The organism is Sphingosinicella sp. CPCC 101087, from assembly GCF_004151485.1.
In the GTDB taxonomy this organism is placed as follows: domain Bacteria; phylum Pseudomonadota; class Alphaproteobacteria; order Sphingomonadales; family Sphingomonadaceae; genus Allosphingosinicella.
Genome location: NZ_SBFF01000009.1, coordinates 167249 through 221194, shown reverse-complemented (window position 1 = coordinate 221194; position 53946 = coordinate 167249). Strand labels below are relative to the sequence as shown.

The following is a 53946-nucleotide window of genomic DNA, read 5'->3' as shown; positions in this document are numbered from 1 at the left end:
GTCGGCGACCGCCAAGGCGAGCTCGCGAGCGATCTCGCGGACGGCGGGCTTGGGAAGATCGCCGAGCGGAAAGCGCAGGAAGCCGAGCTGGTCGCGCGTCGTCGCGAACAGGAAATAGCTCTGGTCGCGGGCCGGGTCGGCGGCTCGGTGCAGCTCTGGGCCGCCCGGTCCGACGACCCGCCGCACATAGTGGCCGGTGGCGAGACAGTCGGCGCCGAGGTCGCGGGCCAGGCTGAACAGATCGGTGAACTTCACGCTCTGGTTGCAGCTGACGCAGGGAATCGGCGTCCGTCCCCGGACATATTCGTCGGCGAACCGGTCGATGACGCTGTCGCGAAAGCGGCTTTCATAGTCGAACACGTAGTGAGCGATGCCCAGCCGGTCGGCGACGGCGCGCGCGTCGAAGATGTCACGGCCGGCGCAGCAGCTGCGTGCGCGCCCGATCGCCTCGCCATGATCGTAGAGCTGGAGCGTGACTCCGATTACCTCGGCGCCGCTGCGCGCGGCGAGCGCGGCCACGACTGAACTGTCGACGCCGCCCGACATGGCGACGACGATCCTGGCCCCGGCAGCGGGCCGACCGAGCTGGAAGTCTGCGGAGATCATGGGCACTAGATAGTGAACGCAGCGACCGTCGCCCACCCCTTCCGGCTGCGCGCGTTCGGGCCGCACGCCCGGTGTCAACCCAACGGTTCGTCCGGCTTTACGGTCGATTCACCCTCTTTGGCTAGGGACCGGCCATGGACATGGCTTTCCTGCGCCGCGCGGAGCAGCTGCTGGGCGATCGGTCACCCGTTCGCCTCGATCATGCTTTGCTGATGGCGGCGCTGGCAGCGCACCGGACGGCGAGCGCGGCATCGCGCGTGGGCGGCGAGGCAGCGACTCGGCGCAGCGGCGACACGCCCGACGATCCGCTCACCGAATTGCTGCTGGCCGGGCCGGGCTGGCGTCGCGCCGCCTCCCGGCAGGGAGGCTGCTTCAGCCGTGCCGAAGCGGGACGTCGGCTCAATGTGCCGTAAAGCAACTTCACCGGGATTTTTACCTTGGCACTTTAGCCTTCTTTCAACGCTCGGCCCGTACAGGGGTTCGTGCGGACGGCCGCGGCCCGATGTTGCGTACAGTCTTGAGGTAGGAATGATCGAGAACCAGAAAATCCGCCCCGCCCAGGTCATCGGCCCGCTCGGCGAGCCGCTGACGCTGGACTCGCTGCCGCCGCCCTCGACCACTCGTTGGGTCGTGCGGCGCAAGGCGGAGGTCGTTTCGGCGGTCAATGGCGGGTTGCTCTCGGTCGACGAGGCCTGCGAACGCTACAGCCTCAGCCTCGAGGAATTCGCCAGCTGGCAGCGGGCGGTGGACCGGTCGGGGATGCCGGGCCTGCGCGTCACCCGAATCCAACATTATCGTTCGCTCTACGAGCGCCAGCAGAAATATTGAGGGTCGGCGCCAGCCGTCCGTCGAAGACAAGCGAAGAATGGGGGGGAGGCCGACCCACCCTCGAGCGCGACCTGACGAATCTCGGGATCCGCCAGCACGAAACAGAGGGGTCCTTCCCGTACCGTCCCGCAGCCCCGGTTCACCACCGGGCAGAAATGGGCTAAGCGTCGCCGCCGGCGCGCTGCGCCGCCAAAAGCGGGAGCCTTTATGCTGTGGAACCTCCTGGTCTGGCTGGTCCTCGGCGGGATCATCGGGTGGATCGCGAGCTTGGTGATGCGCACGGACGCGCGGCAGGGAATCACGCTCGATATCGCCGTCGGCGTGTCCGGTGCCTTCGTTGGAGCGCTGACCTTCTACCGCGGCGAGCTCCACCGGCCGGTGGAGTTCGAATCCTTCATCGTCGCTCTGCTCGGCTCGATCCTGCTGCTTTCTCTCACCAACCTGTTCCGCCGCGGCCACGTCCGCTGAAGCGGACGCGGCCTGCGCCTTTTCTCCCGGGCGTTATTCGAGCTCGAAGCTGACGGTCAGGGTCACCGCGAGAGTCTGCTCGCCCGGAACGATCTGCGTCTCGGCCTGGGCCACGGCCGCATCGCGCATATAGGGCCGGGGCGGCGGAGCCCCGACGAGCCCCGACTCGCTAACCGCCAGGACTCGGGCGACACGCATCCCGAGTGAACGGGCGTATAGCTCGGCTCGCGCGCGCGCGTTGGTGAGCGCCTGGGTCCGCGCCTCGTCCAGCGCCGCTTCGGGCTGGTCGATCGACAGCATGGGGCCGTTGATCTGGTTGGCGCCCTGCGCGACGAGAGCGTCGAGGATCCGGCCGGTCTCGGCGATATCGCGGAAGCGCACCGTCACTTCATTGGTCGCCTGGTAGCCGACGAGCTGCGGCGGCTGGTTCTCGGCGTAACGGTAGCTCGGTTGCAGGTTGATCGTGCTGGTCTGGATGTCGCGCTCGGCGATTCCCGCCTCTCGAAGCGCCGCCCGGACCGCGGTCATCCGCTGCGCATTCTCGCGGATCGCCGCCGTTGCGGTGGGCGACTGGGTGACGACACCGGCGCTGATGCGGGCGATATCCGGCACGCGCGCCACCTCGCCCTGGGCCACGACGTCGAGCCGGGTGCCGCTGATGGGCCGCACCTCCGCCTGCTGCGCCGCGGCAGGCGTCGCCGCGGCGAGCACCGAGGCGCCAAGAGCGGCCGCCATGATGGACGTTCGGATCATCGTCATACTCCTCTGCTACGCGGGCCGGATGCGGCCTGCGCCTTCTAAGCCTGTGACGTCTGCATGCCTGCTGAACCGCAGCCGGAGCGTGCGGAAATCTAGCGCCTGGCAATCAGCCGGTAGAGAAGCAGGATGATCACTGCGCCGACGATCGCCGCCAGGAAGCCGGCACCCTCGCCGGGCGAGTACCAGCCGACTGCCTGTCCGAGGAAGCCCGCGAGCACCGCTCCGGCGATTCCGATGACCATCGTCACCAGGCAGCCGCCGGGGTCGCGTCCGGGCGTCAGGAACTTGGCGATCGCGCCGGCGATCAGCCCGATGATGATCCAGGCCAGCCAGCCATGGTCGGCGAGATATTGGGACATGCGGCGCGCTCCTCCTTGTTCGGGCGTAGAATGCGCCCACATTCAGCCTTGGTACAGCCGAAACATTGGTTGTAGAGCGCGGTTCCCGCGCGCCCACCGATCGAGGCGCTGGCGGTTTCGACTTGTTCCAAGTGATGTATTCGGGTAATACAGCGGCGCTGGCGGCGTGCGGCCGTGCTTTCGAGTGGGGACTATGAAGGCGATGAACTTCGAATCGACGAAATGGCGGCGCGAGGCGATCGATGAGGTCGTGATCGACGACGAGACGCTCGCGCGCCGTCGGCGTCGCCGAAACATCATCCTGGCGGTCGTCGGCGTGATCCTCGTTGCCATTGTCGGGCTGCTGCTGCTGCTTGGCGGAGGCGAGCAGGCGGCCGCCCCCGCCGGAGCGCAGGGTGAGCAGCGCCCCGCCGTCACCGTGATCGTCCCCGGCCGACAGAATGTGACCGCCACCATTTCCGCGACCGGCTCGCTCGCCGCCAGGCGCGACATGCCGGTCGGCGTTCCGGGCGAGGGGGGGCAGATTGCGCGTGTCCTGGTCGAGCCCGGTCAGTGGGTCAATGCCGGCCAGACGCTGGCCGTGATCGATCGCAGCGTCCAGGCGGAGGAAGCGGCCCAGCTCGCTGCCCAGATCGAGGTCGATCGCGCGGAGCTCAGGCTCGCGCAGAACGAGCTGGAGCGAGCCCAGGCCCTGGTGTCGCGCGGCTTCATCAGTCAGGCCGACCTGGACCGCAAGCGCGCCGCCCGCGACGGAGCGGCGGCGCGGGTCCGTGTCGCCGAGGCTCAGCTCGCGGCAGCGCGGGCGCGGATCGGGCGGCTCGATGTCCGGGCGCCAACGGCCGGTCTGGTCCTTTCCCGCAGCGTCGAGGCCGGCCAGGTGGTCGGCCCGGGGACCGGTGCCCTGTTCCGCATTGCCGCCAATGGCGAGATGGAGCTGCGCGCGCGTCTGCCCCAGAGCGACCTGGCCAGGCTGGCGCCGGGCCGGGCGGCGAGCGTGACCCCGGTGGGATCGTCGCAGAGCTATCAGGGAACGATCTGGCAGGTTTCGCCGATCGTCGATCCGGAGACCCGGCAAGGCGAGGCGCGGATTCTCATCCCGTTCAATGCCGAGCTCCGTCCCGGCGGCTTCGCCTCGGCGGAAATTGCGGCGGGCACGACGAACGCGCCGCTGCTGCCGGAATCGGCGGTGATGAGCGACACGCGCGGCAGCTTCGTCTACGTGGTCGATGCCGAAGGCGCGGTCCACCGCCGCGACGTGCGGATCGGCGAGGTGAGCGACCGCGGAATGGCGATCACGTCCGGCCTGACCGGCAACGAGCGGGTCGTTCTCTCCGCCGGCGTATTCCTGAGCCCCGGGCAGCGCGTGCGGCCCGAGCCGGTCCGCGCGGATCGCTAGGGGAAGACCGAGATGAGCTTCCGCAACATCTCCGCCTGGTCGATACGCAACCCGGTTCCGGCGCTCGTCCTGTTCATGTTCCTGACGCTGGCGGGCCTCGTCAGCTTCATGCGGATGGATGTCCAGAACAATCCGGACATCGAATTTCCGATCGTCTGGATCTCCATTTCGCAGCCCGGCGCGGCACCGACCGAGATGGAGACTCAGATCACGCAACGCGTCGAGGCGGCGGTGCGGTCGATCACCGGGATCGACGAGATCACCTCCACGGTCAGGGAGGGCAATTCGGAGACCATCGTCCAGCTCACGCTCGGCACGCCGATCGATCGCGCGGTGAACGACATACGCGACGCCATCACACAGATACGGGGCGATCTGCCGGAGGGCATATTGGAGCCGCAGGTCGGCCGCGCCGACACGGCGGGAGACGACATTGCCAGCTTCGCGGTGGTGTCGACCGACATGACCCTCGAACAGCTGAGCTGGTTCGTCGACAATACCGTCGCAAAGGAGCTTCTGTCGGTGCCGGGCCTCGCGGCGGTGAACCGCACCGGCGGCGTCGCGCGCGAAATCCGCGTGATTCTCGATCCTACCAAGCTTCAGTCGCTCGGGATCACCGCGAGCCAGGTGAATCAGCAGCTGCGCCAGGTGAACCTCAATGCGGCGGGTGGTCGCCTGGAGATCGCCGGCGCCGAGCAGTCGCTGCGGATCCTCGGCAATGCCGCAACCGCCCATGCGCTCGGACAGACCCAGATCTCGATCAGCGGCGGCCGGACCGTGCAGCTCGCGGACATCGCGCAGGTCCGCGACCTCTATGCCGAGCAGCGCGACTATGCGACGCACAACGGCCGGCAGGTTCTGTCCTTCGGCTTCCAGCGGGCCAAGAATGAATCCGACGTTTCCGTCTTCGACGGGGCGATGGAAAAGCTGCGGATGCTCGAGGAGCAGAACCCCAACGTCCGCTTCGTCCAGCTGTTCAACTCCGTCAAATATACCGAAGCTCAATATGAAGCGGCCATCGAGGCGCTGATCGAGGGCGCGGTGCTGGCGGTGCTCGTCGTCTTCCTGTTCCTGCGCGACTGGCGGGCCACGATCATCTCCGCGATCGCTATTCCCCTTTCGGCCATCCCGACCTTCTGGTTCATGGAGCTGCTGGGCTTTTCGCTGAACGGAATGACCCTGCTCGCGCTCAGCCTCGTGGCCGGCGTGCTGGTCGACGATGCCATCGTCGAAATCGAAAATATCGTCCGGCACATGCGCATGGGCAAGAGTGCCTATCAGGCATCGATCGACGCCGCGGACGAGATCGGTCTCGCCGTGGTCGGCACGACCTTCTCGATCGTCGCCGTGTTCCTCCCGGTCGGCCTGATGCCGGGCGTTGCCGGTCAGTTCTTCAAGAATTTCGGCTTCACCGTGGTCGCCGCGGTGCTCATCAGCCTTGCCGTGGCGCGGCTCATCACGCCGATGTTCGCTGCCTATTTCCTGAAGGCGAAGGGGCATGCCAGCCATGGCGAAGGCTGGCTGATGGACCGGTACATGTCGTTGCTGGGATTCACCTTGCGCCATCGCTGGGTCACGGTCGTGGGCGGGATCGTCTCGCTGGTGCTGACCGCCTTGATGTTCGCGATCCTGCCGCAGACGTTCCAGCCGGACATCGACAATGACGTGACCAGCGTCAGCGTGGAGATGGTGCCCGGGACCACCTTGGCGCAGACCGGGGACGTCGCCCAGCAGGTGGAAGCGGTGCTTCGCCAGCAGCCGGAGGTCACCGGCGTCTTCTCGCGCGTCCGGGTCGGCAGCGCGACCGTGTCCGCAATGCTCAGCGAGGATCGCGAGCGGACGAGCCAGGAGCTCGAACGGGCCGTGGCGCCGGCGCTGAACGGGATTGCCGATGCGCGCGTCTTCTTCCGCAACTTCAATGCGGGCGGCGGCCGCGCCCTCACCCTGACGCTGGGCGGCGACGACCCGGTCCAGCTCGACCGTGTCGCGCAGCAGCTCGTCCGGGAAATGGCGACGATACCGGAACTGGTGGCGCCGCGCGTCAGCGGCGATCTGCCGCGGCCCGAAATCGTCGTCACGCCGCGTCTCGACCTCGCCGCCGAGCTCGGCGTTACCACGTCGGCGCTCAGCAGCGCGATCCGGGTCGCGACCTTGGGCGATATCGACCAGAACAGCGCCCGCTTCTCGCTGTCGGACCGCCAGATCCCGATCCGCGTCGCGATCGAGGAGAATGCCCGCCTGCGCATGTCGACGCTGGAGAACATGCCGGTGCCGACGGCGAGCGGCGGCTCGGTCCCGCTGAAGCTCGTCGCCGATATCGGCTTCGGCGCCGGGCCCAGCGTGATCAACCGCACCAACCAGACCCGGCGGGTGAATATCGGCGCCGACTTCGCTCCCGGCGTCGTGAGCGGCCAGGCCTGGACGAAGATCCGCCAACTGCCGACCATGCAGAACCTGCCGGAGGGCGTGCGCGAGATCATGACCGGCGACGTGCGCTGGCAGACGGAGATGATCCGCGACTTCATGATCGCCGTGGTCTCCGGCGTGTTCCTCGTCTTCGCGGTCCTGATGCTGCTCTATCACCGGTTCCTGCCGCCGTTCGTCAACATGGGCTCCTTGCTGCTTGCGCCGCTCGGCGGGCTGCTCGCCCTGTGGATCTTCGGCCACGCAATCTCGATCGCGGTCTATATCGGCCTGCTGATGCTCATCGGCATCGTCGCCAAGAACTCGATCCTGCTGATCGACTTCGCGCTCGAGGAGATGGACAAGGGCGTCCCGAAGCGGGAGGCGATCATGGATGCGGGCCACAAGCGCGCCCAGCCGATCATCATGACCACGGTTGCAATGAGCGCGGGCATGGTGCCCACCGCCTTGGCCCTCTCCGGCGACGCCGCTTGGCGCCAGCCGATGGGCATCGTCGTCATCGGCGGCCTGATGCTTTCGACCCTGCTCACCCTGGTCCTGGTGCCCGGCACGTTCAGCCTGGCGCTCGGCATCGAGGAGCGGCTCGGGCCGAGGCTGCGCCGCTGGTTCACCACCGGCGGCGAGGATGCGGCTTCGCCGAGCCCGCAGCCGGCGGAGTAGGCCCGCGCCCGCATCCCGGAACGGCCGATCCCGGGCGCGCGACCGCCGGCCCGGAGCGCCGGGCGGGACCGCGACCATCGGAAGGTTTGAACCAAGCCGGCCGCCGGTTATTCAACCCTCATGAGCGTCCCTCCACCGGCGGGCTCCGGCCCCACTTACTCGGCGCAGCGCGGCGCGCGCGGGATGCGGGTCCTGGCGACCGCGATGCTCGCCGGGATGGCCGCCTTGTTCATCGCTGCGACCGGGCTGGTCGAAATGCACCCGGCCTGGGGCTTCCTGCGCGCCTTTGCGGAAGCGGCGATGGTCGGCGGAATCGCCGACTGGTTCGCGGTGACCGCGCTCTTCCGTCATCCGCTCGGCCTGCCGATTCCGCACACCGCGATCATCCCGCGCAACAAGGACCGGATCGGCGACACCCTGGCCGCTTTCCTCCGCGACAATTTCCTGACTCCGCACGTCGTCGCCCGGCGGATGAAGAATGTCGACGTGGCCGGGGCGATCGGCCGCTTTCTGGCGCAGCCGCCGAGCGAGGGGCGGCTTCGCCAGGGCGCCTCGCGGCTGCTCGCCGACATTCTCGAATCGCTCGACGAGGAGCAGCTCGGCGGCATGGTCAAATCGGCCCTCGCGGCGCGGATGCGGGCGATCGACATCGCGCCCCTGCTCGGCCAGACGCTCGAGGCGGCGATGACCGAGGACCGGCACGTCCCCGTGGTCGACGGCATCGTCACCTGGGCGGGACGGACGCTCGATGCCAATGAAGACCTGATCCGCGACATGGTGCATCAGCGTGCCGGCTGGATCCTTCGCCTCGCCGGGCTCGACGAAAGGCTGGCGGAGGCGATCATCGACGGCCTGCGCAAGCTCACCATCGACATGGCGGTCGATCCCGCCCATCCGCTGCGCGCCAAGGCCGAGGAGGGGCTCGCCCGGCTGGCGGCGAATCTCCAGAACGATCCGGAGACCCGCGCCAAGGTCGAGACATGGAAGAACGAGATGATCGAGAATGAGGCGGTCAGCCACTGGCTCGGCGGCGTGTGGGAGAATAGCCGCGCCGGGCTGCTCCGCGCGGCGCGCGACCCCGACGCCGCGCTCGCCGGCAAGTTCGGCGAGGCGATGCGCCAGCTCGGCGAAACCTTGCAGAAGGAGCCGGCGCTGGCGCAGGCGATCAATCAGTTCGCCCGCCGCGCCGCCGCCGGTATCACCGCGTCCTACGGCAGCGGAATCGTCAAGCTGGTGTCGGAGACGGTCCGCGCCTGGGACGCCCGCACCGTCACCGACCGGCTGGAGGCGGCGGTCGGGCGCGACCTCCAATATATCCGGATCAACGGCACGATCGTGGGCGGCCTGGTCGGTCTCCTCATCCACACCGTCGAGGTTCTGGTTTGAGCGCCGAGGACGACGCGCTGCGCGAAATGGCGGCCAATCGCGGCTGCAAGCTGGTCAAGTCGCGGCGTCGCACGCCTGGCGGCGATTTCGGCCGCTACGGGCTCAAGGACGCGAAGTCCGGCAAGGAGGTGATGGGCTTTGGCGGCAAAGGCCTGACGGCGAGCGCCGAAGAGATAGAGGCATTCCTGCGGGGCGGCGCCGAGGCAAGCTGGAAGAGCTCGCTGCGCACGGCCGGCGATCGTCCGCCGCCGCGCAAGCGCGCGAAGCCGTCCGGGCCGAAGCCGGTGCCGGAGAAAAGCGAGGCCGCTGACGGTCCGCAGCCGGAGCCGCGCGAGGCCAGGCCGAAGCCGCCGGCCAAGGCGAAGATCAAGTCCAAGACGAAGGCGAAGAAGCCCGCAAAGCCGCCCAAGGCGCCTCCGCCTCCGGTGGTCCGCGAGGCGCGGGCGAAGGATTCTTCCGCCCTCGCCGCCCTGATCACCGGGCTCGGCTACGACGTCGACGACACGGAGCTGCGCCGCCGGCTCAAGCGGCTGCGCAATGGCGACGAGCCGCCGCTCGTCGCCGATCTGGACGGCGTCGTCGGCTGCCTCACCTGGCACGTAACGCCGGTTCTGCACCGGCCGCACCCGGTCGGCAGGATCACGATGCTGGTGGTCGCCGAAGCTTCGCGCGGCAGCGGGATCGGACGGCGCCTGCTCGAGGCCGCGGAGACGCGGCTGCGCGAGCGCGGCTGCGGCTTGGTCGAGGTGACGAGCAACATGAAGCGGATGCGCGCCCATGGCTTCTACGAGCGCGCCGGCTACGAACGGACCAGCTACCGCTTCGCCAAGGAACTGAAATAGGCGCCTGCGCAGCCGTCGTTGAACGAACCGCCCCGCTCACCCTGTGTAGCGGCCGAGCGTGCCGAAGCCGCGCTTTCGATGGACAAGGGCGGCCCTGCTCGGGATGAGCGGCTGGCGGTCCAACGCGTCCGCAGCCGACCTCAGCCGTCGCTGGCGCGTTCGATGTCGGCGCCGACCGCCTGCAGCTTCTCCTCGAGCCGCTCATAGCCGCGGTCGAGATGATAGACGCGGTGCACCTGCGTCTCGCCCTCGGCGGCCAGGCCGGCGAGGACCAGGCTCATCGAGGCGCGCAGGTCGGTGGCCATGACCGGGGCGCCGACCAGATGGCCCACGCCGCGCACCACCGCCGATCGCCCGCGCACCTCGATGTCGGCGCCCATGCGGTTGAGTTCGGGCACGTGCATGTAGCGATTCTCGAAGATCGTCTCGGTCAGCAGGCTGGTGCCTTCGGCCAGGCTCAGCATCGCCATGAATTGCGCCTGCATGTCGGTCGGAAAGGCGGGAAAGGGAGCGGTCGACAAGGACAATGGCTTGATGCCGCCGTCGGCGCTCACCTTGATCCCGTTGTCGCCGCTCTCGATCACTGCGCCCGCATCTTCGAGGCCGGAGAGTATGGCGGGCATGGTCTCGCGGCGCGCCCCGACCAGCTCGAGCGAGCCCCCGGTGATCATTGCCGCGCAGGCATAGCTGCCCGCCTCGATGCGGTCCGGCATCACCGAATAAGTGGCGCCGTGCAGCCGGTCGACGCCCTCGATGGTCAGCGTGTCGGTCCTGAGGCCGCTGATCCGCGCGCCCATGGCGTTGAGGCACATGGCCAGATCGGTGATCTCGGGCTCGCGCGCGGCATTCTCGACCACCGTCGTGCCCTTGGCGAGCACCGCCGCCATCAGCGCATTTTCGGTCGCGCCCACGGAGACGGCCGGGAACCGGATCGTGCCGCCGGTCAGCCCGCCCGCCGGAGCGATGGCGCGGACATAGCCGGCGGCCAGCTCGATCTCGGCGCCGAGCGCCTGCAGGGCCTTCAGATGGAGGTCGATCGGCCGGTTGCCGATCGCGCAGCCGCCGGGCAGCGAGACGGTCGCTTCTCCGGCCCTGGCGAGCAGGGGCCCGAGGACGAGGATCGAGGCGCGCATCTTGCGCACGATATCGTAGGGCGCGACCGTCGAGACGATCGTCGAGGCCCTCAGCGTCATCACCCGGCCGAACTCGCCCTGGCGGGCGCCTTCGATCATGGTCGACACGCCGAGCTGGTTCAGCAGGTGCCCGAAGCTGTCGACGTCCGCCAGCCGCGGCAGGTTCCTCAGCGTCAGCGGCTCGTCGGTGAGCAGGGCGCAGGGCATCAGCGTCAGCGCCGCATTCTTCGCGCCCGAAATCGGGATTCGTCCGGTAAGGCGCCTGCCGCCCTTGATAATGATACGGTCCATCGGGCACGCGCTATGAGACCTTATAGGCGGTCGCGCAAGCCGCCGCGCCGGGTGTCAAAATCGCGTCGGAACGGGGACGGATTGATTTCGATCAGGGCGTTTGCGCCAATTCGCTCCTAAGGTTTGTAGGCAATCGTCGATTGCGGGGGAAAGTGCCTGATCAGAGTGGCCGGTCCGGACATTTGTCCGGGCTTCGGCTGATCGGGACTTTGGGTGTACCGGGGAGTTCTGGCGTTGGGGGGATCTTGTCTAGCTGAGCGCCTCGGCCATTATGTCCGGCTATCGGCGAGCGAGAGGGTCGCGCTCGACCGGCTCGAGGAGCATGACCGGTCCTACCGACGCGGCACGATCGTCATCAGCGAGAATGACGCCCCGCGCGAGATGTTCATCGTTCGCCAGGGCTGGCTGCACAGCAGCGTCGTGCTCGGCAATGGCAGCCGCCAGATCATGCGTTTCCAGTTCCGCGGCGACATGATCGGTCTGCCGCTCCTGGCCTTCCCCGATTCACCGGAGACGGTGACGGCCGTCACCGACGTCACTCTGTGCCCGTTCGGGCGCGAGCGGCTGGCGCAGCTCATGGCCGCCCATCCCCGTCTGTCGGCGCTGGTCCTGGCCCTGACCGTCGCCGAGCGGGTCTCGCTCGCCGACCGGCTGGCCTCGATCGGCCGGACCTCGGCGCGGGCGCGGGTCTCTTCCCTGATCTGCGAGATAAATGCCCGGCTGCGGATCCTCGGCCTCTCCGACGGCGGCGCCATCCAGCTGCCGCTCACTCAGGAGGATATAGGCGATGCGACCGGGCTCACCGCCGTCCACGTCAACCGGATGATGCGCGGCCTCGTCGAGGACGGGCTGATCGAGCGCAACGGAAACCACCTGCGTGTGATCGACGAGGGCCGCTTGTGCGCCGAAGCCAGCTTCGTCGATCGCACCGCCCTCGAAACCGGCTGGCTCCCGCCGGCCCAATAAGGCGGCGCCTCCGGCAAGCTGTCACTCCAGCAGAAAGCTGGCCTTCACGTGACGTAGCGAAGGCTTCGATGCGGGAAGGTCCGGCGGGCGGCCATGCGTCGCCGGCGCCCGGCGTGGCGGACGCCGCTCAAAGTCGGTTCCTTGGCGCCCCTCAGGCCTTCTCCAGCGTGCACTGCAGCGGATGCTGGTTCTCGCGGGCGAAGTCGATGACCTGGGCGACCTTGGTCTCGGCGACCTCATAGGGAAAGATCCCGCACACGCCGACGCCGCGCTGGTGGACGTGCAGCATCACTCGCGTCGCATCCTCTATCCCCATCTTGAAGAAGCGCTGCAGCACGAGCACGACGAACTCCATCGGCGTATAGTCGTCGTTCAGCATCAGCACCTTGTAGGGAGAGGGCGTCTTGGTGCGGGTGCGAGTCTTCGTCGCGAGGCCGAGGCCGGTTCCCTCATCCTCGTTCCGGTCGCCGTCCGAGGCTGTGATCACGCGTTCCAACATACCCATATCAACGCCGTAAATATGGCATGGTGCCGGCCCGGGGCAAGGCCCTGAAGCGGGTTTCGCGGCCTGTCGCGGCACGACAAGGCGCATATAAAAAGGGCGGCCGCTCCATTCAGGAGGGCCGCCCTTTTCCACGGTCGGCGGTGCGACCGCTCGCAAAGGCCGTTTAGGCCGCGAGCGTCTTCGCGCGCTCGGCCGCGACGTTGTAGCGGCTCGTGATGGGCTCGGCGACTTCGCCGGCGAGCTTCAGCATCGTCTCGCTGAAGCGGGCGCTCTCGGCGACCGCATTGTCGAAGGCGGCGCGGGCATAGTCGCCCTGCAGCTTGAAGAAATCGGTGGCCGACTTCACTTCGGCGAGGCTCTTGAGGGCGGTCGACGCTTCCTCGAAGCTCTTGCGGCTATATTCGGCGGCTTCCTGGCTCAGCGTTTCGACGCCCTTGGCGGCGACCTTGGAGGAGGCGACGAACGCCTCGACATTGCCGCGGGTCAGGTCCGCCACTTCCTCGACGATCTTCGCCGAACGCTCGACCGCGACCTTGGCGCGCTCGTTGACGTCGCCGAACACGGTCTTGAACTGGTCGGCGGCGAACAGGCCGGCATCGACCCCTTTTCTGGTCTGGGTGTTCATGGTCTCGACTCCTTTGATGCTGTTGGCGCCGGCCTTGCCCGGCTTCATGTTCTTCCTCGCCACCGGCTTCCGGGCCGGCTTTGGTTGGGCGGCCCGGGCCGGAATACTTGCCGGCTTGGCTGCCTTGATACGCCGCGGAGCCGCCGCCTTGCGGGCGGCCGGCTTCGCTTGGGACTTGCTGGGGGCCGGCGTTGCCTGGGCTCGCGCCGCTGGCGCCTGCGCCTGTGGCGTCGGCGCCGCGGCCGGCTGCGCCGCGCGCTGATCGGTGCTGGCGGTCGCTTCCGTCGCTTCGGCTTTCGCGTTTTCGTCGGCCATGGACACGTTCCTCTTACTATGTTGCATTGCAGCAAATAGTGGTCTCGGAACTTGGTTTCAAGTGAAATTTGTGCGCTGCAGCATTCGGAGCGGCCGGCGCGTCGCCGGTCCGGCTCAGTCGGCGCGGACCGTCTCGATGAAGCCGAGCACGCGCCGATGCATCGTCACTCCATGATCGGCCAGGCGAAGCGCGAGCGCGCGAAGGTCCTCCGCCGCCTGCGCCGCCGTTCCGGCCGATTCGCTGATCCGGCCGGCATTGTCCTGGATGTGGCCGGCGGCCTGGCCGGCTTCGTCGACATTGGCCGCGATCACCTCCGTCGCGGCGCGCTGCTCGCGCATCGCCTCGAAGATCGCCTCGGACAGGGATTCCGCCATGCGCACCGCCGTTTCGATTCCGCGATAGCCGCTGGAAACATGGCCGACCGCGCTGCCGATATTGCTCACCCGGTTGGCGATCGTCGCCGCCGCGTCGCGGGTCTGCGCGGCCAGGGATTTCACCTCCGCCGCCACGATCGCGAAGCCGCGCCCGGATGGGCCGGCGCGCGCCGCCTCGATCGTCGCGTTGATCGCCAGCATCGCCGTCTTGCGCGCGATGCTGTCGATCAGCGCCGTCACCGTGCCGATCTCGTTCGCCGCGTTCGACAAAGCCTGCATGTGCCGGCCGCCCTCGGCCGTCAGGTCGACCGCCCGGGCGGCGGATTCCCGGCCCTCGCCCGTCATCCTCTCCACTTGGGCGAGCGTCTCGGCCAGATCATGCGCCCGTTGCCCGATTTCGCGCAGGCTGTCGGCCGCCTGGCTGGTCGCATTGGCGACCATGGCCGAACGCATTCCGCTGTCCGACGCCCGCCCCGCCAGGGTGGAGGCGGCCGTCGAGAAATGCTCCGACAGCTCGGCGAGCTCGCGCGCCAGGTCCGCGGCCTCGCCCCTGAAGGCGGCCGAAGCGAGCGCGAGCCGCTCGAAGCGCGCGGCGCGCTCCATCGCGATCTCGGATTCCCGCGTCGCCGCCAGCCGGATCAGCATCGTGTCGCCGATCACGCCGACGAAGCGCCCGGCGCGGGTCACGACCAGGCCTTCGCAGGCGGCCTCGTGCCGGGCATATTCGGCCAGCATCTCCTCGATCGAGCAGCCGGCTTCGATCGTCGGGCATGGCTGGATATGCTGGTCGAGCCGCCCGCCGAAGCAGGGATTCTTGAGCAGCGCATGGCCGAAGGGGCTGAACAGGATCAGCCGCATCCGGCGCTCGAGCAGGGCGCCGATCGGCGCCTGGTTCGCGTCGAGCACCGGCAGCAGGCGCAGATGGGGATTGGCCCTGAACGTCTCGACCGCCTCGAGCGGCGCCGCATCGTGGGAGATCCACGACCGGTCCGTGACGAATGCGTCGGAGCGCTTGCCGCCGGGCGCCGCCGGCGCCTCGTCGACGCTTTCCATCCATTTTCCGAACACCCTGGTCCCTCCCTCGGAACGCCCGGCTAATCCTCTCTGGTAAACGGCCCGTTAGGTTTCTGCGTCACTGGTGTGACAGCGGACTTTTTCTCTTCCGCGGAGGGCTTGCTGCTAGCGCGCCTTCACATAGCTTCCCGGCGCGTTCTCGATCGCCTTGAGCTTGCCCCGCCCCGCGATGCGGCCTCCCTTGGCCGGCACGCGCCGGTCGGAGATCCGCTCGATCCAGGCGATCCAGTCGGGCCACCAGCTTCCCTTCGTCTCGGTGGCGCCGGCGAGGAAGGCCTCCAGCGTGTCGACCTTCTCCTCATTGGTCCAATATTGATATTTCTGCGCCTCGGGCGGGTTCACCACCCCGGCGATATGGCCCGATCCGGCGAGCACGAAGCGCATCGGTCCCCGGAAATGGTGGGTGATCTTCCACACGCTCTGCGGCGGCGCGATATGATCCTCCCGCCCGGCCTGGACATAAGCGGGCACCTCCACCTTCCCGAGGTCGATCGGCGTGCCGTCGATGACGATCCCGCCCGGCTGGACCAGCCGGTTCTCGCGATAGAGCTGCTGGAGATAGGCCTGGTGCCAGGTCGCCGGAACGTTGGTCGTGTCGGCGTTCCAGTAGAGCAGGTCGAACTGCGGATAGTCCTGCCCGAGCAGATAGTTGCTGGTGACGTAGTTCCAGATGAGGTCGCGGCCGCGCAGCAGGTTGAAGGTCGCCGCCATGTAGCGGCCGTCCAGATAGCCCTTGTCCGCGGAAAGCTGGCGGATCAGCTCCATCTGCTCGTCGCCGATGAAGAAGCTGAGGTCGCCGGCCTCGCTGAAATCGACCTGGGCGGTGAAGAAGGTGGCCGACGCGACCCGGTCCGCTTCGCCCCGGGCCGCCATCAGCGCCAGGGTGGCGGCGAGCGCGGTGCCGGCGACGCAATAGCCGATCGTGTGGACCTGCTCGACGCCCAGGGCATCGCGGACGGTTTCGATCGCCTCGATTTGCGCGGCCACATAGTCGCCCAGCTCGACGTCGCCGAGGCTCTCGTCCGCCGACTTCCACGACAGGACGAATACGGTGAGGCCCCGGTCGACCGCCCATTTGATGAAGCTCTTCTTGGGATTGAGGTCGAGGATGTAGAAGCGGTTGATCCAGGGCGGGAAGATGATCAGCGGCGTCTCCAGCACCGTCTCCGTCGACGGCGCATATTGGATGAGCTGGTAGAGCCGGGTCTGCTTGATCACCTTGCCCGGGGTGGTCGCGATGTTCCCGCCGACCGAATAAGCGTTGGGGTCGCTATGGGTGAGCTGCCCGCGCGAAAGGTCGCTGAGCATATGCTCCAGGCCCTTGAGCAGGCTCTCGCCCTTGGTCTCGATCGCCCGCTCGATCACCTGCGGATTGGTCAGCGCGAAGTTGGAAGGCGACATCGCCTCGACGAAGCTGCGCGTCATGAATCGCAGCTTCTCGCGATCCTTCTCGTCCACCCCTTCGAGGGCGTCGACCGATCCGAGCAGCCGTTCGGACACGAGCAGGTAGGTCTGCCGGATCATGTCGAACAGCGGATGCTCGCGCCATTCGCGCGCCGCGAAGCGCTTGTCCTTGTCGGCTTTCTCCTCCAGGTCCGGCCGCCCGCTCTGGCCGCCCAGCGCGCGCTGCCAGATCGACAGGCCGTCGGTCCACAGGTCGACCTGCGCCTTGGCCACCTTCGCCGGATCGGCGAACCAGTTCATCGCCGGCCAGGCCGCCGCCAGCTTGGCCGGATCCGCCGCCTGGCTCGCTTCGCCGAACTGGCCGGCGAGATGCTCCATCATCAGCTGCTGCGCCCGCCCCATGACGAAGGTCCAGTGCTGCACCTCCTCGAGCGTCGGCATCGCCGCCTCGGGAGCGGGCGCCGCGGCGCCGCTGGCGGTTTCTTTGGTCTCAGGCTCGGCCATGCGGACTCCCTGCGGCTCGGCGCACAATCTAGTCAACGCATCGGACCCGCGGAAGGGGCGGGGAATCTTTCACTCGTTTCGGCGAGCGCGAGCCGTCCCTCCGCCATTGGCCTGCGCGGTCCTACCCGCTAAGCGGCCGCCATGCGCCAGGCGACCGCCACGATCGAAATCGCCACGGAACGGCAGGGCCTCGTCGAGATGACCGGGGAGGTTGCCCGCTGGGTCGAGGCGCAGGCCATCGCCGAAGGCCTGCTCACCCTCTTCTGCCGCCACACCTCCGCCTCGCTCCTCATCCAGGAAAATGCCGCCCCGGCCGTGCGGAGCGACCTGGAAGCCTATTTCGCGCGCATCGCGCCGGAGGATCCCCGCGCCTACGCCCATGACGACGAGGGGCCGGACGACATGCCCGCCCACCTGCGCACCGCCCTGACCCAGGTCCAGCTCTCCATCCCGGTCGTCGGCGGACGTCTGGCGCTCGGCACCTGGCAGGGCATCTATCTCTTCGAGCATCGCCGCCGCCCGCACCGGCGTAGCCTCGCGCTCCATCTGATCGGCGAGTGAGGCGGGAATGAGTCTCGAATCCGTCCGCGCCTGGCTTGCCGAACATGCCCCCGATCTGCCCCTTATCGAGGTCGAGGAGAGCACGGCGACGGTCGCCCATGCCGCCGCCGCGCTCGGCGTGGAGCCCGGCCGCATCGCCAAGACGCTGGCCGTGCGCGCCAATGGCGAGACCTTCCTGCTCGTCGCCCGCGGCGATGCCCGGCTCGACAATGCGAAGACCAAGGCCGCGTTCGGCGCCCGGCCGCGCATGCTCGGGCCCGAAGAGACGCTGGCGCTCACCGGCCATCCCGTCGGCGGGGTCTGCCCCTTCGGCCTGGCCACGCCCCTGCCGGTCTATTGCGACCTGTCGCTGAAGGCGTTCGACAAGGTCTACCCAGCCGCCGGCTCGCTCAACAGCTCGGTCGAGGTCACCCCCGACCGCCTGTTCGATCTCGTCGCGACCCGCTGGGTCGACATCTGCCGCGTTCCGGACCCCGCGGACTAGACCCGTTCGTCGGCTGATACGCCGACGGCCGTCGCCGGGGCCGCGGGCGCCGCAGCGGCCCTACAGCCCCAGCGCCGCCTTGATCGCCCGCCAGTCGATCAGCTTGAAATTCTGCGCGCCCTCATTCTCGTCGTCCTGCACGACCACCAGGCCCTCGGGATAGTCGCCGACCGGCCCGCCGCGCGCGTCGAGCCCGTCCGTTCCGGTCACTGCGTCGATCCCGTCGCCGGCGCCGACGCGGAATCGGCCCACATAGGCCGGCTCGGCGCCGTCGACCCGCCACAGCGCGAAGGCGCTGTCGCCCTGGCTCGACACGATCAGATAGGTGGCGCCGCCGTCGCGGATCAGGGTCACGCCCTCGACGTCCGGCACCAGCCGCCCGCTGTCGTCGATCGCCTGCAGCTGGATCCGTTCCGATCCCGACCCCGCATCCAGCGCGTAGCGCCACACGCCGCCATTTTCCTCGCCGACATAGAGGCGGCCGGCCGAATCGTCGACGACGCAGCCTTCCGACTGCGATCCGATCGCGAAACGCCGCACCTCGGTGCCGGTCGGGCCCGACGGCCCCGTCTCGATCCGATACTGGCGCGTCTCGCCGTCCTTGCCGATCAGGAAGGCATGCGGCGCCCCGCCGCTCATCCCCAGGCAGAATCCGTAGGGCTCGGTCACGTCGGACCGTATGAAGCCCCAGGGGCGCAGCTGGTTGGCCGGATCGCGCGAGGCCGGATCGAACAGGTAGAGCGCGATCCCCATCCGGCCGCGGTCGCTGGCGCCGATCAGCACCTGCTCGCGCCCGTCCACCGTAACGCCCTCGCGCAGGTCGACATTGTTGAGCAGCCCGTCCCGGATGAACTGGAGTTGCGCCCCGTCCAGGCCGTAGACGTAGAGGCCGGCTTTCTTGTCGGTGCCGGCGATGAAGCCCCGCACCGCCTGGCCGCCCAGCATCGCGTCGGTTCCGGCCGGCGCCGCCCAGATCGCCGGATCGTCGGCGGCATCGGCATTGGCGGTTCCGACCGCGACCGTCTCGCCGGAGGGGGCCACGTCCACCGCCGGCGCGCCCACGGGTACGGTCGCGCATCCCGGCAGGGCCAGGAAAAAAGCGGCCGTCACGTAAGCGAAATCTTTCCGTCCAATCACCGTCATGAGCTCCCCCTAAGCGTGGCGTCGCTCCGGCGACTAGGCCGGTCCTGGGTCACTTGTGTGACGTTCAATCATGGGGGAATATTTCATGCGGATGAAGCCGATGCTGCTGGTCGGGTGCGCCCTGGCCGCCGCGGGCGCTCCGGCGCCGGTCCTCGCCGAAGACGGCATGACGGATGCGGCCGACGCGCAGGCGCTTCCCGCCCCGGGCGAGGCCGAGGAGGCGCGCGACATCATCGTCACCGGCCGCCTCACCTTCCGCAACCGGACCGAGGACGTGAATCCGGTCCTCTCCTACGATCTCGAATATTTCCAGCGTTTCGAGCCGGTCTCGGTCGGCGAGATGCTGAAGCGCGTGCCCGGAGTCACCTTCACTTCGGACGTGCTCGAATATGACGGCGCCCAGATCCGCGGCCTTCCGCCCGGCTTTACCAACATCCTCATCAACGGCCGCCGCGCGCCCGGCGGGGAGGCCGACCGCAGCTTCTTCGTCGACCGGATCCCGGCCGAGCTGGTCGAGCGGATCGAGCTGGTTCGCGCCCCGCGCGCCGACCAGCCGAGCGACGGCGTCGCCGGCACGATCAACGTCATCACCAAGGAAAGCGCCACCTTCCAGGGCGGCTTCCTTCGCGCCGGCGCCCTGCTGAACCAGGATGGCGGCGTCCGCCCGTCCGCCGCGGCGGCCTATGCCGGAACGATCGGCCAGGCCAGCTTCTGGGCGGCGCTCAACTATCAGGAGCGGCGCAACCCCAAGAAGAAGGTGAGCTACCGCTTCGGCGACGAGGTGCCGCTCGACGCCGACGAGACCAATCCCGAGTTCGACAATATCGAGCTCCAGGACGACACGCGCGACGGCACCGACATTTCCGGCAATTTCGAGATCAGCAGCCCCGTCGGCGCCGGGCAGGTCCGCCTTTCCGGCCTGTTCGTCGACACCGACCGGAACGAGGACGAGACCTCGATCACCTATGAAGGCGCGGAGCTGGAGCTCGACGAGGTCGAGATCCAGCGCGAGCGGATCAGCCAGCAGACTTATGGCCTCACGTTCGACGGCGAGCTTCCGGTCGGGCCGGGCGAGCTCGGCTTCGCCGCCGGCTGGTCGGCCTTCCGCGAGAATACCGACGTCGAGATCGACGAGGGCGACACGCTCGAGGAAGCCGAACTGGCCGGGACGGAATCGCTCGATATCGACGACGAGGAATATTCGGGCACCTTGAGCTACCGCTTCGGATCCGATCCCTGGCAGCTGAAGCTCGGCGTCGACCTGCTGCGCAAGGAGCGGGACGGCGCCAACCGCGTCTTCGAGATGGACGATGGCGAGCTCGAGGAGGAAACTCCGCCGGGATCGATCTTCACGATCCGCGAGACCCGCTACGATCCCTATGCCCGCCTGACCCTGGACCCGGCGCCGGGCCTCACCCTCGACGCCGGCCTCCGCTACGAGATCACCCGCCGCCGTACCGCGAGCGACGGCGGGGTCGCGGAGTTCGACCAGGAGAGCCTCAACCCGTCGCTCCATCTGCGCTGGGCGCCGAGCGCGTCCAACCAGTTCCGCGCCTCGATCGCGCGCACCGTGCGCCGGCCCGATTACGATCTCATCTCGCCTTACCGGCAGGAGGAGAATCCCGGCGACGAGGACGAGCTGGTCGGCAATCCGGCGCTCCGCAACCAGCGCGCCTGGGGCGTCGATGTCGGCTATGAGCGGCGCGTCGGCACCAACGGGATATTCGGGATCAATCTCTTCTATCGCGACATCACCGATCTCATCGAGCTCGTCGCGACCGGCGAGGATCCGCTGAACGGCGAACCCGGCAACGTCTTCCAGCCGCGCAATATCGGCGACGGGGCGATGTGGGGCGTGGAGGTCGACCTGTCGACGCCGCTCGACTTCATCGGACTGCCCGACACCGGAATCTTCGCCAACTACACCTATCTCGACAGCGAGACGACCGATCCCTTCACCGGCCAGGAGCGTCGGTTCAACAACCAGCCGCACCATCTCTACAATGTCGGCTTCATCCAGACGGTGCGCACGCTGGACGCCAGCTTCGGCGCCTCGCTGTCGGGCCGTAGCGACGCGGTCGAGAGCAATTTCGACGAGACGGTGGAGTTGCATTATACCCCGGACCTCGAGGCGTTCGTCGAGCGCCGCTTCGGCCGCAACGTCGTGGTCCGCCTCTCCGCGCAGAACCTGCTCAACCGCACCAAGCGCGAGATCTTCCGCAAATATGACGGCGATTCGTTCGAAGACGTCCTCGCCAATCGCGCCGCCGGCGACATTGACGAGTTCGAGCTGGAGCGCGAACGCTCCGGCCGCCTGTTCCAGGCAACGGTGCGGGTCGCTTTCTAGGCGACCCCGACGCGTCCAGGACTCACGCGAAGGCGCAAGGGCGCGAGCGAGGGTGAGGGGGGGCAGCGTGCGGTCGCCGCGCGCTCTCCCCTCACTTTCGTCGTCCGGCGCAATGAAGGATGCTACGAGGAGCAAAGTCTCGGGCTGAATTCCTCCATATTTCTAACCGCTTGGCCGGATCTTCCATGGACAGCGCCCGCGGAAGAACATAATGGGAACCCATGCCCGCCCTCGACACGCGCGAGAAGCTCGCCATTCTCGCCGACGCCGCCAAATATGATGCCTCCTGCGCCTCCTCGGGCGCCAAGCGGCGCGACAGTGTGGGCGGCAAGGGCATCGGCTCGACCGAGGGCATGGGCATCTGCCATGCTTACGCGCCCGACGGGCGTTGCATCTCGCTGCTCAAGATCCTGCTGACCAACAGCTGCATCTTCGACTGCCATTATTGCATCAACCGCCGCAGCTCGAACGTCCGGCGGGCCCGCTTCACCACCGACGAGGTGGTGGACCTCACCCTCGCTTTCTACCGCCGCAACTATATCGAGGGCCTGTTTCTCTCCTCCGGCATCATCCGCTCGCCGGACTATACGATGGAGCGGATCGTGGAGGTCGCCCGGGCGCTGCGGGAGGATCATGATTTTCGCGGCTATATCCATCTCAAGACGATCCCCGACGCGGATCCGGAGCTGGTCCGCCGCGCCGGGCTCCACGCCGACCGCCTCTCGATCAATGTCGAGCTGCCGAGCCGCCAGGGGCTCGAGCGTCTCGCCCCGGAAAAGGATTCGGCCCGGATCGAGACGGCGATGGGCGAGCTCAAGGGCGCGATCGAAGAGGGCCGGGACGCGCGCCGGCATTTCCCCTCCGCGCCCGCCTTCGTCACCGGCCAGTCGACGCAGATGATCGTCGGCGCCGACGGGGCGGACGACCGCGCGATCATCGCCCGCGCCTCCGGCCTCTACGATCGCTTCGCGCTTCGCCGCGTCTATTATTCGGCTTTCTCGCCCATCCCGGAGGCCAGCGCGGTCCTGCCTCTGGTCCGGCCGCCGCTGATGCGCGAGCACCGGCTCTACCAGGCCGACTGGATGCTGCGCCATTACGGGTTCTCGGCCGAGGAAGTGGCCGCCTCGGTGGACGCTTCCGGCAACCTGCCGCTCGACAAGGATCCGAAGCTCGCCTGGGCGCTCTCCAATCGCGACCTCTTCCCGCTCGACGTCAATCGGGCCGACCGCTCTCTGCTGTTGCGCGTGCCGGGCCTCGGCGTGCGGGCCGTCGACCGGCTGGTCGCCGCGCGCCGCTTGCGGCGGTTGCGGCTCGAGGATGTCGCCCGGCTCACCCGGTCGATCGCCAATGTCCGCCCCTTCCTCGTCGCGGCCGACTGGCGGCCGGTGGCGCTGGCCGACGGGATTGACCCGCTCGGCGGGCGTGCGCCACCAAGGGAGCAGCTGGAGCTCTTTCCCGGATGAGGGGGCCGCATGCGCGTCGTCACGCTCGCCGCAGAGGATGATTTCGAAGGTTGGCGCGATGCCGTTCGCCCGCTCGCCGCCGCGCGCGTGCCGCCGCAAGACATCTTCTGGCGCGTCGGCGAGGCGACGTCCGGCCTGTTCGACGCGGCGGTTTCGGATCCGCTCCCGCCGGGCGAGCCCTTCTCAGTGCCGCGCGCCTTCCTCACTCTGGCCGAGACCGTCGTCTGCCATTCCGATCCGGAGCGTTTCGCCTTGCTCTATGCAGCGCTGCTTCGAGTCCTCGACCGGCCGGACTTCCTCGCCGATGCGGCCGATTCCCTCGTCCAGCGCCTGGAGCGCATGGCCCGGACGGTTCGCCGCGACATCCACAAGATGCACGCCTTCCTCCGCTTCCGCGAGGTCGCGACGCCCGAAGGCCCGCGCTACGTCGCCTGGTTCGAGCCCGACCATCATGTCGTTCGCGCTGCCGCCGGCTTCTTCGTGCGCCGCTTCGCCGGCATGCGCTGGTCGATCCTGACTCCGGCTCTGTCGGTCCACTGGGACGGCGAGGTGCTGGCCGAAGGGCCGGGCGCGGCGCGCGGCGACGCCCCTGCCGACGATCCGCTCGAGCAGGTGTGGAAGACCTATTACGCCTCGATCTTCAATCCCGCCCGGCTGAACGTCGATGCCATGCTGAAGGAGATGCCGCGCCGCTACTGGAAAAATATGCCCGAGACGGCGTTGGTGGGGGAGCTGATAAAGGCCGCTCCGGCACGCGAGGCGGCGATGATCGCGGCATCGACAGGAGACGGAATGAGCCGGCCGAAGAGCGATCTCACCGCAGCGGAGCGGCAGGGCCTTGCCGAAGCGGACGAGGCGGAGCGCCGGATTCAGCCTGGCGGCAATGCCCTGGCCGCCTGGGAATCGCTGCTCGCGGACGCCAAGAGGTGCACGCGCTGCCATCTCTACAAGCACGCCACCCAGACCGTGTTCGGCGAAGGGCCGCTCGACGCCCGGATCCTGTTCGTCGGCGAGCAGCCGGGCGACCAGGAGGATCTCGCCGGCCGCCCGTTCGTGGGCCCCGCGGGCCAGCTGTTCGATCGCGCGCTCGGCGATGCCGGCGTCGACCGGGAGAAGACCTACGTCACCAACGCGGTCAAGCATTTCAAGTTCGAGCCGCGCGGCAAGCGGCGAATCCATTCCAAGCCGCAGGCGCCGGAGATCGAGGCCTGCCGATGGTGGATCGAGCAGGAGCGGATACTGATCCGCCCCGCCGTTACCGTGGCCCTGGGCGCGACCGCCGCCCGTTCGATCTTCGGCAAGGTGGTGACGATCACGGCGATGCGCGGACGCGCCCACAAGCTGCCCGACGAGGAAGGCGGCGAGGCCTGGGTGACCGTCCACCCCTCCTTCCTGCTGCGCGTGCCCGACGCGGACCGCAAGCGCGAGGAATATGCCCGCTTCGTCGATGACCTCGCCCGGATAGCCCGGCGGGCCGACGCCCTTCGCTGAAGCCCTCGTGCTGTTGCGGGAGAGGGCGGGGTCGCGCGGCCCTGGCCGACCGTTAACGGCTCGTTGACCATAGCGTCCCTACCCCGAGCGGATGACCGCTCCCTCCCGCTTCCGCCGCCGCTCCCCTTTACTTGCCGATATTCGCAGCCTGGCCTGGGTCGGCCTGCTGCTCGCCCTGTTCGCTTTCCACGCGCTGGGGTGGTGGCGCTCGCCGACCGTCGTCGAGGCGCCGGGCGGGATCGCCGCCGCGCCTGCGGATTCCTGGACCGGTCCGCGGTCCGCGGTCCGGCCCGGGCCGGCGCCGAAGAACGGCCGCCCGGCGCCGGTGGGCGCCCGGATCGACCCCGCCACGGTTCGGGTGGTCGATGGCGACACGCTCGACGTCGCCGGCATGCGCGTGCGGATCGCCGATATCGACACGCCGGAAATATTCTCGCCGCGCTGCCCGCGCGAGGCCGAGCTCGGCGCCCGCGCCACGAGGCGGCTGCGCGCTCTGGTCGACGAGGGACCGTTCGAGCTGGTGGCGATCGCGCGCGACGAGGACCGCTACGGGCGCAAGCTCAGGATCGCCACGCGCGGCGGCCGGTCGCTCGGCGACCGCCTCGTCGCCGAGGGGCTGGCCCGGACCTATGATGGCGGGCCCCGCAAGGGCTGGTGCGCCTGAGCCCTTTCGTAAACGTCGTCGGCGCTGGATCCGTGGAAGCGCCTTCTAGGGCGCAAGGCGCTTGCGCATGAACACGCGATGGAACCCGTCCTGCTCGCGGCGGTCATATTCCTCCCAGCCGAGCTTTGCGTAGATTGCCAGATTCTCGTGCATCAGCGCGTTGGTGTAGAGGCGCAGATCGTCGATGCCCTGCTGCCGGGCGCGCCGCTCGGCATGGTCAAGAAGCCCTCGTCCAAATCCCCGGCCTTGGTGGGCCTTGGCCACGGCGACGTTGCTGACGAGGAGGTGGTCGGCTTCCGTCCGCAGGACGATGAGGCCGCCGACGTCGTCGCCTATGGCGAGAACCCAGGCGTCGCCGCGGCCGACGAGCTCTTCGTAGTCGGCCCTCATCGGCGCGGGGGCGCGGCCCAGGCGCTCGACATAATGCCCGTAGGCATCCCGTATCAGGGCCTGGATGGACGGCACGTCCGAGGCGATGGCGGGGCGGATTCGGGGTTCGTCCACGATCTCCCTCATACTTCGGTCGCACGGGTGCGGCACGAAGCATTTTCCGTGGGCCGCCTGCCGCCATGGCAAGCCTGCCACCGGCTTCCGCGCCATGACCCGGCTCGTCCCGTTCCGACTGTGGCTACGAGCTTTCGAGGCTTCGGCCTGGCGCGGCGGCTTGAACGCGCCGCACGGCCCCGGAACATGTTCGGGGGGGCGCCCATCCGCCGCCTTCGCTCGATCCCGCTGGCTGTTCCGCAGGGATGGAAGGCCCTTGACCGGCTCCCGGCGCGCACGCGCAGGCCGACGGCGACGCTGCCGAACGTCGAACGGGCGCCCCGAGGGACGCCCGTTCCAGCCGGCAGAGGGTCGGGGATTACATGTTGTTGGCGTCGCCGCTATTCTCGATCGCGTCGGCCTGGTTCTCGCCGGCCTCCTCGATCGCCTCGGCCTGGTTCTCGAGCGCTTCCTCGCCGGCCTCGTTGGTCATGTTCTCGCCCATGTCCTCGTACAGGTCGGCCTCGTTCTCGGCCGCCGCTTCGACATTGTCGGCAGCCTGCTCGGTCGCCGATTCTTGGCAGGCGGAAAGCGCGAGCAAACCGGCCGCAGCGGCGCCAAAAGCCAGAATTCTCATGGAAATCCCCTATAGTTGCTGTCGCAAAGAGGGCGCTTCGGCAGTGGCCTAAGCGCCCTGGAAGACTGCATGAACTTGGCAGTTCCAGCGCGACAATCCGCTATCGGGGATTAAGTTCCGTTACGCACCGGTTACGGTTCGATTTCTCGCCGGGCTCGTCGGCTGTGCCCCAACGTTCCGGGCGTCGAGCCCTATTCCCATTCGCGGTCAACCTGCGTAGCGCCCATGGGCCTGCCGGGAGGCGAAGGCCGCACCCGCCGATTCAGAGAGAGGTAGAGCATGAAGACCGTCATCCGCCCCTATATCCTCGTCTTCGCCCTCGCTCTGGCCGCCTGCGGCGGCGAGCTCGCCGCCCCGCCGGCCGCGCAGGAGAATGGGTCTGCGCAGAATGCCGCCGCCGGTGCGAATGCCGCCGACCCGGCTTCGCTTCCCGCCTGTCCCTTCCGCGAGACCAGCAACTGGGCCGGCTCGGTCGAGGGCGGCCGGCTTCTCGTCACCGGCAATGTCGATCTCCAGATGGCCGGCTTCCGTCCGGCCCTCACCCCGCATGCCGGCGCGGCTCCCGGCACTGCCGCGCTCGACCTGAGCCTCGTCCCCGAGCCTCAGGCGGCGGTGACCGACCAGGTTCGCTACGAGCAGGCCCGCTCGCCCGCTTACAGCCGCGGCGAGATCTGGTGCGGCGGCGCCCGCATCGCCGAATTCGACGTGGTGGTGGTCGACTAGCGTCGTCCCGACCGAGGCCGGCAGCGGGGCACGAATCGCCATCCCGCCTGTCCGGCGGCCGCAGCGTCATCGAGCGCTGCGTGCCGTTTTTCGCGGATGCAAGCGGTCGCGCCGGATCGCGTCCGCCTGGGCCGGGCGTTCGATGAACCGGCGCAGTCGCACGACGAATCGTTCGCGACCGGTTGAAGCCGGATCGCCGCCGAATAGTATTTTGCGGGTCGGCTCCGCTTGCCGGGGCCGGCCGGGCGGAGGGCGTCGGCGCTCCCGGCCCTCTCTGCCCATCTGTCGTGTAACTTGAGCGGAGGAAGAATCATGCGACTGACACGAAAGGCCGCCCTTGCCGGCCTCGCGTCGTTCGCCCTGGCGGGCACGGCGCTTGCCGCCGAATCGGCGCCGCGCTTCCACACCATGGAGGTCAGCCTGCCGAACGGTTCGGTGGCCCATATTCGGTATAGCGGCGACGTCGCGCCGCGCGTGACGATCGCCCGGGCGCCGGCGCCGCGCTGGTTCGCCCCGGCCTGGGGCTTTCGCGCGTTCGATCCCGCGCCTTTTGCGATGCTCGACCGGATCGCGATGGAGATGAATCGCCGCGCGGCCGAGATGATGCGCCTGATCGCCCTGGCGCCGCCGGCGCCCGTCCACGCGGCTCCGCGCCTCGCTGCCGGTACCAGCCTTCCGGCCGGCTTCGTCGGCTACAGGATCGTCTCCCACGCCACCCGCAACGGCCAATGCACCCGCAGCTGGGTGATGACCCGCGAAGCGCCGGGCCAGGCGCCGAAGATGTTCACCGAAGCGTCCGGCAATTGCCCCGGCAGCAGCGCCCAGCCGCTCGCGGATCGCGGCCAGGCTCCGGCGAAGCCGGCGGTCACCGGCACGCCGGCGCGCGCGCGGAACGCTCCGCAGACGATCTGACGCCATTCTCCTGCCGCCGGCGCCCGGTTCGCCGGGCTGCCCCGCGGCAGGGGAACTCCGGGCGTGCGTCGTGCCCCGGCTGGGGAGCCGGGAGCGGCTTCAGGCTGGAACTCCGGCACCAGCCACCGCCCGAACGGGCGCGGGCGTGCGTGCAGGCGCGGCGATCAGGCCGCCCCGCCCTCCGGCGGCTGCGCCTGCGCGCACAGCTCGCGGAGCTGGCGGGAGATTGCCGGGCCCGAAAGATGGGCCTCCACTTGGTCGTACCGTTCAGCCTTGAGCTGGCGGCGTATGTCGCTGACCGAGCGGCAGGTGCCCGATCGGGCGAGGTCGAAGGCGCGTTCGAGCGTCGTTGGAGCTGTCATGCCCCCAATATAGGGCAACGCTCCCGCTCCGCCTAATCCCCTCTTCAGTCGGCGCAGGCCGCCTCCATCTCCTCCTCGTGCCGCGTCGGCGGCTCCCCGGCGGGGTGCACGTTGGGCGGCCCGATCTCGGTCGGCACGTCGAACCCGTTCATGAAGGTGCGGTGGACCGGGCATTTGTTCGCTATCTCGATCAGCTTCGCTTTCTGCGCCTCGTCGATCGGGCCGTCGAAGGCGATGTGCCGCGCGAACCGGTCGCGCGGCCGCTCGTCGCCGGCCTTCTTGAAGATCGAATGGGCGACCTCGACCGAAAGCGGCGGCAGCGTCCAGCCCTTGCGCTCGGCATAGAGCCGAAGCGTCATCGCCGTGCAGGCGGCGAGCGCGCCGGACAGCAATTCGTAGGGCGTGGGTCCGGTGCCGTCGCCGCCCACTTCCACCGGCTCGTCGACCAGCAGGGTCTTGCCGCGTACGTTCAGCTCCGTCTGGAATCGGCCTTTGCCCGTCGACCGGGCGACGATTCCGCTATCCGTCGTTTCATATTGCCGCAGCGCCATCGAGAAACTCCGCAAGGGGTGACAATGAGCCGGCGATAGCCTGCTCGGCGGCCGAAGGCGACCTGTCCGGCCTCGCGCCTGGCGTGGGCGGGCGGCCGGTTCGCGCCGGGCATCCTGTTCCGGGCGCTCCCTTCGGAACGGCTCCAGCGGGGCGTCGGCGCCTCTCGCAGGCTTTCGGCAGGCGCACGCCCAGGCGCCGCACTCCCGATTTCTGACCATGCCCCCTTCAAGATTGCTGCACTGCAACATAAATAGAGGATCGGGGTTCGAGTTTCAGCGTGCCGTCACCCCGGGCCGGAGAAGGGAAGCCAGGATGCCTGCAATCAGACCCCGTGTCCGCCTGCGGCCGAGCCGCAAGGGTTTCAGCGCCTTCGCGCCCGTCCCGCCGGTGGACCGCCTTTCGGATCTCCCCCCGATCCGCACCAATCCGGGCAATCTGCGGGGCCGCTTCTACGTGCCGGAGGGGCTGACCGGCCCGGCACCCCTGGTCGTGGTCCTGCACGGCTGCACCCAGGATGCGGCGGTCTACGATCACGGCTCGGGCTGGTCGACGCTCGCCGATCGCCACGGCTTCATCCTACTCTTTCCGGAGCAGACCCGCGCCAACAATCCCATGCTCTGCTTCAACTGGTTTTCCGGCAACGACACCCAGCGCGGCATGGGCGAGGCGGCCTCGATCAAGGCGATGGTCGACGCGATGCGCAAGGCGCACGCCATCGATCCGGAGCGGATCTTCGTCACCGGCCTGTCCGCGGGCGGCGCGATGACGAGCGTGATGCTCGCCACTTACCCCGAAACCTTCGCCGCCGGCGCGATCATCGCCGGGGTCGCTTATGGCTGTGCCTCCGGCGTTTCGGAGGCGTTCGACTGCATGGGCGGCCGCGCCCGCTCCGACGCGCGCGAGCTCGGCGCGCGGGTGCGCCGCGCTTCGCCCCACAAGGGGCCCTGGCCGCGGCTCCAGGTCTGGCAGGGCAGCGCCGACACGACGGTGGTTCCGAGCAATGCCGACGCCATCGTGCTGCAATGGGCCGATCTGCACGGCCTCGGTCCGAAGCCCGACCGCAGCGACGAAGTGGAGTCCTATCCCCGCCGCGTCTGGCTCGGCGCCGACGGCAAGCCGCTCATCGAGCAATATGTGATCACCGGCATGGCCCACGGCATCCCGCTCGATCCGGGCGCCGGCCAGGACGGCGTCGGCGAGGCCGGGGCCCACATGCTCGACGTCGGCCTGAGCTCGACCGATCGCATCGCCGCCTTCTTCGGAATCGCGCCGGAACCCGCCGAGGCGCCGAGGCGCAAGCCGCGCGCTGCCGCGCCGCCCAAGGCCCAGCCCCGCGCAGCCGCGGGCCGAAAGGCCCCCGCCGGCAGCGTCCAGGCCACGATCGAGAAGGCGCTGAAGGCCGCCGGCCTGATGCGCTGAGCGCCGACCGCGCCAAGGGGACGAAGGAACCGGCCTAGGATTCCGGCTCCGTCGCCGCCGTGCTGAACTGCGCGAACTGCGGCAGCGCCGGGTTCGCCGCTTCCCACGAAAGCCGCTCCTCGAGCCAGATCTCCTTGGTCGGCGGAAAGGCTTCCGGGTCGTCCAGCGAAGCCGTCGTGACGTCGAACAGGCCCGGCCGGTTGGCGCGGGCGTAGGTCAGCGACGTCCCGCACTGTCCGCAGAACCCCCGCTCCACGCCCGGCGACGACCGATGGATCGCAAGCTGCCCGCTGGTGATCTCTACCTTGTCCTCCGCGAATATCGCCCAGGCGAGCGACGGGCCGCCTGTCGAGCGCCGGCAGGAGAAGCAGTGGCACAGCGACGTGGCTTCAGGCGCCCCGGTCACGCGGTAGCGGATCGCACCGCACAGGCATCCTCCGGTGGCTTCCATCAGTCGCTCCCTCCTTCGTCACGCTTGCAATCGATACGGTGTACTCGGGCTGAAGGATGGACGAACCGCTGGCCATGGCACATGCGCCTGCAACCCTAACGCAGGTCGAGTTCCCTAGGCCCAAGGCGGCCCGCCTCCAATATGCTTAGCGCAAAGCAAGGAGGCTGACACGAGCCCACGCGGTATCGATTTCGCCAACCACTGACTTTCCGAGACATCAACGCCGGCCCTATGCGCCACAGGATGGTTCGTATCAGGAAGCGGATGACGCGGTGGAGCAACTACCGCCCGCCGCCGCAGAAGAGGGAATAGCCGCCGAGGAGATTTCAGAGGACGTGGGCAACTTGCGCGATTTCGTGTCGGACGCATTCAAGGAGGCCACTGAGCACGAGGTTCAGCGTCTTGTGGACAAGGATGACCGATGCCTCACTGCCCCTCCTGACAGAGGCGCTCCGTCGACGTTGTGAGCAACGCTGTACGCGTCATGCGCTTGCTGACGGGGGAGGTGGACGTTAGCGCGTCCATCGCTGGGAAGGACAAGGGCGCGCGGAACTGGGCAGGAAGGGCGGTGAGGCCCGAGCGGCGAACCGGAGCGGCGGGCCGAGTTTGCACGGAAGGCGACTGCTAAGCGGTGGGCTCAGCCCTAGCTCTCATCCGCCTTAGCGCTCCCAAACAGATTCACCACCTTGCCAGAGGAATCATTGGCAGCAGATCGCGCACCCTCTCTCAGCGAGGGGAAAGCCTTAATCTCAGCCTGATTCCCTGAGAGGAACCCGGCCGGCAACCCGCCCAACTGCTCGATCTCGCGAGTAGGCAGGGACAAGTCGTCGATTATTTGCTGCCGTGACTTGATGCCTTCTTGAATGAGAGCCTCAAAGCTTCTCCGCAGGATCTTGGGCTCCTCATGCTTCAGCACTGAATCCAAAGGCTCCTCGGTGCGCCAGCCCCTTCGATTATAATTGATGTACAGGCGCTGGGTTTCTTCCTTTTCCGTGATGCCGATGCTCTCGCACCGCATCACCATCATCGAAATCGAGACACGCCACCGCTCCTTAAGAGCAAGAAAGCCATCTAGGCTCGGGGTCCAAAGCTCGTCGGAGAACGCCTTCCCCGGAAGTAGGAAGGCGGCAGCGAACTTATGGGCCTGCTTCTCAATAAGCTTGAAATCTTCCTTCGAATTGATGCGCTTTCTATCCACGTCACGATGCAAAAGAAGGTGGCCGAGCTCGTGGGCTGCATCGAAGCGAGAGCGGACGGCGCTCGCCCGATCTTTGCCAAGAATCACAAACGGAATGCCGATCCTAGTCGACCATTGTGAGAATGCGTCCAGCGTCTCGGCGGCCATGTTAATGCGAGCAGTAATCGTGCCGCTATTTTCGAGTTCAAGCAGAAGGTCAGGAACCGGGTGCTGTCCGAATCCCCAAAACTGTCGAAGTTGATCGGCAGACCGCTCGATATCTTTAGTGGTCAGTTCTCTAAAATCGACGCTAGAAAATAGCTCCTCCGGAAAGTCTACCTTGGGAAACTCAAAATACTCCGTAAGGTAGCTGGTGATCTGCTTGCACCACTTGAGGCGCTGGAGACCGCGCTGGCGAGCGATTTTCGTCGCCGCTGCGTTAGACCTCCAGAAAATGGGAGCGTCGTCATCGGTCACCGGAGGCCTCAGGAAAAAGGAGCGTGGGAAACCGAGTTTCTGGCTGATCTGATCTAACACCTCAGGTCGCGGGCTCGTCCCGCTCTCATATTGAGAAACCGCCGTCGGGGTCACGTCGATCAATTCAGACAATGCGACCTTCGTCAGCCCGAGCGACTCTCGGGCTTCTGTCAGTCGGTCAGGTACAAACCCAGGGGTGCCTACAGTCATGCGGATTCCTTGCGGTCCTTCTTGTCCTGGTCTCGATCGCGCGGCTTCGGAGTTGCGATATCCCGCTGCGGTTGCGCGGCTGGCGCCGCGTTAAATGCGGCAACGATTTCCGGGACTGGGAGATTTACCTCCCACCGTTTGTAATCCTCCGACGGGACGCAGAAGTTCAGGAACTCGAGCCGCTGAAGCGCTTCGGTGAACGGTCGCCCTCGCGGACCATGAATGATGATCCCAGCGACCTTGCTGATCTCGAATATCGCGGGAGACACATCGCCGAGGGCGAACTGGGGGCGCCTCAGAAAGTCGTTCAGGCCGGCGTGCTGCTCTCGAAATTTCGCGGGGCGCGCAAAATCCTCCGGGCTTTGAACATAGGTCTGGATAATCGAAATCGCACCCACTCGTGCGACGGTGTAAATCCAATTGTTGACCGCGATCTTCTGATCTGATGACACCGCGCCAGCCTCAACTGCGGCATCGTGGAGGGCGCGCTCGCACAGATAAAAGCGCTCATCCAAGAGCTTCGCCTTCTTTTGATTAGGCAGGGGGCGGGGGTCGTTATCGACCGCTGCGAATGCCTCGCTGTAGGCCCAACGCTTTCGCTGTGTCAGCACCTGCCAGAAGGTCAAATTGGTCTCGCGGAGCAGCGTAGCAAGCACCTCTTGCTGGAGCAGCGGATCGGACACGATTACCCCTTCTCTCGTTGGACTGAAGTATGATGCACATTCTCCGTAGAAAAGTAAAGTGTCTTATTGCTTCCCATCATTCTGAGTGAGGCCATCTCGGGCGGAGTGACCGCAAGGGTGTCAAGTCAGGACTAGTGCGTTGCAGAATTGACTGCGGAAGCGCCGGGCCGTCATCGGTTCCGCCCTCGGGGCTCGCAAGGATCCACCACCCGGGTGCCATGGCGGTCGCGGCGACGTTCATCGCCTCGCCATTGTGGCGCTCGAACCGAGAACTAGGTTAGGTCAGTAACCCAAGCGGCTACTTCTTAGGTGGAGGAGGCGGTATTCTAGACGGGTCGGACTTTTGGCCGCCTCCATCGCGCCCAGGAAATTGGTTTGGAGTTGGCCTTGAAGGCGAGGGCGGAGAAGGCCGAGGAGTTGGGGGCGCAGGAGGCTTAGCCATTTCTAACTCCTTCCAAAAGCAATAATCCGACAGATGAAGACACTAATGCACTACCAAACAGAATGTAAGCTGTTCTACGGGCCCATTTAACGGCTCGCCGGCTCGACGGATGATCACGGGCCGAACTTTGCTTAGTATAGTATGACTCCGTAATTCGCGTCTGCGCTTCATAGGCAATTGCAGAGAAATGTTGCTCACTCATTGCAGCTACCAATGAAGCCATAAAAAGCAACAAGCCAGTATATACTAATGGTGATGAGGTCACCTGGGGCGTCGGTATGTCTATCGCAAATATAAGGCTCGGAATTGCAAGCAGGGCGGCTGATGAAACATTGGTTACCGTGGTAATTAAGCTATCCTGTCGAGCTTGCCTCTGTTGATTAAGAGTTGAGCATTCCGCAAGCATCCATTCGTAGCATCTTAATGAGTCGACGTGTGACAATGGATGATCTGAACTGCTCTCTTCATTCGGAGTAGGATATCCACTACTTCTCAATCGACGCAGCAGATATCCGACGGCAAGCGACACTATTATTGTTGCAGTCTTCCGCAGCATGATTGCTATATCTGGCTCGCCCAAGTCGTACTAGCGGCAACGTCTACTCCGCGGCCACCCCGGCCCGCGAGAACATATCGTCCCCGCCTTCGCCCTCCGGCACATCGTTCGCCGCATTGGCCTTCTGCCGGCGATCGAAATTGTCCCACACCTCGTTCCAGTTCCCCCGCGTCGCGGCCTTCGAATATTCGGTCGCGCGGGTCTCGAAGAAATTGGCATGCTCGACGCCGTTGAGGAGCGGCGCCAGCCAGGGGAGGGGGTGCTCGTCGATCATGTAGATCGGCGTGAATCCGAGCTGCCCCAGCCGCCAGTCGGCGATGTAGCGGATATATTTCTTGATCTCCTTGGGCGTCATGCCGGGCACCGGCCCCATCTCGAAGGCGAGGTCGATGAACGCGTCCTCGAGCCGTACGGTCTTCTGGCAGATGTCCATGATGTCGTCGCGGACCCCCTTGGTGAGGCAGTCGCGCTCGCGCACGAAGGCGTGGAACAGCCGGGTGATGCCCTCGCAATGCAGGCTCTCGTCGCGCACCGACCAGGAGACGATCTGGCCCATCCCTTTCATCTTGTTGAAGCGGGGGAAGTTCATCAGCATCGCGAAGCTCGCGAACAGCTGCAGCCCCTCGGTGAAGCCGCCGAACATGGCGAGCGTGCGCGCGATATCCTCGTCCGTGTCGACGCCGAACGTGGCGAGATAGTCGTGCTTGTCCTTCATCTCCTTATACTGGAGGAAGGACGAATATTCGCTCTCCGGCATGCCGATCGTGTCGAGCAGGTGGCTGTACGCCGCGATGTGCACCGTTTCCATGTTGGAGAAAGCGGTCAGCATCATCTTGATCTCGGTCGGCTTGAACACCCGGCCATATTTGTCGTGATAGCAATCCTGCACCTCGACGTCGGCCTGGGTGAAGAAGCGGAAGATCTGGGTCAGCAGGTTGCGCTCATGCTCGGTGAGCTTCTGCGCCCAGTCCCGGCAATCCTCGCCGAGCGGCACCTCCTCCGGCATCCAGTGGATCTGCTGCTGGCGCTTCCAGAAATCGAAAGCCCAGGGATATTCGAACGGCTTGTACTGCTTGCGGGCTTCCAAGAGGGGCATCTGACAAACTCCAAATCGACAAATTTGACTTCAGGCTCCCTCCCTAGTTGGGAGGGCATGGGTGCCGGCCTTTCAGGCCGGCCAGCGACTTCGTCGTGCACGCACGCTTCCGGTGTCCATGGGCCCGGTCACCGGATCGCGCCGATCAGGTCGAACCCGGTGGCCGCGAGCAGCAGGACCGGGACGAAGGCGGCCGCGCCCAGGACCGCCGACGCCATGCGAATCCACAGGGGATCTCGCGACATGAACGCCCAGGCGAAAAGATAGGCTCCCGCTGCCGCCGGTGCGAGGGGGCGGGCGCCTCCGACCGGCAGGAACTGGGCGAGCAGCGGCAAGAGCAAGGGCAGCACCGCGAGCACCGCTCCGGCAAACCGCTTCCACGGCACGTCCTTCGACATGGTGCCGCGCACAGCCAGCAGCAGCGCGGTCAGCGGAAAGACGAGGCTGGCGAGCGGATCGGCCATCAGTTCCGCTCCCGCACCCGGACGACCCGTTCGCGATAGACGACATGGCTCTTCCGCGCCCCGGCGCCGAACACGAAGATGCCGAGGAAATAGCCGAAATCGTACCAGCCGCCATTGTTGGGCACCGCGTAGATCGCGACGTCGTCCATGAACAAGGACAGCACCCAGGCGATCGGGAAGATGAAGCCGTGCCACAGGCCGAAGAGGAATCCGGGCGCTTCCGGCGCCACGCCGCTCTCGGCCTGGTTGGCGCAGGCGGCGAGCGTGAGAAGCGCGCCGGCCAGCGCCAGCGCAGCGAGGGTGCGGCGACGGTCCATCATTGCCCTCCCATCAGGGCGATGTCGCGCAGCGGCGTCAGCCAGCCTATGGCGGCGAAGACCAGAGCGGACGCTAGGGCATAGAAGGCCGCCCGCCTTGCCGTGCGGGCGCGAGCATATTGCGGCGTGCCCCGGCCATGGCCGGCATGACGCTGCGCGCTCGTCGCGAAGCCGGCCGCCGCGATCAGGTCGATCGCCGCCACCAGCAGCAGGATATGGCCGAGGGTGATCGTCGCAGGCACGTCGCTCTCTTCTCCTACAGGTCCAGCCAGCCCAGGCCGACCGAGATGAACACCGCCGAGCCGATCACGAACAGGCCGCCGGCCTGCTTGCGCTGGCCGAAGCCGCGCGTGCCGCGCGACAGGACGAGCAGGCCGACGCCGATGATGGCGAAGAGGATGCCGATGGCGAACTTGGTCGTGTCGACGATCGTCATTCTTCCATCCCCCTAGAAGCCGGCGGGAGCGGGCGCGCCGCGCTCCGTCTCCCGCCGGTCCCCCCACCTTCAGTCTCGTCGTCCGCCGCTCATCTCGCCCCTTCTTCGTCGGTTCGGATCAAGGACAAGCCGGAGTGCCGAGCCGGTGCCGATGACGGAATCATTGGCATGCGAGGCATTCGTCATAATCGGTGGTCTCGAGCGGAATCGCCTTCAGCTCCGGCGTATTGTCCGCCTCCACGCCGCCGGCGAAGCCGGCGCGCTGCACGCTCTTCGAGCGCAGATAGTAAAGCGATTTGATGCCGAGCTCCCACGCCCGGAAATGCAGCATCAGAAGGTCCCATTTGTCGACGTCGGCCGGGATGAACAGGTTCAGCGACTGGGCCTGGTCGATATAGGGCGTCCGGTCGGCGGCGAGCTCGAGCAGCCAGCGCTGGTCGATCTCGAAGCTGGTCTTGAACACGTCCTTCTCTTCCGGCGTCAGGAAATCGAGATGCTGGACAGATCCGCCGCGCTCGAGGATCGAGGACCAGACCCCCTCGCTATTCTTGGATTTCTCCTTGAGCAGCGCCTCCAGATGCGGATTGCGGATCGAGAAGGAGCCGGACAGCGTCTTGTGGGTGTAGACGTTGCCCGGGATCGGCTCGATGCAGGCGCTGGTGCCGCCGCAGATGATCGAGATCGAGGCGGTCGGGGCGATCGCCATCTTGCACGAGAAGCGCTCCATCACGCCCTGGTCGGCGGCGTCCGGGCACGGCCCGCGCTCGTGCGCGAGCATCATCGAGGCCTCGTCGACCTGCGCGCGGATATGCTTGAAGATCTTCAGGTTCCAGCTCTTCGCCATCGCCCCCTCGAACGGGATGCTGCGGGCCTGGAGGAAGGAGTGGAAGCCCATCACGCCGAGGCCGACGCTGCGCTCGCGCGACGCGCTATACTTGGCCCGCGCCATCTCCTCGGGGGCGCGGTCGATATAATCGGTCAGCACATTGTCGAGGAAGCGCATCACGTCCTCGATGAACAGCTTGTCGCCATTCCATTCGTCCCAGGTCTCGAGATTGAGGCTGGACAGGCAGCAGACCGCGGTGCGCTCGTTGCCGAACTGGTCGGTCCCGGTCGGCAGGGTGATTTCCGAGCACAGGTTCGACGTCGACACCTTGAGCCCGACGTCGCGCTGATGCTTGGGCATCGACCGGTTCACCTGGTCGATGAAGATGATGTAGGGCTCGCCGGTCGCGAGGCGAGTCTCGACCAGCTTCTGGAACAGCGCCCGCGCGTCGACGGTGGCGCGCTCCGTCCCGTCCTTCGGGCTGCGAAGCGTCCATTCGGCGCCGTCGCGCACCGCCTCCATGAAGGCGTCGGAGACGAGCACGCCATGGTGCAGGTTCAGCGCCTTGCGGTTGAAGTCGCCCGACGGCTTGCGGATCTCCAGGAACTCCTCGATCTCGGGATGCGAGACGTCGAGATAGCAGGCGGCCGATCCGCGCCGCAGCGATCCCTGGCTGATCGCCAGCGTCAGCGAATCCATCACCCGCACGAACGGAATGATCCCGCTGGTCTTCCCGTTGAGTCCGACCGCCTCGCCGATGCCGCGGACATTGCCCCAATAGGTGCCGATTCCGCCGCCACGCGCCGCCAGCCAGACATTCTCGTTCCAGGTGCCGACGATGCCCTCCAGGCTGTCGTTCACCGAGTTGAGATAGCAGGAGATCGGAAGGCCGCGCCCGGTGCCGCCGTTCGACAATACCGGCGTCGCCGGCATGAACCACAATTTCGAGATATAGTCGTAGAGCCGCTGCGCATGGCCGGCATCGTCGGCATAGGCCGAGGCGACTCGGGCGAACAGGTCCTGATAATTCTCGCCGGGCAGCAGGTAGCGGTCGCGAAGCGTGTCCTTGCCGAACTCGGTCAGCAGCGAGTCGCGGCTGAGGTCGAGCTCGACCTCATAGGCGCGCGGCTGCACCGACTTCGAATCGGGCGCCTTCGCTTTCTCGGCGGCGCCCGCTTTCTTCGGGGGCGCATCCGTGACGGTCTCGGTCACGTCGATCGCGCTCACTTCGTTGCTGCCGGACAAGTCCATCACTCTACCCCTCGTTCACAAAACGTTCCAGTGGGCGATACGCCCATCTTAGGCCATCGGGAAGGGGAGCGGTGGGCTAATCCGGGCTTGTCCCCGATATCCACAAGGGACGAGCGGGCCTGTCCGGCGGTTCGGGCCGCCGGCAGGCGATTCCACAACTCTTAGCGTCTCCCCCTGCGAAGCGCCACTACCCATTGTGCCCAATCTGGATTCGGACACAAGAGGTAAATGCCCTTTAACCGACTCGATTCGTCGCATCGGCGCATTTCCGCTGTGTTTACAGGCACGCAACGATTCTACCCCGTCCGATGGTCGGTCGCCTGGCTCGTGCGCTGCCACGTCGCCTCTCCCGGAGCGAATCCTCAACGGCGTCGACCGGACCCGAAGTACAGGGCCCGTCGCTCCGGCCAGCGACTCGCAAAAGCCGGCCATGTACCGCCTTGTTCTTGATTTGTTCACAAAGATCTGGTAAACCTCTCCCGGCTCTTTCACATAGTCGATCCGGTGGTTCGTCCACGCTCGCGTGAGACGGCGCGTAGCAGGCGCTCGCCCGATGAGGCGAGGCCCAAGCGTGGCGGCGGCCCCGATTGCGGCAAGGCACCGGGCATGAGGACCGCAACGTTACGGGGCCGCTGTCGAGCCGTCCTTCGAGGCCGGGCGGCCTCGCGCGCGTGGCAAGTGTCAATTTCGTCAATTTCACCCGCTGCGCCGAAGAACGGAAACGGTGCATTGTGGCGCGAGCTCGGCGAACCTCCGAAGCTCCCCTAGAACCCCCGGCCTGTCAGCCCTTCTCCGCCAGCGCCTCCTCATAGGCTTGGCGAAGCCGCGCCAGCACGCTGGGGCCCTTGGCCGGGACGCCGAGGTGGAGCGTCCGAAGCTCGTCCATGAAAGCGTCCCACAGAGCCGGCCCGCCTTCCTCGAGCAGTTCCTGCCGCACCGACATCTCGCGGCTCACCGGCAGGTGGCGGCGTCCCCAGGCACCCATCTGGACCAGCAGGGGGACGAGCTGAATCGCCTTTTCGGTGAGGCTGTAGATCGCCTTCTGCTTGTGGCTCGGATCCTCCGCCCGGCTGAGCAGGTCCGCTTCGACCAGCCGCTTCAGCCGGTCGGCGAGGATGTTCGAGGCGATCCCCTCGTCCGAGGCCCCATGCAGCTCCCGGAAGTGGCGTCGGTTTCCGAACATGATGTCGCGGATGACGATCAGGCTCCATCGGTCGCCGAGTGTCTCCAGCGTGAGGTTGATCGGGCATCCCGAGCGCTGCGCTGTCATGTTCTGCACCTTCATCCTGAAAAAACTGCTTGCAATGTAAGATCGGTCTGGCTATTCCGCAACCAGTTGCAAAGTGCAAGCAGATAGGAGCATCCCATGTCCAGACTTCGAGTCGAAAGCTTCAGCATCTCGGCCGACGGCTACGGCGCCGGTCCCGACCAGAGCCTCGAGAACCCGCTCGGCCGCGGCGGGGAATCGCTGCACGACTGGATGGTGCCGACCCGCACCTTCCAGCAGATGGGCGGCAAGAGCGGCACGACGGGCATCGACGACGAAATGGTCGCGCGCGGCTTCGACAATGTCGGCGCCTGGATCCTCGGCCGCAACATGTTCGGCCCCGTTCGCGACGCCTGGCCCGACCAGTCGTGGAAGGGCTGGTGGGGGGACAATCCGCCATATCATGTGCCGGTCTTCGTCCTCACGCACCATGAGCGGCCGCCGCTCGAGATGGAGGGCGGAACGACCTTTCATTTCGTCACCGGCGGGATCGAGGCGGCACTCGACCAAGCCAAAGCGGCGGCGAACGGCAAGGACGTGCGCGTGGGCGGCGGCGCCGCGACCATCCGCCAATATCTCGAGGCGAAGCTGATCGATTCGATGCACTTCGCCATCGCCCCGGTCCTGCTTGGCTCCGGCGAGCCGCTGTTCGCCGGCCTGAATCTGCCCGCCTTGGGCTATCGGGTCGTCGAGCAGGTCGCGTCGGACAAGGCCACGCACGTCATCGTGGCACGGGGCGAGTGAGCGTGGCCCCGGACGAGATGAAGCGGGTGATCCCCGGCTATTACGCCGCCTGGGCGCGGGCGGACCGCGCCGCGGTGGAGGCCTATGTCGGCGACCCGTTCAGCTTCACCAGCCCCTATGACGACCATATCGACCGCGACGAATATTTCCGCCGCTGCTGGCCGAATGCCGGCGGGCAGGAAAGCTTCGACGTCCAGCACGTGCTGCCCGACGGCCGCGACGGAGCCCTTGTCCTTTACGAGGCCGTGATGAAGAACGGAAAGCGTATCCGGAACGTCGAGCATATGCGCTTCGCCGGCGATCGCCTGCGCTCGGTCGAGGTCTTCTTCGGGCTCGGCCCCGGCGAAGCCGTCACCACCCCCGACAGATGGTAAGGAACGACCAATGGCCCTGAAGCTCCACGCCCACCCGCTCTCCTCTTATTGCTGGAAGGCGCTCATCGCCCTTTACGAGAACGAAACCCCGTTCACCTTCCACGAGCTCAACCCGATGGATCCCGAAGCCCATGCCGCCTTCGCGGCCCTGTGGCCGCTCGCCAAGATGCCTGTCCTCGAGGATGGCGGCCGCGTCGTTGCCGAGACTTCGATCATCATCGAGCATCTGGGGCTCCACCATCCCGGCCCGGTCCGGCTGATTCCGGAGGATCCCGACGCCGCGCTCGAGGTGCGGCTGCTCGACCGCATCTTCGACAATTATATGATGACCCCGATGCAGCGCATCGTCTTCGAGCGCTTTCGCGCCGATGGGCATCGCGATCCGGGCGCGGTCGAATCCGCCCACGCTCTCATCGCCACCGCCCGCGGCTTGCTGGAAGAGCGGCTCGACGGCCGGACCTGGGCCGCCGGCGAGGATTTCAGCCTCGCCGACTGCGCAGCGGCGCCGTCGCTCCATTATGCCGAAAAGGTCCAGCCCTCGGACGGCCGCTTCCCCACCCTCGCCGCCTATCTGGAACGCCTCGAATCGCGCCCCTCCTTCGCCCGCGTGCTGAAGGAAGCCGAGCCCTATGCGCACATGTTCCCGGCCGAGGACTGAACGGGCAATCTGGGCAGTCGACGGCGGTTCTGAATCGTCCTCCGACGGAGGCGGATTGAGTGGGAGGCGGCATGGCCGCCGAGCCGCGCCCGCGCCGCCGTCCAGCTTCCCGACTCGGCGCCCGGCCGCGCGGGCGGACGCAGCTACCACGCCCGAAAAAAGTTGGGGCCGGCACCCTCATGGAGGATGCCGGCCCCTCCCTCGATACGCGACACGAGGGAACTAGGGAGGACTGGAGCCGGCGAAGATACGCGACCGCCGGGCTCGAACGTCCCTATGCCCCCAGGCGATTGAGCCGGTCCTGAATGAGTCCGTTATTCGCGGTTCATGGAAGCTGACTCTCCAGGAAAGTTGGCCTCGTTGATCGTCGTTCGGCCCGAAGAAGCTCCTCGTTGTTAGCTCAAGCTAGAGGACCTCACTTCGCGCGCCCGAAAAGCGCAGCGCCAATGATGGTCGGCCTAGGCTGCCAGCCTCAGGAACGGCACCGGAGCGGTCGGGCGCAGCACGATCGGCCGGCCGTGGCCTGCTTCGAATAGCTCGCCGTCGAGCAAGACGCTGGAGCCGCTCCCCTCGATCCTGATCTCCTCGCCGCGCTCGATATGCACGCCGTCGAGGCTGATCCGGCCGAGCCGGCCGCGGATCGAGGCGACCAGCGCCCGGATCAAAGCGGGAAGGTTCCGCTCGATCACGAGGAGCTGCATCGATCCGACACTCTGCCCCGCACCCGGCATGTGGCTGCTGAACAGCAGCCGCTGCAGGGTCGTTACCATGAGGAAGGCGAAGCTGCCCTGCAGCACGCCGCTGCGGGTCACCGACACGGTGATCGGGCGCGGCGGCATCGGCAGGAAGCGCGCCGGCCGGCCGACCAGGATCGCGATCAGCCCGAGCAGCAAGGCGAGCGCATGCGCCACCGCGTTTGGCAGCCCGAGAGGATAGATCTTGTGGCGGCAGTAGAGCATCGTGTCGGCGAGGCCGGCGCCGCCGAGGAACATGCCGAGCACCGGGCGCCGGGCGGGATCGCCATCGGTCAGCGAGATCAGCTCGCGCGAGACGATGTGCGGCTCGAGGTCGGAGCGGGCGAGTTCGAGCACCCGCTCGAGCGCCGCGATGGGATCGCCGTCGGCGCCGAGATCGTGGGCGATCAGGTTGGTCTTGCCGTTGGCCAGCACCGCGACCGGCGGCGGCGTCTCGAAATGGCCGCCATGGTAGAGCTCGGTGAGCGCCGCCTGGACGGTGCCGTCGCCGCCATTGACCACGAGCACGCGCGGCTTCACCCGCGCGATCGACCTCAGCGCCGCGCTGATCTGATCGACGTGCTCTACTTCGTAGTGGAAGATTTCCTCGTGGCGGGCGCAAAAGCGCCGCACTCTCGGCAGCATGGACTGATTGCCGGTCGAGCGGGGATTGGAAAGGAGCGCGACCAGCGCCATGGTTGGTGACCCTTATCCGTTGACGGGCCGGACCGAGAGGCCGAACCGATAGTTCAGCACCACGTTCACGTTCTGGACGCCGCCGCCCACGTTGAAGGCGACATTGCCGTAGTTCGGCCGCAAATTGGTGAGCGAGATGTTCGGATTGCGCGAGAAGCCGCCGCCGTCGTTCCAGCTGTTGCGGCCGTTGCCGTCGACGTCGTGCCGAACCGCCACCGCATAGCGGCCGGCGCGCGGCACCGACACGCAGATCGGCATCGCCCCGCGGCGGGTCACTGGCAGGTTGATCTGCCGGATATATTGACCCCGCTCGAGGAACTTGGCCGGATCGCTGCCATAGACGTTGACCCGGATATTACCGGTTCGAGCCTTGAAGCCGTCGACGTTGACGAGGATGGCGGGGCCGTCGCCGGAGCGGCACGCGGCCGCATCCGGGCCGAGGGCCGCCTGGGCGGGCGCAGCCTGCGCCGCCAGAGCGAGGCCCAGGGCCGCCGCAGCCTTTGCCGTCAGTTTCAGCATGACCATGAAACTCCTGGAAGCTATGGAGCCAGCCGCAGACACGGCTGGCTGGTTGTATCGAGCCCCCATGCATGCCAGATCGTCCAAGCTTGCGGCCAAAATGTGGTCATGGAGCGTCGAAAAATTGAGTGTTGCGACCCAGATCGATCGCTATCTCGCGAAGCTGATCTTCGTTCCGCTGATGGGCACGCTCATTCTGGCGGCCATGCTCCTGCTGCTCGAGAAGATGCTGCGGCTGTTCGATTTCGTCGTCAGCGAGGGCGGGCCGGTCAACGTCGTGTGGCGGCTGCTGGCCAACACCATCCCGCAATATCTCGGCCTCGGCATCCCGATCGGCCTGCTGCTCGGTATCCTGCTGGCCTTCCGCCGGCTGGCCTTGTCGTCGGAGCTCGACTCGCTGCGCGCCATCGGCCTCGGCTACGGAAGGCTGCTGCGGGTGCCCTACATCTATACCGGCGTCCTGCTCGGCCTAAATCTGATGATCGTGGGTTTCATCCAGCCTTATTCCGAATATGCCTATGAGGGGCTGGAATTCGATCTGAGGTCGGGCGCCCTCGGCGCATCGATCAGGGTGGGTGAGTTCACCAGTCTCGGCCGGCGGACGACCTTGCGGGTCGAACGGAGCGAGGATGGCGGTACCGACCTGCACGGCGTGTTCCTGCGGGTCGAGAGCCGCGACGGGAAAACCCTCGCCGTCACCGCCGACCGCGGCACCTTCCTCGCCACCGACGATCCAAACACCATTCTGCTGCGCCTCGCCAACGGGCGGCTGGTCCATGACGCACCGGGCTACCGGACGCCCCGCGTGCTGAGCTTCGTCCGGCACGATCTGCCGATCAGCCTTCCGGCGATCGACCAGTTCCGCGGCCGCGGCAACGGCACCGAGGAGCTCACCTTGCCCGAGCTGGTCCGAATCGCCCGCAATCAGGCGGCGCCGCAGGATCGTCGCAACGCGATCCGGGCCAATTTCCACTTCCGCATCGTGGAGGTGGTGATGATTCTGCTGCTGCCTTTGCTGGCGGTCGCCCTGGCGGTGCCACCCAAGCGCAGCACGTCCGGCCTCGGCATCTTCCTCGCGATCGTGATGGTGGTGACCTATCACAAGGTTAATCAATATGCGGAGGAGATGGGGGCGCTCGGCCGGATGGACCCGCTCATCGCCTTGTGGGTCCCGTTCCTCCTCTTCGCGGCGCTCATCGTCTGGATGTACTGGACCCTGGCGCAGAAGCCGGGGGGCCAGCCGATCGGCGCGCTCGAGCGAGCCTTCGGCAAGGCCGCCGGCCTGATCGGCCGCATCGTTCGTCGTGGCCGCGGCATCCGTCGGATCGGGGATGCCCGCACGGCATGATCAACCTCCAATTCTTTCCGTCGCGGAAGATCGCCGCCTACATGGTGCGTTTGTTCTTCCTGCGCAGCCTGTCCGTGCTGCTCGCGCTCGTCCTCATCCTGATGACCCTGGACCTGCTCGGCAACAGCGGCGAGATCCTTGCCCATGCGGGCAATGGCGAGGCCGAGCTTTGGCGCTATGTCGGCTTGCGCGTTCCCCAGCTCGTCGCTCGATTCCTGCCCTTTTCGGTGCTGCTCGGCACCCTGATCACCCTGGTGACGCTCAATCAGAATAGCGAGATCGTGACGATGAAGGCGGTGGGGATCTCGGCCCACCAGATCGTCGCCCCGCTGGTGCTCGCCGGCTTGCTCATCGCAGTGGCCAATTTCGCCTTCAACGAGCGGATCGTCACCCGCGCCAACGCCGCTTTGTCGGCCTGGGAAGCGGTGGATTACGGTCCGGTCCCGGCGTCGACCGATATTCAGAGCAATGTTCGAGTCCAGCATGGCGAGGATCTTATCTTCGTCGATCAGGTCGTCGGCGCGGGCGAGCAGACCCGGCTCTCCGGGATCACCATCTACGATCGCACCGGCGGAACCCTGCGACGGATCCTCGAAGCCGAAACCGGCGCCCGGAACGCGGGGGGCTGGCAGCTGCGGGGCGCCCGCATGTTCACGGTCGAAAGCGGCCAGCTCTCGCAGATGGAGAGCGTCCAGCTCGGCGCCTCGCTTCGGCCCGAGCAGTTCACCCTCGCAGCGGTCGATCCCGACGAGCAGGATTTCTGGGAACTGCGCGAATCCATCGGCGCGGTCGCCGCCGCCGGCCGGCCGACGGCGACGCTGGAGGCGAGCCTCTGGCACAAGCTTTCCGGCCCCCTGTCGACGGTGCTGATGCCGTTGCTTGCCGCCACGGCCGCCTTCGGGCTTGCCCGCTCCGGCCAGCTCTTCTTCCGCGCGGTGGTCGGCATGGCCCTCGGCTTCGCTTATTTCGTCGCTGACAATTTCGCGCTGGCGATGGGCAATTTCGGTGCCTATCCGCCCTTTCTCGCCGCTTGGGGTCCGTTCCTCCTCTTCCTGCTCGTCGGCGAGGCCGTACTGATCCGGACCGAAGAGTGAGCCCGGAGAGGGGGGAGCCGGCCTTGCCTGACGACCCCGGGGCGGCCGCCCCCGCCGTCACCCGCGGCGAGGTCGCGCGCGGCGCGGGCCTTGCCGGCCTGTCTCGCGCCGGCGCGCTGATCGAGGCGCTCGCCCAGCCGCTCTACATCTGGATGTTCGGCCTCGCCGGCTACGGCATCTACGTCGCTTTGTGGGGCGCGGTCAGCCTGCTCACCAACCTGCTCGACCTGTCGATGACCAGCGCGCTCCAGCGGGTGGTTCCGACTCGTGAGAGCGAGGCGCTCGCCCATGGTGCCGTGAAGCTGGCCCTGCTCGCCACGGTGCTCCCGGCAACGGCCGTCGCCGCCGTCGTCTCGCTGAACGCCGAGGCGATCGCGCCCATCTTCTCGGCCGCGCCCGCCGACGCTGCCCGGCTGCCGACGGCCATCGCCTTGTTCATCTGGGCGCTTCCGCTCTGGACCTTCATCGAGGTCGCCACCTCTGCCGTCCGCGCGCGCCGCGCCTTCGGGCCGGAGATCCGCCTGCGCATCTTCTGGGAGCAGCTCGCCCGCCTGGCCTTCGCCGCAGGCTTCTTCGCCATGGGCTTCCAGAGTATTGGACTGATGGCGGCCCATCTGAGTTCCCTCTTCGTCACCGCTCTGCTGTGCCTGCCGCTCCTCGCCCGCTATTACGATGTCCGCACCCTGCTGCACGCGCCGTTGCCCCGCGCTCTCGCCTTGGAGCTGATCGGCTCCGGAATGGCCTTGCTCCCCGCAAACCTGTCGCGGCGGATGCTGATCGATGCGCCGCCCTTGCTGATCAACTTCATGCTCCCGGGCGCGCGCGGCGCCGCCGCATCGGGCATCTTCGAGATTGCGCGCAAGCTCTCGACCGTTCCCTACATCGTCCGCCAGGCCTTCCAATATGTGCTGGGGCCGCTCTCCTCGGCACAGGCCCATGCGGACCGGGCCGCGATCGCGCCGCTCTATGAATTTGCCAGCCGCGTCTCGACCGCCTTGGTCATCCCGCTCGCCGGGCTTCTTGTGTTTACCGGCGCCGACGTGCTCAGTGTCTACCGCCGCGAGGCGATGGCTGCCCTCCCTCTGCTGGCCCTGCTCAGCGCGGCGCGGGCGGCGGAGGCGATCGTCGGGCCGGCGGCGACGATCGTCGAGATGACCGGGCATCGCGCCCTGCCGCTCCTCAACAGCCTGCTCGCCTTCCTGATCTGGATCGTGCTGGCCCTGTGGCTGACTCCCTCGCTCGGCGCCATGGGGATGGCGATCGCCGTCTCGGCCGCCGTCCTCGCCTCGACCTGGGCCGCCGCGGTCGAGCTCCGGGTCAGCGACGGCCTGTCACCCTTCGGCCGCAAGCTGTTCCAGGGGCTCGCCGTCGCGCTCGTCGGAGTGGCGGCGATGGCCCTCGTCGAGCACTTCACCGGCGGTCCGTTGCGCTTCGCGCTCAACCTCGCAATTTGGGCGGCCACCAGCTGGCTGGCGTTGCGCTACGGCCTCACCCGCGAGGAGCGGCTTGCCCTGGGCGGTGTCGCCCGCAGGCTCCGGCTGGTCTGACCCTGGTCCGCCGCTTAGGTAGAGCCGATGACCGCCAATCCCGTTCAAGCTTATGGCGCCTGGCTCGCCGAGACTCCCGACGCCTGGCCCGAGGCGGCATGGGAATCGGCCCATCGCCAGTTTATCGACGTCATTGCCGTCTCCGTTCCGGGCGCGGTCGAGCCGGTGACGCGTCATGTGTTCGAGGCGGTGCAGGCCTGGGGTGACGGCCCGGCCGCCGCGATCGGCGCTGGGCGCCGGCTTGCCGCCCCCTGGGCCGCGCTGGTCAACGGCACGGCTGCCCACGCGCTCGACTTCGACGACAATTTCGATCCCGCCAAGGCGCATGCCACGGCGGTGCTCGCACCGGCCATCCTCGCTCTGGCCGAGCAGGAGGAGGCATCTGGCCGCGCCTGTCTCGATGCCTACATCGCCGGGCTGCAGATACTCGGCCGGGTCGGCCAGGGCGTGAACCCCGTGCATCGCAACCGCGGCTGGCACGCCACCGCCACGGTCGGCGCGATCGGCGCCGCCGCCGCTTGCGCCCGGCTGCTGAAGCTCGATGCGGAACAGGCGGGCTTCGCGGTGTCGATGGCGACCAGCATGGCGGCTGGTTTCATGTCGCAGTTCGGAACCATGACCAAGCCGATCCATGCCGGCCTCGCGGCCAAGTCGGGGATCGTCGCCGCCGAACTCGCCCGCGCCGGGATCACGGCCGGCCTTGCCACGCTCGACGGTCCCCACGGCATGAATCGGCTGATGGTCGGACCGGATTACGAGCGGCTGCGCGACGGCCTCACCCACGTCGAGCATGGACAGAATCTGCGCTTCGAGACGGCTCGTGTCGGCGATCCGCTGCTGATCCTGTCGAGCGGGTTCAGAGTGAAGCGCTTTCCCAATTGCGGCAGCGCCCACCGGGCAATGGACGGCCTGCTGGCGCTCCGGGAGCATCACGGCTTTTCCGCGGATGAGGTCGAGGCGATCCATGTGCGCGCGCCGGTCACTCACCTGGCGAACCTGATGTACACCGACCCGCAGGACGCGCTCGAGGCGAAGTTCTCGCTCGAATATGGCCTCGCCGTCGTCCTGCTTACCGGCAATTGCACTTTGGCCGATTTCACCGACGCCTCCGCGAACCGCGCCGAGGTGCGCGCACTCTATGCGCGAATCCATCGTCACCCGGTCGACAAGGCGGAGGGCGAGTTTCCCACCGAGGTCGAGGTGGCGCTGAAGGACGGCCGCCGGTTGGAGACAGCGGTGCCGATGCCGGTCGGCAGCCTCGCCTCGCCCTTCACGATCGATCAGGTCTGGGCGAAATATGACGGCTGCGTTGCCGGGCTGCTCCCGGTCGGGGACAAGGCGGTTCTGCGTGCCGCGCTGGCAGATTTGCCACATCTCCCGGAAATATCGCCGCTGATGACGCCGTTGGTGGCTCGCTTCCCTTCCTAACCCGCCACAAGGACCCTAGAGGCGAATGCATGGGGGAGAGGCTGTATACCGGGCTCGTGCTCGCCGCGAGCCGTGGGAATCTCGACCCGCTCGCAAAGGCGGGCGGAGTCTCGCACAAATGCTTCATCGACATAGCCGGCCAGCCGATGTTGCGCCGAGTTGTGGCGGCCGTGCTGGGCTCCGGCAGAATCGGCCGCACGATCATCGCGATCGAGTCGGACAGCATCGAGGAAGCGAAGGCGATCATCGCCGGCCTTCCCGGCGCCGATACGGTGGAGTTCGTCGCCAGCCGTGAGAATATCGGTACCAGCGTTGCCGCGGTCGCCGCGCCGGACCTGCTCCCCATGGTCATCACCACCGGCGACAACGCGCTTCATACGGCCGAGATGGTCCGCTTCTTCTGCGAGGCCCTGGACGATGTGACCGCCGACGGCGCGATCGGCCTCACCCCGGCGCAACACGTCCTCGCCAAATATCCGGAAGGGAACCGCGCCTTCCACCGCTTTCGGGACGGCGCCTTTTCGAGCTGCAACCTATACGCCCTGCTCACCCCGCGCTCGCTGAACGGACCGCGCATCTTCAACGGCGGCGGTCAATTCGGGAAAAAGCCTCGTCGGCTGATCGGTGCTTTCGGCCTGTTCGCCTTCCTTCTCTACAAGAGCCGCCTGTTCACGCTTCGCACGGTGCTCGCGGCGCTATCGCGCACCGTCGGGCTCCGCACCGCGCCGATCCTGATGCCTTTCGCGGAAGGACCGATCGACGTCGACCGGATGCAGGATTGGGAGCTTGCCAATCGAATCGTGCGCGAGCGCGAGAGCGTCTGAAGGCCCGTCATGCCTTCATTTGCGCCGCATCGTCAGCCCGATCGCGATCCCGATCGCGAGGCCGATGCCTATTCCCGCTCCGAGATTGTCCATGGCCAGGCCGATCGCCACGCCGAGCGCGAGACCGATGCTGATTCCGGCGCCCAACGGCCGCCCGGCTTTGTTCGATTCGTCGTTCATCGACCCAATCTGTCCTTTTGCCGCGGCCGCTTCAATCGCCCCATGCGCGCCCGGTCCCGCCCAAAAACCGCCTCATTGCAAATCCATGACGCGGCCACACATAGGGGGGCGAAGGCGCTCCCAATCGGCCTGACAGCCTGTTACGAGGATCCAAGGTGAAGATCGAACAGACCCTGCGCCCGTCCTTCTGGAGACGCGAGCATCATCTCGACAAGATGAGCCTACGCGAGCTCGTCATCGCTTACTTCCAATATCCGGCCATCATCGCCTATCTCGCGCTGAGCGCCGTCGCGATCGGCTTCTATGCCTGGCGTCCGGCGCCGCTGCTGCCGACGCTGGCGGCCATTCTGGTCGCGAGCCTTGTCTATCCGCTTTTCTGGTACGTCCTGCACCGCTGGGTGCTGCACAGCCGCTGGATGTTCAAGGTCCCCTTCCTGGCTTCGACCTGGAAGCGCATTCACTATGACCATCATCAGGATCCCAACCATCTCGAGGTCCTGTTCGGTGCGCTCCATACGACGCTGCCGACCATCGCCATCGGCGTGATCCCGTTGGGCTGGGCGATCGGCGGCTTCGGCGGCGCGATGGCGGCCTTCGCCGCCGGCCTCATCACCACCTGCATCTACGAGTTCGTCCATTGCATCCAGCATCTCGCCTACAAGCCCAAGAGCCGCGTGCTGGCGGAGATGAAGAAGCGTCACATGGCGCACCATTTCCATGACGAGAACGGCAATTACGGAATCACCACCTTCTTCTGGGACAAGCTCTTCGGCACCTTCTATGACCGCCCCGAGCGGCCCGAGAAGAGCCCGACCGTGTTCAACCTCGGCTATACGCCGGAGGCGGCCGAGCGCTGGCCGTGGGTCGCGCGGCTGAGCGGCGGCGTCGCCACCGGCCATCCCCGCCGTCGCCGCGAGAAAGCCTGACGAGACCCTCTGCCGCCTTCCGGGAAGGATGAAGAGAGGCCGGAACGTCGCCGTTCCGGCCTCTCTCCGCATCAGCGGGGCTCCGCGCCCAGCAGGTCCTCCGCATAGCTGCACACGTCCTGCGGCCAGTCGGCAATCAAAGCACGGAAGCGCTCGGTCTCGCCCCGGTACATTGCCCGAAGCGCTTCCTCATAGCCGGGCTGATCGCCGGCCATGGCGGTCAGGAAGCGATAGACCGCATCGCGGCGCGCCTCCGGACCGGGCCCTTCCTTGCGAGCCGCCTCGACCAGCCGACGAATGGCCGCCGAAGCGCCGCCAGGCTGGCGGGACAGCCAGTCCCATTGCCGCGGAAGCAGGGTGATTTCCCGTGCCACCACGCCCATTTTCGGCCGGCCGCGCCCGCGCGGCGGGTTCGGCTTCGCCGCTTCGGCGCCCGCCGCGGCATCCCACAGGTCGAGATCCACCGTGCGTCCGCTTTCGTCGTCGAATATGCGGACCGCACCATGCTCACCGGCCCATTTATCCTCGATCGTACGTGTGACCGCCTCTCTCGGTCCCTGGGCGATAATCCGGTCTTCGAAAAATGCCGTGACATTCATTTGCTTGCTCCTCACAGGAGCTCCATTTATGCCCGGGTAAAAACATTGTCAAGCTTTTAGCCCGGATATTATTGTATTCCACACGCCTGGGCCACTTCCGGCGGAATCGTTTTTCGCCTACCGACCTGCCATGAACGCCGCCGCGCCGGACACCGGCATCGATATTCGCCGGGTCCTCACCAAGGCCGACAGGAAGGCCTTCATCGAGCTCGCCTACCGGCTGAATGCCGACGATCCTCACTGGATTCCTCCGCTCAAGGAGGAGGTGCGGGGACTCATCACGCCGGGCAAGAATCCCTGGTTCGAGCATGCCGAGGCGGCCTTCCTCCTCGCCCGGCGTGGCGACCGAATCGTCGGCCGCATCTCCGCCCAGGTGGACGCGCTCGTGCTCGAACATATGGCCCCGGGCCTCGGCCAATGGGGCATGTTCGAGGCGGAGGACGAGGCGGCCGGCCGCGCCTTGCTTGCCGCCGCCGAGGACTGGCTGCGCGCGAAGGGTATGAGCCGTTCGATGGGCCCTTTCTCGCTGGGCATCTGGGACGAGCCCGGCCTGCTCATCAAGGGGCACGGCCATTCGCCGATGGTGATGATGGGCCACAACAAGGCCGCTTATGAAGGCTGGGTCGAGCGCGCCGGCTACGCCAAGGCCAAGGACCTGCTCACCTACGACCTCGACGTCAGCAAGGAATTCCCGCCTCTGGTCCAGCGCATCGTCGCGGCTGGGGAGAAGAATCAGCGCATCCGCATCCGCAAGATCGACCCGTCTCGTTTCGACGAGGAAGCGGCCCTGATCCTCTCCATCCTGAACGACGCTTGGTCGGACAATTGGGGCTTCATCCCGCTCACTCCGTCCGAAATCGCTTATGCCGGCAAGAAATTGAAGCCGATCGTCCTGGACGAGGTGATCCGCGTCGCGGAACTGGACGGGGAGCCGGTCGCTTTCATGCTCACGCTTCCCGACATCAACGCTCTTATCCGCGACCTCGACGGCGAACTCTTCCCGTTCGGCTGGGCGAAGCTGATGTGGCGCATGCGGAAGCGCCGCTATCCCGGTGCGCGCGTTGCGTTGATGGGGGTGGTGAAAAGGCTGCAGACGTCGCGTCTCGCCAGCCAGCTCGCCTTCATGCTGATCGAATATATTCGTCGCGCCGGCATCTCCGCCTACGGGATTCAGCGCGGCGAGGTCGGATGGGTCCTCGAGGACAATCAGGGGATGATTTCGATCGCGGACGCGATCGATTCGCGCTGCAACCGAATCTATCGGATCTACGAGAAGCCGCTTTGACGCCGACCCGCTTCATTGGCGGTTGGTGTCGATCGAAACGGACAGATTCTTTCCAGTGCGGATCTTCGCTTCGATCTCGCGCCCGTCCAGGTCGACGTCCAAGCCGTTGCGATCGAACCTGATCTCGCCGGCCGGCGTGTCGATGAAGGCGCCGTTGTCGTCCGCGCGGATCACCGTTTCGCCCTCGCCCGCCTCCCTAGGCCCCGCCTGGGCGGCCCGATCGGCCGCAGGCGGAGCGGCATCTTCGGCGCATCCGTTCAAGTGCAAGGCCGCGACGGCGGCGATGATGGTGAGCTTCTTCATCCTTCTCTCCTTTGTCGGAACGCAATGCGGCCGTCTCTGCGGCCGTTCCGGAAGGGGTGCCGGCGTTCGTCGGGTGTCGACGCGCAGCCGACCGGCGCAACCCTGTTGCCCTGCGCTCGTTCAGTCGGCGACCTCAGCCCAGGAGCTGCCATGAAGACCTTTCTGCCTTTCGTCGCCGTCGCCTTGCTAGGCTTGGGCGCCTGCGGCACGCAATCGCCGGCGGAAAATGCCGCCGACTCGCTCGAAGATGCCGCCGAACAAAGCACGCCCGAGGCCGCCGGTATACTGGAGAACGCCGCCGATGCAGCCCGCGAGGGGAACGACCCGGCCGTGGTCGACGAAGCGCTCAACGCCGCGGCCAACGCCCAGACGCCGCCGCCTCCCGAAGTGCAGCGTAACGGCCAATAGGCTTTCGCACGCGCTTCGTCGCAGTCGCCGCCGGAAGAACGGTTCGCGACCGGAACCGCCTGCCGCCCGCTCCGTTGGCGTCGTCTCATTGTACCTCGAATCCGGAGTTGCTTCATGTCGCACATCCCAAATTCCGTCATGCCTCACGCCGGGCCCCGCTCCGGCAACGACGAACGCAGCCAGCCGGCTGAATCGGAGAGCCGCCTCGGGCGGATCGCGGACAAGGTGAGGGAGCATCCGAGGGCGTCGATGGCGGCCGGGGCCGCAGTCGTCGCGGGACTCGCCGCCACCGCGGCGATACCGGCGCTTCGAGCCAGGAGCGGCCGCGCGAAATCGGCGAAATCCAAGTCCTGAATCCGGCCATCGGACGGCACGGACTCGCGGCCAACGGATGGTAAAGGGAGGCGGACCGCCGCGCGTCGGCGGTTCGCGACTCGGCCGGCCCATGCTATGGAGGGTGCGGCG

At 67.0% G+C, this 53946-nt stretch carries 57 protein-coding genes (1 of these 57 running past the window's edge); 29 read left to right on the top strand and 28 right to left on the bottom strand.

Annotation, left to right across the window (positions count from 1 at the left end; all coding sequences use genetic code 11):
• Positions 1-606, bottom strand: the 5' portion of a protein-coding gene (mnmA, locus tag EKM57_RS15560) for a tRNA 2-thiouridine(34) synthase MnmA (protein ID WP_129793430.1). 504 nt of this gene lie to the left of the window's left edge; only the first 606 of its 1110 coding nucleotides appear in the window; the start codon lies at positions 604-606; its stop codon lies off the left edge, out of view.
• A gap of 134 nt (positions 607-740) precedes the next feature.
• Between mnmA and EKM57_RS15555 the strand changes: the two genes are divergently transcribed.
• From EKM57_RS15555 to EKM57_RS15545, 3 genes are all read left to right on the top strand, one after another.
• The gene (locus EKM57_RS15555) at positions 741-1019 is read left to right on the top strand and encodes a hypothetical protein (RefSeq protein ID WP_129793429.1); all 279 of its coding nucleotides are present in this window, start codon (positions 741-743) and stop codon (positions 1017-1019) included.
• A 115-nt stretch (positions 1020-1134) separates the two neighbouring features.
• On the top strand, positions 1135-1434 hold the full coding sequence (locus EKM57_RS15550; protein WP_129793428.1) for a DUF1153 domain-containing protein: 300 nt from the start codon (positions 1135-1137) through the stop codon (positions 1432-1434).
• Positions 1435-1641: 207 nt separating this feature from the next.
• Positions 1642-1902, top strand: coding sequence for a GlsB/YeaQ/YmgE family stress response membrane protein (locus tag EKM57_RS15545; RefSeq protein WP_129793427.1), 261 nt, complete (start codon positions 1642-1644; stop codon positions 1900-1902).
• A 33-nt stretch (positions 1903-1935) separates the two neighbouring features.
• Here the strand turns inward: EKM57_RS15545 and EKM57_RS15540 are convergent, their stop codons facing one another.
• Both EKM57_RS15540 and EKM57_RS15535 read right to left on the bottom strand, forming a co-directional pair.
• On the bottom strand, positions 1936-2661 hold the full coding sequence (locus tag EKM57_RS15540; RefSeq protein ID WP_129793426.1) for an SIMPL domain-containing protein: 726 nt from the start codon (positions 2659-2661) through the stop codon (positions 1936-1938).
• Positions 2662-2753: 92 nt separating this feature from the next.
• Positions 2754-3020: a GlsB/YeaQ/YmgE family stress response membrane protein gene (locus EKM57_RS15535; protein WP_129793425.1), complete on the bottom strand. Its 267-nt coding sequence runs from the start codon at positions 3018-3020 to the stop codon at positions 2754-2756.
• 202 nt (positions 3021-3222) lie between these two features.
• On the opposite strand from EKM57_RS15535, the gene EKM57_RS15530 reads away from it, so the two are divergent.
• The 4 genes from EKM57_RS15530 to EKM57_RS15515 all read left to right on the top strand — a co-directional run bounded on the left by EKM57_RS15530 (position 3223) and on the right by EKM57_RS15515 (position 9728).
• The gene (locus tag EKM57_RS15530) at positions 3223-4416 is read left to right on the top strand and encodes an efflux RND transporter periplasmic adaptor subunit (protein ID WP_129793424.1); all 1194 of its coding nucleotides are present in this window, start codon (positions 3223-3225) and stop codon (positions 4414-4416) included.
• Positions 4417-4428: 12 nt separating this feature from the next.
• Positions 4429-7500 (top strand): efflux RND transporter permease subunit, encoded by a 3072-nt coding sequence (locus tag EKM57_RS15525; RefSeq protein WP_129793423.1) that lies wholly within the window; start codon positions 4429-4431, stop codon positions 7498-7500.
• Between the two features lie 120 nt (positions 7501-7620).
• Entirely contained in the window at positions 7621-8886 is a 1266-nt protein-coding gene (locus EKM57_RS15520; RefSeq protein WP_371414153.1) for a DUF445 domain-containing protein, read from the top strand.
• Positions 8883-9728 carry a GNAT family N-acetyltransferase gene (locus EKM57_RS15515; protein WP_129793422.1) on the top strand — a complete coding sequence of 282 codons (846 nt, stop codon included), beginning with the start codon at positions 8883-8885 and terminating at the stop codon, positions 9726-9728. Before EKM57_RS15520 ends, EKM57_RS15515 begins: the two co-directional genes overlap by 4 nt.
• Before the next feature lie 140 nt (positions 9729-9868).
• On the opposite strand, the gene murA is transcribed toward EKM57_RS15515, so the two are convergent.
• On the bottom strand, positions 9869-11152 hold the full coding sequence (murA, locus tag EKM57_RS15510) for a UDP-N-acetylglucosamine 1-carboxyvinyltransferase (protein WP_129793421.1): 1284 nt from the start codon (positions 11150-11152) through the stop codon (positions 9869-9871).
• A gap of 234 nt (positions 11153-11386) precedes the next feature.
• On the opposite strand from murA, the gene EKM57_RS15505 reads away from it, so the two are divergent.
• On the top strand, positions 11387-12118 hold the full coding sequence (locus EKM57_RS15505) for a Crp/Fnr family transcriptional regulator (protein WP_129793420.1): 732 nt from the start codon (positions 11387-11389) through the stop codon (positions 12116-12118).
• 151 nt (positions 12119-12269) lie between these two features.
• Here the strand turns inward: EKM57_RS15505 and clpS are convergent, their stop codons facing one another.
• Both clpS and EKM57_RS21960 read right to left on the bottom strand, forming a co-directional pair.
• Positions 12270-12623, bottom strand: coding sequence for an ATP-dependent Clp protease adapter ClpS (gene clpS, locus EKM57_RS15500; RefSeq protein WP_129793419.1), 354 nt, complete (start codon positions 12621-12623; stop codon positions 12270-12272).
• Between the two features lie 163 nt (positions 12624-12786).
• A complete protein-coding gene (locus EKM57_RS21960) occupies positions 12787-13248 on the bottom strand; it encodes a phasin family protein (protein WP_165357491.1) in 462 nt (153 codons plus the stop codon).
• A 16-nt stretch (positions 13249-13264) separates the two neighbouring features.
• On the opposite strand from EKM57_RS21960, the gene EKM57_RS21955 reads away from it, so the two are divergent.
• Entirely contained in the window at positions 13265-13510 is a 246-nt protein-coding gene (locus EKM57_RS21955) for a hypothetical protein (protein ID WP_165357489.1), read from the top strand.
• A 167-nt stretch (positions 13511-13677) separates the two neighbouring features.
• Here EKM57_RS21955 and EKM57_RS15490 read toward each other — a convergent pair whose 3' ends face one another.
• Both EKM57_RS15490 and EKM57_RS15485 read right to left on the bottom strand, forming a co-directional pair.
• Positions 13678-15006, bottom strand: coding sequence for a methyl-accepting chemotaxis protein (locus EKM57_RS15490; RefSeq protein WP_129793417.1), 1329 nt, complete (start codon positions 15004-15006; stop codon positions 13678-13680).
• Positions 15007-15117: 111 nt separating this feature from the next.
• Positions 15118-16920, bottom strand: coding sequence for a class I poly(R)-hydroxyalkanoic acid synthase (locus tag EKM57_RS15485; RefSeq protein ID WP_129793416.1), 1803 nt, complete (start codon positions 16918-16920; stop codon positions 15118-15120).
• A gap of 141 nt (positions 16921-17061) precedes the next feature.
• Between EKM57_RS15485 and EKM57_RS15480 the strand changes: the two genes are divergently transcribed.
• Complete coding sequence (locus EKM57_RS15480) at positions 17062-17481, top strand: secondary thiamine-phosphate synthase enzyme YjbQ (RefSeq protein ID WP_129793415.1); 420 nt, start codon at positions 17062-17064, stop codon at positions 17479-17481.
• A 7-nt stretch (positions 17482-17488) separates the two neighbouring features.
• On the top strand, positions 17489-17965 hold the full coding sequence (locus EKM57_RS15475; RefSeq protein WP_129793414.1) for a YbaK/EbsC family protein: 477 nt from the start codon (positions 17489-17491) through the stop codon (positions 17963-17965).
• A gap of 60 nt (positions 17966-18025) precedes the next feature.
• Here the strand turns inward: EKM57_RS15475 and EKM57_RS15470 are convergent, their stop codons facing one another.
• Complete coding sequence (locus tag EKM57_RS15470; RefSeq protein WP_129793413.1) at positions 18026-19108, bottom strand: phytase; 1083 nt, start codon at positions 19106-19108, stop codon at positions 18026-18028.
• Between the two features lie 85 nt (positions 19109-19193).
• Between EKM57_RS15470 and EKM57_RS15465 the strand changes: the two genes are divergently transcribed.
• From EKM57_RS15465 to EKM57_RS15450, 4 genes are all read left to right on the top strand, one after another.
• Positions 19194-21455, top strand: a complete 2262-nt coding sequence (locus tag EKM57_RS15465; RefSeq protein ID WP_165357488.1) for a TonB-dependent siderophore receptor — start codon at positions 19194-19196, stop codon at positions 21453-21455.
• A gap of 221 nt (positions 21456-21676) precedes the next feature.
• On the top strand, positions 21677-22918 hold the full coding sequence (locus EKM57_RS15460; RefSeq protein WP_129793411.1) for a putative DNA modification/repair radical SAM protein: 1242 nt from the start codon (positions 21677-21679) through the stop codon (positions 22916-22918).
• A 9-nt stretch (positions 22919-22927) separates the two neighbouring features.
• A complete protein-coding gene (locus EKM57_RS15455; protein WP_129793410.1) occupies positions 22928-24409 on the top strand; it encodes a UdgX family uracil-DNA binding protein in 1482 nt (493 codons plus the stop codon).
• Between the two features lie 91 nt (positions 24410-24500).
• A complete protein-coding gene (locus EKM57_RS15450; protein WP_129793409.1) occupies positions 24501-25073 on the top strand; it encodes a thermonuclease family protein in 573 nt (190 codons plus the stop codon).
• A gap of 45 nt (positions 25074-25118) precedes the next feature.
• On the opposite strand, the gene EKM57_RS15445 is transcribed toward EKM57_RS15450, so the two are convergent.
• Together EKM57_RS15445 and EKM57_RS15440 are read right to left on the bottom strand one after the other, a co-directional pair.
• Positions 25119-25577 (bottom strand): GNAT family N-acetyltransferase, encoded by a 459-nt coding sequence (locus EKM57_RS15445; RefSeq protein ID WP_165357486.1) that lies wholly within the window; start codon positions 25575-25577, stop codon positions 25119-25121.
• 358 nt (positions 25578-25935) lie between these two features.
• Entirely contained in the window at positions 25936-26193 is a 258-nt protein-coding gene (locus tag EKM57_RS15440; RefSeq protein WP_129793407.1) for a hypothetical protein, read from the bottom strand.
• Between the two features lie 279 nt (positions 26194-26472).
• Between EKM57_RS15440 and EKM57_RS15435 the strand changes: the two genes are divergently transcribed.
• Both EKM57_RS15435 and EKM57_RS15430 read left to right on the top strand, forming a co-directional pair.
• The gene (locus EKM57_RS15435) at positions 26473-26916 is read left to right on the top strand and encodes a hypothetical protein (protein WP_129793406.1); all 444 of its coding nucleotides are present in this window, start codon (positions 26473-26475) and stop codon (positions 26914-26916) included.
• Between the two features lie 312 nt (positions 26917-27228).
• Positions 27229-27828, top strand: coding sequence for a hypothetical protein (locus tag EKM57_RS15430; protein ID WP_129793405.1), 600 nt, complete (start codon positions 27229-27231; stop codon positions 27826-27828).
• Between the two features lie 164 nt (positions 27829-27992).
• On the opposite strand, the gene EKM57_RS15425 is transcribed toward EKM57_RS15430, so the two are convergent.
• Both EKM57_RS15425 and EKM57_RS15420 read right to left on the bottom strand, forming a co-directional pair.
• Positions 27993-28190, bottom strand: a complete 198-nt coding sequence (locus EKM57_RS15425) for a hypothetical protein (protein WP_129793404.1) — start codon at positions 28188-28190, stop codon at positions 27993-27995.
• A 44-nt stretch (positions 28191-28234) separates the two neighbouring features.
• Complete coding sequence (locus EKM57_RS15420; RefSeq protein WP_129793403.1) at positions 28235-28741, bottom strand: OsmC family protein; 507 nt, start codon at positions 28739-28741, stop codon at positions 28235-28237.
• Positions 28742-29054: 313 nt separating this feature from the next.
• On the opposite strand from EKM57_RS15420, the gene EKM57_RS15415 reads away from it, so the two are divergent.
• Positions 29055-30161 (top strand): PHB depolymerase family esterase, encoded by a 1107-nt coding sequence (locus EKM57_RS15415; RefSeq protein ID WP_129793402.1) that lies wholly within the window; start codon positions 29055-29057, stop codon positions 30159-30161.
• A gap of 34 nt (positions 30162-30195) precedes the next feature.
• Here EKM57_RS15415 and EKM57_RS15410 read toward each other — a convergent pair whose 3' ends face one another.
• The 10 genes from EKM57_RS15410 to EKM57_RS15365 form a co-directional block, all read right to left on the bottom strand.
• Entirely contained in the window at positions 30196-30612 is a 417-nt protein-coding gene (locus tag EKM57_RS15410) for a GFA family protein (protein ID WP_129793401.1), read from the bottom strand.
• A 643-nt stretch (positions 30613-31255) separates the two neighbouring features.
• Positions 31256-32476, bottom strand: coding sequence for an ImmA/IrrE family metallo-endopeptidase (locus EKM57_RS15405; protein ID WP_129793400.1), 1221 nt, complete (start codon positions 32474-32476; stop codon positions 31256-31258).
• Positions 32473-33159: a hypothetical protein gene (locus EKM57_RS15400; RefSeq protein ID WP_129793399.1), complete on the bottom strand. Its 687-nt coding sequence runs from the start codon at positions 33157-33159 to the stop codon at positions 32473-32475. The genes EKM57_RS15405 and EKM57_RS15400 overlap by 4 nt, the downstream gene beginning before the upstream one ends.
• A 1041-nt stretch (positions 33160-34200) precedes the next feature.
• Positions 34201-35253: a ribonucleotide-diphosphate reductase subunit beta gene (locus EKM57_RS15395; protein WP_129793398.1), complete on the bottom strand. Its 1053-nt coding sequence runs from the start codon at positions 35251-35253 to the stop codon at positions 34201-34203.
• Positions 35254-35381: 128 nt separating this feature from the next.
• Complete coding sequence (locus EKM57_RS15390) at positions 35382-35717, bottom strand: hypothetical protein (RefSeq protein ID WP_129793397.1); 336 nt, start codon at positions 35715-35717, stop codon at positions 35382-35384.
• Positions 35717-36034 (bottom strand): hypothetical protein, encoded by a 318-nt coding sequence (locus tag EKM57_RS15385; protein ID WP_129793478.1) that lies wholly within the window; start codon positions 36032-36034, stop codon positions 35717-35719. Before EKM57_RS15385 ends, EKM57_RS15390 begins: the two co-directional genes overlap by 1 nt.
• Entirely contained in the window at positions 36034-36276 is a 243-nt protein-coding gene (locus EKM57_RS15380; RefSeq protein ID WP_129793396.1) for a hypothetical protein, read from the bottom strand. Before EKM57_RS15380 ends, EKM57_RS15385 begins: the two co-directional genes overlap by 1 nt.
• 14 nt (positions 36277-36290) lie before the next feature.
• Entirely contained in the window at positions 36291-36470 is a 180-nt protein-coding gene (locus EKM57_RS15375) for a hypothetical protein (protein WP_129793395.1), read from the bottom strand.
• 160 nt (positions 36471-36630) lie between these two features.
• Positions 36631-38547, bottom strand: a complete 1917-nt coding sequence (locus EKM57_RS15370) for a ribonucleoside-diphosphate reductase subunit alpha (protein WP_129793477.1) — start codon at positions 38545-38547, stop codon at positions 36631-36633.
• 781 nt (positions 38548-39328) lie between these two features.
• A complete protein-coding gene (locus EKM57_RS15365; protein ID WP_129793394.1) occupies positions 39329-39817 on the bottom strand; it encodes a helix-turn-helix domain-containing protein in 489 nt (162 codons plus the stop codon).
• A gap of 96 nt (positions 39818-39913) precedes the next feature.
• Between EKM57_RS15365 and EKM57_RS15360 the strand changes: the two genes are divergently transcribed.
• The 3 genes from EKM57_RS15360 to EKM57_RS15350 are packed head-to-tail and all read left to right on the top strand — an operon-like array spanning position 39914 to position 41590.
• A complete protein-coding gene (locus EKM57_RS15360; RefSeq protein ID WP_129793393.1) occupies positions 39914-40558 on the top strand; it encodes a dihydrofolate reductase family protein in 645 nt (214 codons plus the stop codon).
• The gene (locus tag EKM57_RS15355) at positions 40555-40932 is read left to right on the top strand and encodes a nuclear transport factor 2 family protein (RefSeq protein ID WP_206185459.1); all 378 of its coding nucleotides are present in this window, start codon (positions 40555-40557) and stop codon (positions 40930-40932) included. Before EKM57_RS15360 ends, EKM57_RS15355 begins: the two co-directional genes overlap by 4 nt.
• A gap of 16 nt (positions 40933-40948) precedes the next feature.
• Entirely contained in the window at positions 40949-41590 is a 642-nt protein-coding gene (locus tag EKM57_RS15350; protein ID WP_129793475.1) for a glutathione S-transferase family protein, read from the top strand.
• 458 nt (positions 41591-42048) lie between these two features.
• On the opposite strand, the gene EKM57_RS15345 is transcribed toward EKM57_RS15350, so the two are convergent.
• Both EKM57_RS15345 and EKM57_RS15340 read right to left on the bottom strand, forming a co-directional pair.
• Positions 42049-43020 carry a diacylglycerol kinase family protein gene (locus tag EKM57_RS15345; protein ID WP_129793392.1) on the bottom strand — a complete coding sequence of 324 codons (972 nt, stop codon included), beginning with the start codon at positions 43018-43020 and terminating at the stop codon, positions 42049-42051.
• Positions 43021-43032: 12 nt separating this feature from the next.
• Positions 43033-43545, bottom strand: a complete 513-nt coding sequence (locus EKM57_RS15340; protein WP_243451069.1) for a DUF2141 domain-containing protein — start codon at positions 43543-43545, stop codon at positions 43033-43035.
• A 118-nt stretch (positions 43546-43663) separates the two neighbouring features.
• Between EKM57_RS15340 and lptF the strand changes: the two genes are divergently transcribed.
• Genes lptF through EKM57_RS15315 form a run of 5 tightly spaced genes read left to right on the top strand, consistent with a single transcriptional unit; the run spans position 43664 to position 49780 of the window.
• Positions 43664-44887: an LPS export ABC transporter permease LptF gene (gene lptF, locus EKM57_RS15335; protein WP_256386901.1), complete on the top strand. Its 1224-nt coding sequence runs from the start codon at positions 43664-43666 to the stop codon at positions 44885-44887.
• Positions 44887-45981, top strand: coding sequence for an LPS export ABC transporter permease LptG (lptG, locus tag EKM57_RS15330; protein ID WP_129793472.1), 1095 nt, complete (start codon positions 44887-44889; stop codon positions 45979-45981). Before lptF ends, lptG begins: the two co-directional genes overlap by 1 nt.
• 23 nt (positions 45982-46004) lie before the next feature.
• Positions 46005-47528 carry a lipopolysaccharide biosynthesis protein gene (locus EKM57_RS15325; RefSeq protein ID WP_129793391.1) on the top strand — a complete coding sequence of 508 codons (1524 nt, stop codon included), beginning with the start codon at positions 46005-46007 and terminating at the stop codon, positions 47526-47528.
• A 27-nt stretch (positions 47529-47555) separates the two neighbouring features.
• Positions 47556-48956, top strand: a complete 1401-nt coding sequence (locus EKM57_RS15320) for an MmgE/PrpD family protein (RefSeq protein ID WP_129793390.1) — start codon at positions 47556-47558, stop codon at positions 48954-48956.
• A gap of 29 nt (positions 48957-48985) precedes the next feature.
• The gene (locus EKM57_RS15315) at positions 48986-49780 is read left to right on the top strand and encodes an NTP transferase domain-containing protein (protein WP_129793389.1); all 795 of its coding nucleotides are present in this window, start codon (positions 48986-48988) and stop codon (positions 49778-49780) included.
• Between the two features lie 15 nt (positions 49781-49795).
• Here EKM57_RS15315 and EKM57_RS21950 read toward each other — a convergent pair whose 3' ends face one another.
• Entirely contained in the window at positions 49796-49960 is a 165-nt protein-coding gene (locus EKM57_RS21950; protein ID WP_165357482.1) for a hypothetical protein, read from the bottom strand.
• Between the two features lie 215 nt (positions 49961-50175).
• On the opposite strand from EKM57_RS21950, the gene EKM57_RS15310 reads away from it, so the two are divergent.
• Complete coding sequence (locus EKM57_RS15310; RefSeq protein WP_129793471.1) at positions 50176-50886, top strand: sterol desaturase family protein; 711 nt, start codon at positions 50176-50178, stop codon at positions 50884-50886.
• A 71-nt stretch (positions 50887-50957) separates the two neighbouring features.
• Here the strand turns inward: EKM57_RS15310 and EKM57_RS15305 are convergent, their stop codons facing one another.
• Positions 50958-51485, bottom strand: a complete 528-nt coding sequence (locus EKM57_RS15305; RefSeq protein ID WP_129793388.1) for a DUF2239 family protein — start codon at positions 51483-51485, stop codon at positions 50958-50960.
• A 130-nt stretch (positions 51486-51615) separates the two neighbouring features.
• On the opposite strand from EKM57_RS15305, the gene EKM57_RS15300 reads away from it, so the two are divergent.
• Positions 51616-52770: an N-acetyltransferase gene (locus EKM57_RS15300; protein ID WP_129793387.1), complete on the top strand. Its 1155-nt coding sequence runs from the start codon at positions 51616-51618 to the stop codon at positions 52768-52770.
• Positions 52771-52782: 12 nt separating this feature from the next.
• Here the strand turns inward: EKM57_RS15300 and EKM57_RS15295 are convergent, their stop codons facing one another.
• On the bottom strand, positions 52783-53073 hold the full coding sequence (locus tag EKM57_RS15295) for a hypothetical protein (protein WP_129793386.1): 291 nt from the start codon (positions 53071-53073) through the stop codon (positions 52783-52785).
• Between the two features lie 150 nt (positions 53074-53223).
• Between EKM57_RS15295 and EKM57_RS15290 the strand changes: the two genes are divergently transcribed.
• The gene (locus tag EKM57_RS15290) at positions 53224-53481 is read left to right on the top strand and encodes a hypothetical protein (RefSeq protein ID WP_129793385.1); all 258 of its coding nucleotides are present in this window, start codon (positions 53224-53226) and stop codon (positions 53479-53481) included.
• Positions 53482-53946: the final 465 nt, after the last annotated feature.

What these genes read in the sequence shown, in the direction of transcription:
- EKM57_RS15405 (WP_129793400.1), bottom strand. Translation starts at nt 32,476, where the DNA reads ATGACTGTAGGCACCCCTGGGTTTGTACCTGACCGACTGACAGAAGCC.
- EKM57_RS15535 (WP_129793425.1), bottom strand. Translation starts at nt 3,020, where the DNA reads ATGTCCCAATATCTCGCCGACCATGGCTGGCTGGCCTGGATCATCATC.
- EKM57_RS15460 (WP_129793411.1), top strand. Translation starts at nt 21,677, where the DNA reads ATGCCCGCCCTCGACACGCGCGAGAAGCTCGCCATTCTCGCCGACGCC.
- EKM57_RS15375 (WP_129793395.1), bottom strand. Translation starts at nt 36,470, where the DNA reads ATGACGATCGTCGACACGACCAAGTTCGCCATCGGCATCCTCTTCGCC.
- EKM57_RS15290 (WP_129793385.1), top strand. Translation starts at nt 53,224, where the DNA reads ATGAAGACCTTTCTGCCTTTCGTCGCCGTCGCCTTGCTAGGCTTGGGC.
- EKM57_RS15370 (WP_129793477.1), bottom strand. Translation starts at nt 38,547, where the DNA reads ATGGACTTGTCCGGCAGCAACGAAGTGAGCGCGATCGACGTGACCGAG.
- EKM57_RS15340 (WP_243451069.1), bottom strand. Translation starts at nt 43,545, where the DNA reads ATGGTCATGCTGAAACTGACGGCAAAGGCTGCGGCGGCCCTGGGCCTC.
- EKM57_RS15550 (WP_129793428.1), top strand. Translation starts at nt 1,135, where the DNA reads ATGATCGAGAACCAGAAAATCCGCCCCGCCCAGGTCATCGGCCCGCTC.
- EKM57_RS15455 (WP_129793410.1), top strand. Translation starts at nt 22,928, where the DNA reads ATGCGCGTCGTCACGCTCGCCGCAGAGGATGATTTCGAAGGTTGGCGC.
- EKM57_RS15300 (WP_129793387.1), top strand. Translation starts at nt 51,616, where the DNA reads ATGAACGCCGCCGCGCCGGACACCGGCATCGATATTCGCCGGGTCCTC.
- EKM57_RS15520 (WP_371414153.1), top strand. Translation starts at nt 7,621, where the DNA reads ATGAGCGTCCCTCCACCGGCGGGCTCCGGCCCCACTTACTCGGCGCAG.
- EKM57_RS15295 (WP_129793386.1), bottom strand. Translation starts at nt 53,073, where the DNA reads ATGAAGAAGCTCACCATCATCGCCGCCGTCGCGGCCTTGCACTTGAAC.
- clpS (WP_129793419.1), bottom strand. Translation starts at nt 12,623, where the DNA reads ATGGGTATGTTGGAACGCGTGATCACAGCCTCGGACGGCGACCGGAAC.
- EKM57_RS15415 (WP_129793402.1), top strand. Translation starts at nt 29,055, where the DNA reads ATGCCTGCAATCAGACCCCGTGTCCGCCTGCGGCCGAGCCGCAAGGGT.
- EKM57_RS15345 (WP_129793392.1), bottom strand. Translation starts at nt 43,020, where the DNA reads ATGGCGCTGGTCGCGCTCCTTTCCAATCCCCGCTCGACCGGCAATCAG.
- EKM57_RS15555 (WP_129793429.1), top strand. Translation starts at nt 741, where the DNA reads ATGGACATGGCTTTCCTGCGCCGCGCGGAGCAGCTGCTGGGCGATCGG.
- murA (WP_129793421.1), bottom strand. Translation starts at nt 11,152, where the DNA reads ATGGACCGTATCATTATCAAGGGCGGCAGGCGCCTTACCGGACGAATC.
- EKM57_RS21950 (WP_165357482.1), bottom strand. Translation starts at nt 49,960, where the DNA reads ATGAACGACGAATCGAACAAAGCCGGGCGGCCGTTGGGCGCCGGAATC.
- EKM57_RS15320 (WP_129793390.1), top strand. Translation starts at nt 47,556, where the DNA reads ATGACCGCCAATCCCGTTCAAGCTTATGGCGCCTGGCTCGCCGAGACT.
- EKM57_RS15470 (WP_129793413.1), bottom strand. Translation starts at nt 19,108, where the DNA reads ATGACGGTGATTGGACGGAAAGATTTCGCTTACGTGACGGCCGCTTTT.
- EKM57_RS15545 (WP_129793427.1), top strand. Translation starts at nt 1,642, where the DNA reads ATGCTGTGGAACCTCCTGGTCTGGCTGGTCCTCGGCGGGATCATCGGG.
- EKM57_RS15435 (WP_129793406.1), top strand. Translation starts at nt 26,473, where the DNA reads ATGAAGACCGTCATCCGCCCCTATATCCTCGTCTTCGCCCTCGCTCTG.
- EKM57_RS15425 (WP_129793404.1), bottom strand. Translation starts at nt 28,190, where the DNA reads ATGACAGCTCCAACGACGCTCGAACGCGCCTTCGACCTCGCCCGATCG.
- EKM57_RS21960 (WP_165357491.1), bottom strand. Translation starts at nt 13,248, where the DNA reads ATGAACACCCAGACCAGAAAAGGGGTCGATGCCGGCCTGTTCGCCGCC.
- EKM57_RS15385 (WP_129793478.1), bottom strand. Translation starts at nt 36,034, where the DNA reads ATGGACCGTCGCCGCACCCTCGCTGCGCTGGCGCTGGCCGGCGCGCTT.
- EKM57_RS15305 (WP_129793388.1), bottom strand. Translation starts at nt 51,485, where the DNA reads ATGAATGTCACGGCATTTTTCGAAGACCGGATTATCGCCCAGGGACCG.
- EKM57_RS21955 (WP_165357489.1), top strand. Translation starts at nt 13,265, where the DNA reads ATGCTGTTGGCGCCGGCCTTGCCCGGCTTCATGTTCTTCCTCGCCACC.
- EKM57_RS15480 (WP_129793415.1), top strand. Translation starts at nt 17,062, where the DNA reads ATGCGCCAGGCGACCGCCACGATCGAAATCGCCACGGAACGGCAGGGC.
- EKM57_RS15430 (WP_129793405.1), top strand. Translation starts at nt 27,229, where the DNA reads ATGCGACTGACACGAAAGGCCGCCCTTGCCGGCCTCGCGTCGTTCGCC.
- EKM57_RS15465 (WP_165357488.1), top strand. Translation starts at nt 19,194, where the DNA reads ATGCGGATGAAGCCGATGCTGCTGGTCGGGTGCGCCCTGGCCGCCGCG.
- EKM57_RS15530 (WP_129793424.1), top strand. Translation starts at nt 3,223, where the DNA reads ATGAACTTCGAATCGACGAAATGGCGGCGCGAGGCGATCGATGAGGTC.
- EKM57_RS15450 (WP_129793409.1), top strand. Translation starts at nt 24,501, where the DNA reads ATGACCGCTCCCTCCCGCTTCCGCCGCCGCTCCCCTTTACTTGCCGAT.
- EKM57_RS15440 (WP_129793407.1), bottom strand. Translation starts at nt 26,193, where the DNA reads ATGAGAATTCTGGCTTTTGGCGCCGCTGCGGCCGGTTTGCTCGCGCTT.
- EKM57_RS15525 (WP_129793423.1), top strand. Translation starts at nt 4,429, where the DNA reads ATGAGCTTCCGCAACATCTCCGCCTGGTCGATACGCAACCCGGTTCCG.
- EKM57_RS15410 (WP_129793401.1), bottom strand. Translation starts at nt 30,612, where the DNA reads ATGGAAGCCACCGGAGGATGCCTGTGCGGTGCGATCCGCTACCGCGTG.
- EKM57_RS15360 (WP_129793393.1), top strand. Translation starts at nt 39,914, where the DNA reads ATGTCCAGACTTCGAGTCGAAAGCTTCAGCATCTCGGCCGACGGCTAC.
- EKM57_RS15420 (WP_129793403.1), bottom strand. Translation starts at nt 28,741, where the DNA reads ATGGCGCTGCGGCAATATGAAACGACGGATAGCGGAATCGTCGCCCGG.
- EKM57_RS15315 (WP_129793389.1), top strand. Translation starts at nt 48,986, where the DNA reads ATGGGGGAGAGGCTGTATACCGGGCTCGTGCTCGCCGCGAGCCGTGGG.
- EKM57_RS15540 (WP_129793426.1), bottom strand. Translation starts at nt 2,661, where the DNA reads ATGACGATGATCCGAACGTCCATCATGGCGGCCGCTCTTGGCGCCTCG.
- EKM57_RS15485 (WP_129793416.1), bottom strand. Translation starts at nt 16,920, where the DNA reads ATGGCCGAGCCTGAGACCAAAGAAACCGCCAGCGGCGCCGCGGCGCCC.
- EKM57_RS15365 (WP_129793394.1), bottom strand. Translation starts at nt 39,817, where the DNA reads ATGACAGCGCAGCGCTCGGGATGCCCGATCAACCTCACGCTGGAGACA.
- EKM57_RS15395 (WP_129793398.1), bottom strand. Translation starts at nt 35,253, where the DNA reads ATGCCCCTCTTGGAAGCCCGCAAGCAGTACAAGCCGTTCGAATATCCC.
- EKM57_RS15390 (WP_129793397.1), bottom strand. Translation starts at nt 35,717, where the DNA reads ATGGCCGATCCGCTCGCCAGCCTCGTCTTTCCGCTGACCGCGCTGCTG.
- EKM57_RS15310 (WP_129793471.1), top strand. Translation starts at nt 50,176, where the DNA reads ATGAGCCTACGCGAGCTCGTCATCGCTTACTTCCAATATCCGGCCATC.
- EKM57_RS15475 (WP_129793414.1), top strand. Translation starts at nt 17,489, where the DNA reads ATGAGTCTCGAATCCGTCCGCGCCTGGCTTGCCGAACATGCCCCCGAT.